At 49.3% G+C, this 53,807-nt stretch carries 68 protein-coding genes, 3 rRNA genes and 2 other annotated features; all 71 genes read right to left on the bottom strand.

Annotation, left to right across the window (positions count from 1 at the left end):
* A 16S ribosomal RNA gene (locus EVJ28_RS12280) occupies nt 1-64 on the bottom strand; the annotation flags it as partial.
* A gap of 369 nt (nt 65-433) precedes the next feature.
* Nucleotides 434-1,087, bottom strand: a complete 654-nt coding sequence (locus EVJ28_RS12275; RefSeq protein ID WP_131459125.1) for a KinB-signaling pathway activation protein — start codon at nt 1,085-1,087, stop codon at nt 434-436.
* Nucleotides 1,088-1,098: 11 nt separating this feature from the next.
* Nucleotides 1,099-2,130, bottom strand: coding sequence for an Mrp/NBP35 family ATP-binding protein (locus tag EVJ28_RS12270; RefSeq protein WP_131459124.1), 1,032 nt, complete (start codon nt 2,128-2,130; stop codon nt 1,099-1,101).
* Between the two features lie 142 nt (nt 2,131-2,272).
* Complete coding sequence (gene rpsI / locus EVJ28_RS12265) at nt 2,273-2,665, bottom strand: 30S ribosomal protein S9 (protein WP_070329232.1); 393 nt, start codon at nt 2,663-2,665, stop codon at nt 2,273-2,275.
* Nucleotides 2,666-2,690: 25 nt separating this feature from the next.
* On the bottom strand, nt 2,691-3,128 hold the full coding sequence (gene rplM / locus EVJ28_RS12260) for a 50S ribosomal protein L13 (RefSeq protein WP_016510784.1): 438 nt from the start codon (nt 3,126-3,128) through the stop codon (nt 2,691-2,693).
* A 154-nt stretch (nt 3,129-3,282) separates the two neighbouring features.
* Nucleotides 3,283-4,023 carry a tRNA pseudouridine(38-40) synthase TruA gene (gene truA / locus EVJ28_RS12255; protein ID WP_131458641.1) on the bottom strand — a complete coding sequence of 247 codons (741 nt, stop codon included), beginning with the start codon at nt 4,021-4,023 and terminating at the stop codon, nt 3,283-3,285.
* Nucleotides 4,020-4,811, bottom strand: a complete 792-nt coding sequence (locus EVJ28_RS12250; protein ID WP_070329234.1) for an energy-coupling factor transporter transmembrane component T family protein — start codon at nt 4,809-4,811, stop codon at nt 4,020-4,022. The genes truA and EVJ28_RS12250 overlap by 4 nt, the downstream gene beginning before the upstream one ends.
* A complete protein-coding gene (locus tag EVJ28_RS12245) occupies nt 4,808-5,686 on the bottom strand; it encodes an energy-coupling factor transporter ATPase (RefSeq protein WP_131489123.1) in 879 nt (292 codons plus the stop codon). Before EVJ28_RS12245 ends, EVJ28_RS12250 begins: the two co-directional genes overlap by 4 nt.
* Nucleotides 5,662-6,498, bottom strand: coding sequence for an energy-coupling factor transporter ATPase (locus EVJ28_RS12240; protein WP_070329236.1), 837 nt, complete (start codon nt 6,496-6,498; stop codon nt 5,662-5,664). Before EVJ28_RS12240 ends, EVJ28_RS12245 begins: the two co-directional genes overlap by 25 nt.
* Nucleotides 6,499-6,567: 69 nt before the next feature.
* The gene (rplQ, locus tag EVJ28_RS12235; protein WP_016510776.1) at nt 6,568-6,921 is read right to left on the bottom strand and encodes a 50S ribosomal protein L17; all 354 of its coding nucleotides are present in this window, start codon (nt 6,919-6,921) and stop codon (nt 6,568-6,570) included.
* Nucleotides 6,922-6,945: 24 nt separating this feature from the next.
* Nucleotides 6,946-7,890: a DNA-directed RNA polymerase subunit alpha gene (locus EVJ28_RS12230; RefSeq protein ID WP_070329237.1), complete on the bottom strand. Its 945-nt coding sequence runs from the start codon at nt 7,888-7,890 to the stop codon at nt 6,946-6,948.
* Nucleotides 7,891-7,982: 92 nt separating this feature from the next.
* Entirely contained in the window at nt 7,983-8,378 is a 396-nt protein-coding gene (gene rpsK, locus EVJ28_RS12225; RefSeq protein WP_070329238.1) for a 30S ribosomal protein S11, read from the bottom strand.
* Between the two features lie 16 nt (nt 8,379-8,394).
* Nucleotides 8,395-8,760, bottom strand: coding sequence for a 30S ribosomal protein S13 (gene rpsM, locus EVJ28_RS12220; protein WP_035386113.1), 366 nt, complete (start codon nt 8,758-8,760; stop codon nt 8,395-8,397).
* 19 nt (nt 8,761-8,779) lie between these two features.
* Nucleotides 8,780-8,893 (bottom strand): 50S ribosomal protein L36, encoded by a 114-nt coding sequence (rpmJ, locus tag EVJ28_RS12215; RefSeq protein WP_003156543.1) that lies wholly within the window; start codon nt 8,891-8,893, stop codon nt 8,780-8,782.
* Between the two features lie 30 nt (nt 8,894-8,923).
* Nucleotides 8,924-9,142: a translation initiation factor IF-1 gene (gene infA, locus EVJ28_RS12210; RefSeq protein WP_035386112.1), complete on the bottom strand. Its 219-nt coding sequence runs from the start codon at nt 9,140-9,142 to the stop codon at nt 8,924-8,926.
* 105 nt (nt 9,143-9,247) lie between these two features.
* Nucleotides 9,248-10,006: a type I methionyl aminopeptidase gene (map, locus tag EVJ28_RS12205; protein ID WP_131458640.1), complete on the bottom strand. Its 759-nt coding sequence runs from the start codon at nt 10,004-10,006 to the stop codon at nt 9,248-9,250.
* A complete protein-coding gene (locus EVJ28_RS12200; RefSeq protein WP_070329239.1) occupies nt 10,003-10,653 on the bottom strand; it encodes an adenylate kinase in 651 nt (216 codons plus the stop codon). The genes map and EVJ28_RS12200 overlap by 4 nt, the downstream gene beginning before the upstream one ends.
* A gap of 79 nt (nt 10,654-10,732) precedes the next feature.
* On the bottom strand, nt 10,733-12,022 hold the full coding sequence (gene secY / locus EVJ28_RS12195; RefSeq protein WP_070329240.1) for a preprotein translocase subunit SecY: 1,290 nt from the start codon (nt 12,020-12,022) through the stop codon (nt 10,733-10,735).
* A complete protein-coding gene (rplO, locus tag EVJ28_RS12190) occupies nt 12,022-12,462 on the bottom strand; it encodes a 50S ribosomal protein L15 (RefSeq protein WP_021066618.1) in 441 nt (146 codons plus the stop codon). The genes secY and rplO overlap by 1 nt, the downstream gene beginning before the upstream one ends.
* Nucleotides 12,463-12,492: 30 nt before the next feature.
* Nucleotides 12,493-12,678, bottom strand: a complete 186-nt coding sequence (gene rpmD / locus EVJ28_RS12185; RefSeq protein WP_016508937.1) for a 50S ribosomal protein L30 — start codon at nt 12,676-12,678, stop codon at nt 12,493-12,495.
* A 15-nt stretch (nt 12,679-12,693) separates the two neighbouring features.
* Complete coding sequence (gene rpsE, locus EVJ28_RS12180; protein WP_016508948.1) at nt 12,694-13,194, bottom strand: 30S ribosomal protein S5; 501 nt, start codon at nt 13,192-13,194, stop codon at nt 12,694-12,696.
* A 20-nt stretch (nt 13,195-13,214) separates the two neighbouring features.
* Nucleotides 13,215-13,577 (bottom strand): 50S ribosomal protein L18, encoded by a 363-nt coding sequence (gene rplR / locus EVJ28_RS12175; protein WP_070329241.1) that lies wholly within the window; start codon nt 13,575-13,577, stop codon nt 13,215-13,217.
* 34 nt (nt 13,578-13,611) lie between these two features.
* On the bottom strand, nt 13,612-14,151 hold the full coding sequence (gene rplF, locus EVJ28_RS12170) for a 50S ribosomal protein L6 (RefSeq protein WP_016508938.1): 540 nt from the start codon (nt 14,149-14,151) through the stop codon (nt 13,612-13,614).
* Between the two features lie 33 nt (nt 14,152-14,184).
* On the bottom strand, nt 14,185-14,583 hold the full coding sequence (gene rpsH / locus EVJ28_RS12165) for a 30S ribosomal protein S8 (RefSeq protein WP_021066614.1): 399 nt from the start codon (nt 14,581-14,583) through the stop codon (nt 14,185-14,187).
* Nucleotides 14,584-14,614: 31 nt separating this feature from the next.
* Nucleotides 14,615-14,884: a 30S ribosomal protein S14 gene (gene rpsN / locus EVJ28_RS12160; protein ID WP_035386110.1), complete on the bottom strand. Its 270-nt coding sequence runs from the start codon at nt 14,882-14,884 to the stop codon at nt 14,615-14,617.
* Between the two features lie 18 nt (nt 14,885-14,902).
* Complete coding sequence (rplE, locus tag EVJ28_RS12155) at nt 14,903-15,442, bottom strand: 50S ribosomal protein L5 (RefSeq protein WP_016508927.1); 540 nt, start codon at nt 15,440-15,442, stop codon at nt 14,903-14,905.
* Between the two features lie 32 nt (nt 15,443-15,474).
* Nucleotides 15,475-15,783, bottom strand: a complete 309-nt coding sequence (gene rplX, locus EVJ28_RS12150) for a 50S ribosomal protein L24 (RefSeq protein WP_070329242.1) — start codon at nt 15,781-15,783, stop codon at nt 15,475-15,477.
* A 37-nt stretch (nt 15,784-15,820) separates the two neighbouring features.
* Nucleotides 15,821-16,189, bottom strand: a complete 369-nt coding sequence (gene rplN, locus EVJ28_RS12145; RefSeq protein ID WP_012727667.1) for a 50S ribosomal protein L14 — start codon at nt 16,187-16,189, stop codon at nt 15,821-15,823.
* A gap of 43 nt (nt 16,190-16,232) precedes the next feature.
* On the bottom strand, nt 16,233-16,493 hold the full coding sequence (gene rpsQ, locus EVJ28_RS12140) for a 30S ribosomal protein S17 (RefSeq protein ID WP_016508930.1): 261 nt from the start codon (nt 16,491-16,493) through the stop codon (nt 16,233-16,235).
* 33 nt (nt 16,494-16,526) lie between these two features.
* The gene (rpmC, locus tag EVJ28_RS12135) at nt 16,527-16,730 is read right to left on the bottom strand and encodes a 50S ribosomal protein L29 (RefSeq protein ID WP_016508900.1); all 204 of its coding nucleotides are present in this window, start codon (nt 16,728-16,730) and stop codon (nt 16,527-16,529) included.
* Nucleotides 16,717-17,154, bottom strand: coding sequence for a 50S ribosomal protein L16 (gene rplP, locus EVJ28_RS12130; RefSeq protein ID WP_016508922.1), 438 nt, complete (start codon nt 17,152-17,154; stop codon nt 16,717-16,719). The genes rpmC and rplP overlap by 14 nt, the downstream gene beginning before the upstream one ends.
* A gap of 32 nt (nt 17,155-17,186) precedes the next feature.
* Nucleotides 17,187-17,831: a 30S ribosomal protein S3 gene (rpsC, locus tag EVJ28_RS12125; RefSeq protein WP_035386108.1), complete on the bottom strand. Its 645-nt coding sequence runs from the start codon at nt 17,829-17,831 to the stop codon at nt 17,187-17,189.
* A gap of 13 nt (nt 17,832-17,844) precedes the next feature.
* Complete coding sequence (gene rplV / locus EVJ28_RS12120) at nt 17,845-18,177, bottom strand: 50S ribosomal protein L22 (RefSeq protein WP_021066609.1); 333 nt, start codon at nt 18,175-18,177, stop codon at nt 17,845-17,847.
* Between the two features lie 20 nt (nt 18,178-18,197).
* The gene (gene rpsS / locus EVJ28_RS12115; RefSeq protein ID WP_012727673.1) at nt 18,198-18,473 is read right to left on the bottom strand and encodes a 30S ribosomal protein S19; all 276 of its coding nucleotides are present in this window, start codon (nt 18,471-18,473) and stop codon (nt 18,198-18,200) included.
* Nucleotides 18,474-18,539: 66 nt separating this feature from the next.
* A complete protein-coding gene (gene rplB / locus EVJ28_RS12110; protein ID WP_070329243.1) occupies nt 18,540-19,370 on the bottom strand; it encodes a 50S ribosomal protein L2 in 831 nt (276 codons plus the stop codon).
* 34 nt (nt 19,371-19,404) lie between these two features.
* Nucleotides 19,405-19,686: a 50S ribosomal protein L23 gene (gene rplW / locus EVJ28_RS12105; protein ID WP_071398658.1), complete on the bottom strand. Its 282-nt coding sequence runs from the start codon at nt 19,684-19,686 to the stop codon at nt 19,405-19,407.
* Nucleotides 19,686-20,309: a 50S ribosomal protein L4 gene (gene rplD / locus EVJ28_RS12100; RefSeq protein WP_016508943.1), complete on the bottom strand. Its 624-nt coding sequence runs from the start codon at nt 20,307-20,309 to the stop codon at nt 19,686-19,688. Before rplD ends, rplW begins: the two co-directional genes overlap by 1 nt.
* Nucleotides 20,310-20,337: 28 nt before the next feature.
* On the bottom strand, nt 20,338-20,964 hold the full coding sequence (rplC, locus tag EVJ28_RS12095) for a 50S ribosomal protein L3 (protein ID WP_016508913.1): 627 nt from the start codon (nt 20,962-20,964) through the stop codon (nt 20,338-20,340).
* 61 nt (nt 20,965-21,025) lie between these two features.
* Nucleotides 21,026-21,334 carry a 30S ribosomal protein S10 gene (gene rpsJ, locus EVJ28_RS12090; RefSeq protein ID WP_016508894.1) on the bottom strand — a complete coding sequence of 103 codons (309 nt, stop codon included), beginning with the start codon at nt 21,332-21,334 and terminating at the stop codon, nt 21,026-21,028.
* A gap of 380 nt (nt 21,335-21,714) precedes the next feature.
* A complete protein-coding gene (locus EVJ28_RS12085) occupies nt 21,715-22,224 on the bottom strand; it encodes a hypothetical protein (RefSeq protein ID WP_131458639.1) in 510 nt (169 codons plus the stop codon).
* Between the two features lie 97 nt (nt 22,225-22,321).
* A complete protein-coding gene (gene tuf / locus EVJ28_RS12080; protein WP_131458638.1) occupies nt 22,322-23,509 on the bottom strand; it encodes an elongation factor Tu in 1,188 nt (395 codons plus the stop codon).
* Between the two features lie 114 nt (nt 23,510-23,623).
* Complete coding sequence (gene fusA / locus EVJ28_RS12075) at nt 23,624-25,702, bottom strand: elongation factor G (protein ID WP_070329247.1); 2,079 nt, start codon at nt 25,700-25,702, stop codon at nt 23,624-23,626.
* 116 nt (nt 25,703-25,818) lie between these two features.
* Nucleotides 25,819-26,286, bottom strand: a complete 468-nt coding sequence (gene rpsG / locus EVJ28_RS12070) for a 30S ribosomal protein S7 (protein WP_016508928.1) — start codon at nt 26,284-26,286, stop codon at nt 25,819-25,821.
* Between the two features lie 45 nt (nt 26,287-26,331).
* Nucleotides 26,332-26,754, bottom strand: a complete 423-nt coding sequence (gene rpsL / locus EVJ28_RS12065; RefSeq protein WP_012727683.1) for a 30S ribosomal protein S12 — start codon at nt 26,752-26,754, stop codon at nt 26,332-26,334.
* 288 nt (nt 26,755-27,042) lie between these two features.
* Nucleotides 27,043-30,642, bottom strand: a complete 3,600-nt coding sequence (gene rpoC, locus EVJ28_RS12060) for a DNA-directed RNA polymerase subunit beta' (protein ID WP_070329248.1) — start codon at nt 30,640-30,642, stop codon at nt 27,043-27,045.
* Between the two features lie 22 nt (nt 30,643-30,664).
* Complete coding sequence (gene rpoB / locus EVJ28_RS12055; protein ID WP_070329266.1) at nt 30,665-34,213, bottom strand: DNA-directed RNA polymerase subunit beta; 3,549 nt, start codon at nt 34,211-34,213, stop codon at nt 30,665-30,667.
* Nucleotides 34,214-34,406: 193 nt separating this feature from the next.
* Nucleotides 34,407-35,003, bottom strand: a complete 597-nt coding sequence (locus EVJ28_RS12050) for a class I SAM-dependent methyltransferase (RefSeq protein ID WP_131441633.1) — start codon at nt 35,001-35,003, stop codon at nt 34,407-34,409.
* Nucleotides 35,004-35,088: 85 nt separating this feature from the next.
* Nucleotides 35,089-35,454 (bottom strand): 50S ribosomal protein L7/L12, encoded by a 366-nt coding sequence (gene rplL / locus EVJ28_RS12045; protein ID WP_070329250.1) that lies wholly within the window; start codon nt 35,452-35,454, stop codon nt 35,089-35,091.
* A 55-nt stretch (nt 35,455-35,509) separates the two neighbouring features.
* Nucleotides 35,510-36,016, bottom strand: coding sequence for a 50S ribosomal protein L10 (gene rplJ, locus EVJ28_RS12040; protein WP_070329251.1), 507 nt, complete (start codon nt 36,014-36,016; stop codon nt 35,510-35,512).
* Between the two features lie 45 nt (nt 36,017-36,061).
* Nucleotides 36,062-36,215, bottom strand: a sequence feature (ribosomal protein L10 leader region).
* A 59-nt stretch (nt 36,216-36,274) separates the two neighbouring features.
* Entirely contained in the window at nt 36,275-36,961 is a 687-nt protein-coding gene (gene rplA, locus EVJ28_RS12035) for a 50S ribosomal protein L1 (protein ID WP_083274148.1), read from the bottom strand.
* 98 nt (nt 36,962-37,059) lie between these two features.
* Entirely contained in the window at nt 37,060-37,485 is a 426-nt protein-coding gene (gene rplK / locus EVJ28_RS12030; protein WP_070329252.1) for a 50S ribosomal protein L11, read from the bottom strand.
* A 148-nt stretch (nt 37,486-37,633) separates the two neighbouring features.
* Nucleotides 37,634-38,185, bottom strand: a complete 552-nt coding sequence (nusG, locus tag EVJ28_RS12025; RefSeq protein ID WP_016508920.1) for a transcription termination/antitermination protein NusG — start codon at nt 38,183-38,185, stop codon at nt 37,634-37,636.
* 17 nt (nt 38,186-38,202) lie between these two features.
* Nucleotides 38,203-38,373, bottom strand: a complete 171-nt coding sequence (gene secE, locus EVJ28_RS12020) for a preprotein translocase subunit SecE (protein WP_012727692.1) — start codon at nt 38,371-38,373, stop codon at nt 38,203-38,205.
* A gap of 34 nt (nt 38,374-38,407) precedes the next feature.
* On the bottom strand, nt 38,408-38,554 hold the full coding sequence (rpmG, locus tag EVJ28_RS12015; protein WP_083274150.1) for a 50S ribosomal protein L33: 147 nt from the start codon (nt 38,552-38,554) through the stop codon (nt 38,408-38,410).
* 127 nt (nt 38,555-38,681) lie between these two features.
* The gene (gene sigH, locus EVJ28_RS12010) at nt 38,682-39,323 is read right to left on the bottom strand and encodes an RNA polymerase sporulation sigma factor SigH (protein ID WP_070329253.1); all 642 of its coding nucleotides are present in this window, start codon (nt 39,321-39,323) and stop codon (nt 38,682-38,684) included.
* A gap of 203 nt (nt 39,324-39,526) precedes the next feature.
* Nucleotides 39,527-40,075, bottom strand: coding sequence for a YacP-like NYN domain-containing protein (locus EVJ28_RS12005; protein WP_070329254.1), 549 nt, complete (start codon nt 40,073-40,075; stop codon nt 39,527-39,529).
* Nucleotides 40,072-40,809, bottom strand: a complete 738-nt coding sequence (gene rlmB, locus EVJ28_RS12000) for a 23S rRNA (guanosine(2251)-2'-O)-methyltransferase RlmB (RefSeq protein ID WP_035386115.1) — start codon at nt 40,807-40,809, stop codon at nt 40,072-40,074. The genes EVJ28_RS12005 and rlmB overlap by 4 nt, the downstream gene beginning before the upstream one ends.
* Nucleotides 40,810-40,930: 121 nt before the next feature.
* Nucleotides 40,931-41,335, bottom strand: a complete 405-nt coding sequence (locus EVJ28_RS11995; RefSeq protein ID WP_035386102.1) for a Mini-ribonuclease 3 — start codon at nt 41,333-41,335, stop codon at nt 40,931-40,933.
* A complete protein-coding gene (gene cysS / locus EVJ28_RS11990) occupies nt 41,332-42,729 on the bottom strand; it encodes a cysteine--tRNA ligase (RefSeq protein ID WP_131470625.1) in 1,398 nt (465 codons plus the stop codon). Before cysS ends, EVJ28_RS11995 begins: the two co-directional genes overlap by 4 nt.
* The gene (gene cysE / locus EVJ28_RS11985; protein WP_070329256.1) at nt 42,698-43,387 is read right to left on the bottom strand and encodes a serine O-acetyltransferase; all 690 of its coding nucleotides are present in this window, start codon (nt 43,385-43,387) and stop codon (nt 42,698-42,700) included. The genes cysS and cysE overlap by 32 nt, the downstream gene beginning before the upstream one ends.
* Before the next feature lie 49 nt (nt 43,388-43,436).
* Nucleotides 43,437-43,640: a binding site (T-box leader), on the bottom strand.
* Complete coding sequence (gltX, locus tag EVJ28_RS11980) at nt 43,637-45,094, bottom strand: glutamate--tRNA ligase (protein WP_201738375.1); 1,458 nt, start codon at nt 45,092-45,094, stop codon at nt 43,637-43,639. It overlaps the preceding feature by 4 nt.
* Before the next feature lie 45 nt (nt 45,095-45,139).
* Nucleotides 45,140-45,613: a 2-C-methyl-D-erythritol 2,4-cyclodiphosphate synthase gene (ispF, locus tag EVJ28_RS11975; RefSeq protein WP_070329258.1), complete on the bottom strand. Its 474-nt coding sequence runs from the start codon at nt 45,611-45,613 to the stop codon at nt 45,140-45,142.
* A complete protein-coding gene (gene ispD / locus EVJ28_RS11970; RefSeq protein WP_201738376.1) occupies nt 45,610-46,290 on the bottom strand; it encodes a 2-C-methyl-D-erythritol 4-phosphate cytidylyltransferase in 681 nt (226 codons plus the stop codon). Before ispD ends, ispF begins: the two co-directional genes overlap by 4 nt.
* A 56-nt stretch (nt 46,291-46,346) precedes the next feature.
* On the bottom strand, nt 46,347-47,411 hold the full coding sequence (locus EVJ28_RS11965) for a PIN/TRAM domain-containing protein (RefSeq protein ID WP_131458635.1): 1,065 nt from the start codon (nt 47,409-47,411) through the stop codon (nt 46,347-46,349).
* A 114-nt stretch (nt 47,412-47,525) separates the two neighbouring features.
* Nucleotides 47,526-48,902: a DNA repair protein RadA gene (radA, locus tag EVJ28_RS11960; RefSeq protein ID WP_070329261.1), complete on the bottom strand. Its 1,377-nt coding sequence runs from the start codon at nt 48,900-48,902 to the stop codon at nt 47,526-47,528.
* A 54-nt stretch (nt 48,903-48,956) separates the two neighbouring features.
* Nucleotides 48,957-51,392 carry an ATP-dependent protease ATP-binding subunit ClpC gene (gene clpC / locus EVJ28_RS11955; protein ID WP_070329262.1) on the bottom strand — a complete coding sequence of 812 codons (2,436 nt, stop codon included), beginning with the start codon at nt 51,390-51,392 and terminating at the stop codon, nt 48,957-48,959.
* Between the two features lie 24 nt (nt 51,393-51,416).
* Complete coding sequence (locus tag EVJ28_RS11950; protein WP_131489121.1) at nt 51,417-52,460, bottom strand: protein arginine kinase; 1,044 nt, start codon at nt 52,458-52,460, stop codon at nt 51,417-51,419.
* Entirely contained in the window at nt 52,460-52,894 is a 435-nt protein-coding gene (locus tag EVJ28_RS11945) for a UvrB/UvrC motif-containing protein (protein ID WP_131458633.1), read from the bottom strand. The genes EVJ28_RS11950 and EVJ28_RS11945 overlap by 1 nt, the downstream gene beginning before the upstream one ends.
* A 14-nt stretch (nt 52,895-52,908) precedes the next feature.
* Nucleotides 52,909-53,376, bottom strand: a complete 468-nt coding sequence (locus EVJ28_RS11940) for a CtsR family transcriptional regulator (protein ID WP_070329265.1) — start codon at nt 53,374-53,376, stop codon at nt 52,909-52,911.
* Nucleotides 53,377-53,518: 142 nt separating this feature from the next.
* Nucleotides 53,519-53,634, bottom strand: a 5S ribosomal RNA gene (gene rrf / locus EVJ28_RS11935).
* A gap of 50 nt (nt 53,635-53,684) precedes the next feature.
* Nucleotides 53,685-53,807: ribosomal RNA gene (locus EVJ28_RS11930) — 23S ribosomal RNA — on the bottom strand; the annotation flags it as partial.

The raw sequence follows: 53,807 nt of genomic DNA, 5'->3' as shown, positions 1-53,807 counted from the left end.
CGACTTGCATGTATTAGGCACGCCGCCAGCGTTCGTCCTGAGCCAGGATCAAACTCTCCAAAGAATTTGATATAGCTCTTGAAAATGACGAAGCTTGCGCTTCAATCAAAACTTGTAAAACTTTTTTTGCCTCATCGTTCAGTTTTCAAAGACCAAATGTTGTCGTGTTAGCGACTTTTTAATAATAGCGAGTTCACTTTTTAAAGTCAACCGTTTTTTATTATTTTTTTCACTTTTTTCTGTTGCTCAAATTTGAACAGCAGCGACGTTTATTAATATATCAGTGCCTATACTATTCGTCAACTGTTTTTCTAAAAAAACTTTGATTGCTTCAAAATTTATTTCGATACGCTTAAATTGACCGTGGACTCCCTTCTTAACCAATGGAAAAGCTCAGGCGAAATCACCTGAGCTCATCACTGGCAAGAGAACATTACGACGATTTAGACGAGACGCGTTTCTTCGCCTTTAATGACTCTTTAGGACCACTATTCGATTTTGATACTGCTTCACCGTGCGCTGGCGCTTGGAAGCGATGAAGCATCAACACTTGATAAGCGTTGGCGAACACGAGCGTCGCAAGTGCCGGCCATAGAAGAGCGATCTCATCTGTCGCTTGCAGTGCCGGAATCCACTCGATCAACGTAATGACGATCATCAAGAAGAGCGTCGGGATAAATGCACTCGCGTTCGTCTGTCTCGCCTTGCTCGTCGCTACAATCCACGACACGACGACTAGGACGAGCATCTCTCCGATATAACGCCACATGTGATCATTGCCAAATGCGAGCATGCGCAGATAGACCGCGTCAAATAACGCGAATATGATCAAGACCACTTGAACTCGATTCCACAGTTTCGCTCCGCGGAATAAATCCAAGCCGACACGGTGGACGATCAAGTAGGCAAAAAAACCCATCATACTGATTCCCGTCCACGTACTCGAGTAACTGAGTGCCGTCACAATCGCTTCCCACGACTGACTGACCAAATAACCCGGATTGGCGAGTAAATTCATCAGGAACCCAAATAGCGTCCCGAAAACGAGTGTCGTCCAAAACAAACGTAAAAAACCTTGTACTTTCATCTGCTAACCATTCACCCTTCTATTTGTTGAATGACCGATTGCGCCAATTCATCATATGTTTTCTCAAACGGATGCCCGTCCCGGTAGACCGAAGGCGCAAAGTCGTCTTCATTGTCATACGGCTGACCGAGCGGGATTTGCGCGAGCAGTTTACTCTTGAGCGCTTCTGATAATTTTTCGCCGCCGCCGTAACCGAAGACGTATTCTTTCTCGCCCGTTACCTTGCTCTCGAAGTACGCCATATTCTCAATGATTCCGAGTACTTTATGGTTCGTCTTGATTGCCATCGCACCCGCTCGAGCCGCGACGAACGCAGCGGTCGCGTGAGGTGTCGTTACAATCAACTCCTGGCATGACGGGAGCATCGAGTGGATATCAAGCGCGACGTCACCTGTCCCTGGCGGTAAATCGAGCAACAAGTAGTCGAGGTCGCCCCACTCCACATCATTGAAGAAGTTGTTGAGCATCTTCCCGAGCATCGGTCCGCGCCAGATGACCGGCGCATTGTCTTCGACGAAGAAGCCCATCGAGATGACTTTTACCCCGAACCGCTCGACCGGGATGATCTTTTCACCTCGGACGACGGGACGTTCTTCAATCCCGAGCATGTCCGGGACACTGAACCCGTAAATATCTGCATCGATCAAGCCGACCCTTTTACCGGCACGTGCTAACGCGACCGCCAAGTTGACCGACACCGTCGACTTCCCGACGCCGCCTTTTCCTGAAGCGATTGCTATGAACGTCGTTCCTGAGTTTTCACGAAGGATAGCCGGTTTTGTCGCTTCTTTTAAACTTTCGTCATTTAGCGCTTCGAAACGAAGGCCGACCGTCTTAAAGCCTTTTCCTTTCAACAATGTGACGATCTCTTGTTGCAGCTGAAGCTGTTCCCCGCTCCCGGTCTGACCGAGCGCCACTTTCACGCTGACATAGTCTTCTTTAATTCGGACGTCTTTCACGCCAGCTGTATCTCCAAGCGTACGGTTGATCGTCGGATCGACCAATACTGCTAATTCTTCACGAACTTGTTCTACTGTAAGCATGTCATTCCCCCTAATTTCTGTCTCGATAACAGTATATCAAAAAAAGCGTTTTCTTGAGGGAACGAAAACTAACTATTTCTCGAGCAACAAAAAAACTCTCCGCCCATAAAGGGCGAAGAGTTTAGACCAAACTTTTCGAAGATTAACGCTTCGAGAACTGTGGTGCGCGACGTGCTGCTTTAAGACCGTATTTTTTACGCTCTTTCATACGTGCGTCACGAGTCAAGAAGCCTTTTTCTTTGAGGCTTGGACGGAATTCTGGGTCCGCTTGAAGAAGCGCACGTGATACGCCGTGGCGAATCGCTCCAGCTTGTCCAGTGAATCCACCACCGTTAACGTTAACGATGATATCGTATTTACCTTCTGTTTCAGTCAATACGAGTGGTGATTTTGCCATCATGATCAAAGTCTCATGACCGAAGTATTCTGAAATATCACGGCCATTTACAACAACTTTGCCGTCACCTGCAACGAGGTGAACACGAGCCACCGAGTGCTTGCGGCGGCCAGTTCCGTAGTAACGTACATCTGCCATCGTTTAGTTCCTCCTTGTGTCCCGATTAACCGCGAAGTTCGTAAACTTCTGGTTTTTGTGCTTCGTGGTTGTGCTCAGCTCCAGCGTAAACGTGGAGTTTAGTGAATTGTTGACGACCGAGTGATCCTTTTGGAAGCATCCCTTTGATCGCGAGTTCAAGCATACGCTCTGGGCGTTTTGCAAGAAGCTCTTTTGCAGTTTGTGATTTCAAGCCGCCTGGATGACCTGAATGACGGTAGTACATCTTGTCGTTCAGTTTGTTACCAGTCAATTTGACTTTCTCAGCGTTGATGATGATGACGTGGTCTCCGCAATCAACGTGTGGTGTGAAAGTTGGCTTGTGCTTACCGCGAAGAAGTGATGCTACTTCACTAGTCATACGACCGAGTGTTTTGCCTTCTGCATCGATAAGGTGCCATTTGCGTTCTACTTCAGATGCTTTAGCCATGAATGTCGTGCGCATGTGGAATACCTCCTAAAATGTCTGTTCATTTGATTTTTTTAATGCTTGTTTGATGCTTTATCATAATCCTAGTTTACGGGGCTAAGATTGTGGTTCATCTCTCAATGTGAAAATGAAATGCCAATGAATATGATACGTTTTTACAAGGGGAATGTCAATCTACTTTTTTATAATTCACATTCCATAAATATAGACCGTGCGGTGGAGCCGTAATCCCAGCACTGCGGCGGTCTTTCGCCGCGAGCATTCGACTCACATCGGCCGGTTCATACTTCCCTCTGCCAACCTCCATTAACGTACCGACCATAATCCGGACTTGGTTATACAGAAAGCCGGATCCGACGAAGCGAAAGTACATTTCGTCTCCCGCCTCAACAAGTTCCGCTTCATAAATCGTGCGGACACGGTCCACCACTTCTGACTTCGTCACCGAAAACGAAGTGAAATCATGTGTTCCGACGAGTGACCGGAGCGCTTGACGCATCCGTTCCCGGTCAAGCGCATACGTCACCGTCACGACATGGTGGCGGCGGAACGGATCGACGTCAGTGCGAATGAAGTAACGATACTCTTTCCGTTTCGCACCATAGCGGGCATGGAAAGAAACATCTACTTCTTCGGCCGAACAAACAAGGATATCATCTGGCAACATCGCGTTCAACGCTTTGACGAAGCGATCTGCCGGCATTGATAAATGCGTATCGAAGTGGATGACCTGACCTTTAGCGTGAACACGGGCGTCTGTCCGCCCAGAAGCGACGACTTTCACCGCCTGACCATGCATCCTCGCAAGAACCGTCTCGACTTCGGCCTGAACCGTATTGCCGTTCGGCTGGACTTGATAGCCCGCATAATTCGTCCCATCATAAGCAATCGTCAATTTAACCCGTCTCATCCTATCCCTCGCAATCCAATCAATATGAGTGTCAAGCAGACGAAAACGATCAACAATCCTGTGTCGCGCCGTTCCCACGTCATCTCACGCCACCTCGTCCGCCCTTCACCCCCACGGTACCCGCGGGCTTCCATCGCCGTGGCAAGGTCCTCAGCCCGCTTAAACGCGGACACGAACAATGGGATCATGAGCGGGACGACCGCTTTTAGCCGATCTTTAATCGGACCACTCTTTAAATCGACGCCTCGCGCCTGTTGCGCCTTCATGATGCGATCCGTCTCGTCGGCTAGCGTCGGCAAGAAACGAAGCGAGATGGACAGCATCAGGGCGATCTCGTGTGCCGGCACTCGTATGCGTTCGAGTGGACGAAGACCGGCTTCAATCGAATCGGTCAGTTCCATCGGCGTCGTCGTCAAGGTGACGAGCGTCGTCAACATGACGAGATAGAAGAAACGGAGCGAGACGATCAAGCCCATCCTCACCCCTTCCGAGTAAATCGAGAACGGACCGAGTGAAACGAGCAACGTCCCTTCCCGATTGAAGAACAGTTGCAACAGGAGTGTGAACACGATCAAAAATAAAATCATTTTCAACCCGTTCCATAAATAGCGCCATGACAACTGAGACAATTTGACCGCGAATAACGTGAACGCGAGTAAAAACACGTTCGTCCACAAATTGTCGGCCAAGAAGACGACTGGAATAAACCCAAGGATGAACAACGTTTTGGCCCGAGCGTCAAGTGTGTGCAGCCATGAATGACCGGGAATGTATTGCCCGATGATCATATGGCTCCCCCCTTTCTCAACTCGGCCGCAATCCAGTCCGCTAGTTCGACTTCCGTCCGAAGGGATGGAGGCTCGACTCCGAACGTCGGTGCGAGTTCAAGCGCGAGCCGAAGCACGTTCGGGATGTCGAGTTGCAACGAGCGAACGAGTGACTCGTCCTTGAACAGTTCGAACGGGTCACCGTCGAAAGCGACTTGTCCTTGTTCCATGACGACGACACGTTCCGCATACGTCAACACGTCATCCATGTCATGCGAGACGAGGATGAGCGTCAAGTCGAGTTCTTCTTTTAAACGTTTAAACAGTGCCAGCATGTCTTGACGGCCGAGCGGGTCGAGTCCTGCCGTCGGTTCATCGACGACTAAGACGTCCGGACGGCTCGCGAGCACGCCCGCAATCGCGACGCGTCGCATCTGTCCGCCCGACAAATCGAACGGGGAACGGTCCCATAACGTTTCATCGAGACCGACAAGGCGCAGGGCCGCATGGGCCCGTTCTTTCGACTCGGCCTCCGTCGCACCGAAGTTGCGGGGACCAAACATCACGTCGCGTTCGACCGTCTCTTCAAACAGTTGATGCTCGGGATACTGAAAGACGAGCCCAACGCGGCGCCGAAGCGGAAGCAAACTTTGCTTTTTATCGCGACGCTTCGTAATCGCACGTACTGTAATGTCATCCACGACGACACGACCTTTTGTCGGTCGCAGTAAGCCGTTCATGTGCTGAACGAGTGTCGATTTCCCAGAGCCGGTATGGCCAAGAAACGCAACAAGCGCCCCCGACGGAATAAATACATTCACATCGCGCAGCGCGGTTCGTTCAAACGGAGTATTCAATTGATAAAGGTATGTCACTTCTTCAATGCTAATCGGCATAGATGGTTCACCAACTCCGAATGTTGTAGCATCAGACGATCGAGTGGTATGCCCCGTTCCTTCAGTTCGAGTTGCATCCGTACGATAAACGGCACATCCAATTGGATGGCACGTAACGCTTCCGGATTTCTAAACACGTCTTCTGGTGTACCGGTCATTGCAATTTTCCCTTTAGACAGGGCAATGATACGGTCGGCAAACAACACTTCGTCGAGCTCGTGTGTAATGGCGACAACGGTCATCCCTTCTGAGACGAGCTGTTGTACCGTTTGTAACACCTCTTTACGCCCAATCGGGTCGAGCATCGAGGTAGCTTCATCGAGCACGAGGACATGCGGGCGCATTGCGAGAGCCGAAGCAATCGCAACACGCTGCTTTTGTCCACCGGATAACTGATGCGGTTCACGGTCCGCTAGTTCCGATAATCCAACGCGCGCTAGACTGTCATCAATTCGACGAACCATTTCTTGACGTGGAAGTCCCATGTTTTCGAGAGAGAACGCCACATCATCGCGCACGGTCGCCCCGACAAACTGATTGTCGGGATTTTGGAAGACGACACCGATCCGTTTACGAACGTCCCACACGTCTGTGGCGTCCGTCGGATCGAGCGTCTCAACCCGGACCTCTCCTTCCTGAGGAAGCAAAAGCCCGTTCCACAACTTCGTCAAAGTCGACTTGCCGGAACCATTATGGCCAACGATGGCGAGCCATTCCCCTTTGTATACATCGAGTGACAACCCGTCTAAGGCTGGCTCGGTTTGTCCCGGGTAACGAAACACGACATCGCGTACCATAATTTGAGATTCCATCTGTCGACTCCTTTCCGATGTGGAAACAGGGCAATACGTGACCGCATGCCCTGTTGACTGCCTAATGAATTAGACGAGTTCGATGATTACGACTTCCGCACCGTCACCGCGGCGTGGGCCGACTTTCATGATGCGTGTGTATCCACCTTGACGTTCAGCGTAGCGTGGTGCCACGTCTTCGAACAATTTTTGGATTGCGTTTTTCTCTCCAGCGCTCTCTTTGCGAACGAATGAAGCTACTTGACGACGGGCATGAAGATCGCCACGTTTTCCAAGAGTGATTAATTTTTCAACGACTGGGCGAAGTTCTTTCGCTTTTTGTTCAGTTGTTTGAATGCGCTCGTTGATAATAAGGTCAGTTGCAAGATCACGCAAAAGAGCCTTGCGTTGCGAGCTTGTACGGCCAAGTTTCGAATAAGCCATTACATTTCCCTCCTTCGGTTGAACTTAGTCTTCTTTACGCAAGCCCAAACCGAGCTCGTCCAACTTGAGTTGAACTTCTTCGAGTGATTTACGTCCGAGGTTACGGACTTTCATCATCTCTTCCTCTGATTTGTTTGCGAGTTCTTGAACAGTGTTGATGCCGGCGCGCTTCAAGCAGTTGTACGAACGAACTGAGAGATCGAGTTCTTCGATCGTCATTTCAAGTACTTTTTCTTTTTGGTCTTCTTCTTTCTCGACCATAATTTCTGCGTTGAGAGCTTCGTCAGTCAAACCAACAAAGATATTCAAGTGTTCTGTCAAAATTTTCGCTCCAAGCGATACTGCTTCTTCCGGACGGATTGAACCATCTGTCCACACGTCTAATAGAAGCTTATCGAAGCTAGCATCTTGACCGACACGTGTTTTGTCTACTTCGTAGTTCACGCGTTGAATCGGTGTATAGATCGAATCGATTGGAATGACACCAATCGGCATATCATCACGTTTGTTATCTTCTGCCTGGACGTAACCACGACCACGGCGAGCAGTCAAACGCATGCGAAGCGTCGCATTGTCAGCGAGAGTCGCGATGTGGAGCTCAGGATTCAAGATTTCAACGTCGCTATCATGGGTAATGTCTGCCGCAGTGACAGCACCGGCACTTGAAACGTTAATCTCAAGCGTTTTCTCTTCTTCCGAGTACACTTTGAGCGCTAACTTCTTGAGGTTTAAAACAATTTGGGTGACGTCTTCGACGACTCCGTCAATCGTTGAGAACTCGTGAAGCACGCCATCGATTTGAACCGCCGTAATCGCTGCACCAGGAAGCGATGACAATAAAATTCGACGCAGTGAGTTGCCGAGAGTAGTGCCATATCCACGTTCAAGCGGTTCCACCACGAATTTACCAAACGTAGCATCCTCGCTGATTTCGACCGTTTCGATCTTTGGTTTTTCAATCTCGATCATCTGAACCCCTCCTTGAGTGTATCCTGCCACGCAGCTTGCGCTGCATTGTATATGTTGTTCGTGCTAGGTAAGCCCATCACACGCACAAACGATTATACGCGGCGACGTTTTGGAGGGCGGCAACCGTTGTGCGGAACAGGTGTTACGTCACGGATTGCAGTTACTTCAAGACCAGTAGCTTGGAGGGCACGGATTGCCGCTTCACGTCCAGCACCAGGACCTTTAACGTTAACTTCTACTGTACGCATACCGTTGTCCATTGCAACTTTCGCTGCAGTTTCAGCAGCCAATTGTGCTGCGAACGGTGTCGATTTACGTGATCCTCTAAATCCAAGGTTACCAGAAGTAGCCCATGAGATCGCGTTACCTTGCGTGTCAGTGATTGTGATGATTGTGTTGTTGAATGTAGAACGGATGTGTACCACACCGACTTCAATATGCTTTTTGACTTTACGTTTTGAACGTACATTTTGCTTACGTTTCGCCATTGTTCAATTCCCTCCTTTACTTCTTCTTGTTCGCTACTGTACGGCGTGGGCCTTTACGAGTACGCGAGTTGTTCTTCGTGTTTTGTCCGCGAACAGGGAGACTACGGCGATGACGGACACCGCGATAGGCGCCGATCTCGATCAAACGCTTAATGTTGAGTGAAACTTCACGACGAAGGTCACCTTCAACTTTAATTCCGTCAATTGCTTCACGGATGCGGTTGATTTCGTCTTCTGTAAGATCACGTGTGCGTGAATCTTCAGATACGTTTGCAGTCTTCAAGATTTCTTGTGCTTTTGTTTTACCAATACCAAAGATGTATGTGAGCGAAATAACGATACGTTTTTCGCGCGGAATATCTACACCAGCAATACGTGCCATGTGTGCACCTCCTCTTAGATTAACCTTGTTTTTGTTTGTGTTTCGGGTTTTCGCAAATTACCATTACTTTTCCTTTACGGCGAATAACTTTACATTTTTCGCAGATCGGTTTTACCGACGGTCTTACTTTCATGATTATACCCTCCTCCTGGAAAAATCGGAGTTACTTATAACGGTACGTGATTCGCCCGCGAGTCAAGTCGTACGGAGACAACTCGACAGTTACGCGGTCGCCTGGAAGGATTCGAATGTAGTGCATCCGAATTTTCCCTGAGACGTGCGCGAGCACCGTGTGGCCGTTTTCTAACTCCACTTTAAACATTGCGTTTGGAAGTGGTTCGATAACAGTGCCTTCCACTTCAATGACATCTTGTTTCGCCATCATTTATTCCCCTTTCTATATGAAGATATTTAGGAGCACAGACGATCTATTGTACAGTACTGTGAGAGAAGGATCCATAACGGATCAGCACGCAACAATAGAGCCTCATTCACCGGAATCGAGTTTCGTTAAAACCTCGTATCCATCGTCTGTGATGGCGATGGTGTGCTCAAAGTGGGCGCACATGCTACCGTCCACTGTCACAACTGTCCAGTTGTCAGCCAGCGTTCGAACATAGCGTTGACCAGCGTTGACCATTGGTTCAATGGCTAACGTCATCCCAGTCTTTAGGCGCGGCCCTTTCCCCGGTGGACCATAGTGCGGAATTTGCGGTTCTTCATGCAAATTTTGACCGACACCATGACCGACATATTCACGGACGACAGAAAACTCATGCGATTCAACATACGCTTGAATCGCATGCGAGATGTCTGTCAATCGCAGTCCAGCCTTGGCGTGCTCCAATCCTTTATACAGACTTTCTTCGGTTACGTCAAGCAACCGCTGTGTCTCTTCTGAGATTGTTCCCACTGGATAAGTCCAAGCGGAATCTCCATGGTATCCGTTATAGTGGGCACCGATGTCGATCGAGATGATATCTCCATCGTTCAACACCCGTTCTCCGGGAATTCCATGAACAAGTTCTTCGTTCACTGAAGCGCAAACACTACCGGTAAAACCGTTGTAGCCTTTGAACGACGGTGTCGCACCTTGGCTGCGAATGTAATCTTCCGCAATCCGGTCGAGCTCTAGCGTCGTAATACCTGGTTTGATGTGCTCTTTGAGCACCTGGTGCGTTCGAGCAACAATTTGCCCAGCCTCACGCATAATCGCAATTTCTCGAGGCGTCTTCGTGATGATCATTCAGTATCACCGAGTAACGCTTTAACATCGGCATAAACGACATCGATTGGACGATCTCCATCCAATGTACGAAGATACCCTTTTTCTGCATAAAAGTCAATAAGTGGTTTCGATTGCTCGATGTTGACGTCAAGGCGACGGCGAACCGTTTCCTCTTTATCGTCTTCACGTTGCATGAGTGCCGACCCATCCACATCACAGATGCCTTCCACTTTTGGTGGATTGAAGATCACATGATATGTCGCTCCACACGTCGGGCAGATCCAACGACCTGTCAAACGCGGAACGAGAATTTCCGCAGCCACATCAATGTTGACGACGTGGTCGATCTGTTTCCCCAAATCTTTAAGCAAACTTTCGAGTGCCTCTGCTTGAGCAACAGTACGCGGGAATCCATCGAGTAAAAAGCCATTTTTCGTATCATCTTGACTCAAGCGTTCACGTACGATTCCGATTGTTACCTCATCCGGTACGAGTTCACCTTTATCCATGAACGATTTAGCTTCTTTCCCAAGTGGCGTTCCGCCTTTGATTGCCGCACGAAACATGTCGCCTGTCGAAATGTGTGGGATTTGGTACTCTTCGACGATTTTAGCCGCTTGAGTCCCTTTCCCTGCACCCGGTAAGCCCATGAGTACTAGATTCATCTCAGTTAGCCTCCAGTTTTGATTTTCACGAACGGTTCGTAAACACGACAGGAAGGAAGGGAGAGCCCTTCCTTCCGCTTTAACGGATAAAGCCTTTGTAGTGTCGTTTTACGAGTTGACTTTCGATTTGTTTCATCGTTTCGAGGGCTACCCCGATTACGATCAACAAGCTCGTCCCTCCGATTTGCACCGAAGTTGGGAGACCGGCAAGCTTAATGAAGATTGTCGGCATGATCGCTACGAGCGATAGGAAAATCGCTCCGAAGAAAGTCAATCGATAGAGCAACTTCGTGATGTACTGTTCTGTTTGCGCCCCAGGACGAATCCCAGGAATATAGCCACCTTGCTTCTGCAGATTTTCTGCCATTTGCTCTGGGTTGACCTGAATAAATGTATAGAAGTAAGCGAACGCGATGATGAGCGCTACGTAGATTGACATTCCGATTGGAGATGTCGTATCGAAGTAAGTCTGCAACTTCTGCGTCGTTTCCGGAGAAGCAATGAAGCTTGCAACAGTTGGCGGTGTCACCATGAAGGAAATCGCGAAGATGACCGGGATGACACCAGCAGCGTTTAGCTTGATTGGCAAGTGCGTCGACTGACCGCCCACAGGGGTACGGTTCGCCGTGCGCTTCGCGTATTGAATCGGAATCTTACGTGCCGCTTGTTGAACATAAATGATTCCAACCGTCACAGCAAGAATAACGAGCAATAGCACAGCCAAGTAAACGATGTTAATGAATAACGCGTCTCCAGCATTTTGGAGCTTCGTCTCGTAAATCTGCGTGAAGATTCTTGGGAACCCAGCGATGATACCCGCGAAGATGATGACGGAAATACCATTCCCGACACCTTTCTCCGTTGTCATCTCACCGAGGAACATCAAGAACGCCGTACCTGCAGTAAGTACAATCGCGATCACGAAGTAGGTTGCCGTTCCCCACGTCTCATTGACGAGACCTGGGTAGAGGCGGTTAAATCCGAACGACAGTGATGTCGCTTGGACAAACCCTAACATGATCGTCCCATAGCGCGTGACCGTCGCTAGCTTCTTACGCCCGGACTCGCCTTGTTTTGCCCATTCGGCAAACTTCGGAACGACGTCCATTTGTAAAAGTTGTACAACGATCGATGCCGTGATGTACGGCATGATCCCCATAGCGAACAGGGAGAAGTTCTGTAAAGCATTTCCTCCAAACAAGTTCAAGAAGTCGAGTAGACCTCCTGAGTCAAAACGCAACACATCCGTATTCACCATCGGCACCGGGATATGGGCCCCGATGCGGAAAATGATGATGATTGCGAGTGTGAAGAGAATACGCTGTCGAATATCTTTCACGCGCCACATATTGGAGATCGTCTGAAACATCAGATCACCTCAACTGAACCGCCAGCTGCTTCGATCGCTTCTTTCGCTGCACCCGAGAATTTGTTGGCTTTAACAGTTAATTTTGTTTCAAGCTTGCCGTTAGCAAGTACTTTGATTCCGTCTTTAGCAGAGCTGACGACACCAGTCTCGATTAAGAGTTCTGGAGTGACTTCAGTACCTGCTTCGAAACGGTTAAGCGTGTCTAGGGAAACAACTGCATACTCTTTACGAGTAGGGTTGTTGAAACCGCGTTTTGGAAGACGACGGTAAAGTGGGTTTTGTCCACCTTCGAACCCTGGACGAACGCCACCGCCTGAACGAGCTTTTTGACCTTTATGTCCACGGCCAGAAGTTTTACCGTTACCAGTCGCCATACCGCGACCGACACGGTTGCGTTCGTGACGCGAACCTGGAGTTGGCTTCAATTCATGGAGTTTCATAGTGGCACCTCCTTATTATTAAAATCGATATTATTCGTTAATTTCTTCTACAGTCACAAGGTGCGACACTTTTTTGATCATACCACGCATCGCGACGTTGTCAGGGACAACGACGGTTTGATGCATTTTGCGAAGACCAAGTGTACGTACTGTTACACGCTGATCCTCGGGACGACCGATTGTGCTGCGTGTGAGGGTGATTGCGAGTTTCGCCATGTCTAGTTCCCTCCCTTATTTAAGAAGTTCTTCTACGCTTTTACCGCGTAGTTTAGCAACTTCCTCTGCTTTTTTAAGCTCTGTCAAGCCTTTGACCGTCGCACGGACGATGTTGATCGGTGTGTTTGATCCAAGCGATTTCGAAAGGATGTCACCTACACCTGCAAGTTCGAGCACTGCACGAACTGGACCACCGGCGATAACCCCAGTACCTTCAGAAGCAGGTTTCATGAATACACGACCTGCTCCGTATACTCCTGTGATTTCGTGTGGAATTGTTGTACCAACCATTGGTACTTGAACCATGTTTTTCTTAGCGGCTTCAATAGCCTTGCGGATCGCTTCTGGCACCTCTTGTGCCTTACCTGTACCGAAACCGACGTGACCATTTTTGTCACCTACGACTACGAGAGCGGCGAAACGGAAGCGACGGCCACCTTTCACAACTTTCGCGACGCGGTTTACGGTAACAACGCGTTCTTCAAGTTGTTCCATGTTAACGTCTAACTGGCGCATCGAGTGTCCCCTCCTTTTTGTTAGAATTTAAGACCCGCTTCACGAGCTGCTTCTGCAACAGCTTTGACGCGGCCATGATAGAGGTATCCACCACGGTCGAACACAACAGTGTCGATACCTTTCTCGAGTGCACGTTCAGCTGCAAGTTTACCAACAGCTTTCGCTGCTTCAACGTTGCCGCCGTTTGTAAGATCGAGTGCTTTATCTTTCGAAGATGCTGACACAAGCGTTGTTTGTGACGCGTCATCGATAAGTTGTACGTAGATGTTCTTGCTCGAACGGAATACGTTCAAACGTGGACGAGCTGCCGTCCCGGTGATCGTACGACGTACACGAGCATGACGTTTCTTACGAACTGCATTTTTATCTGCTTTTGTGATCATTTATGCCACTCCTTTCCGTTCATTTCGTGACGAATTACTTACCAGTCTTACCTTCTTTACGGCGAATACGTTCATCAGAGTAACGAACACCTTTACCTTTGTAAGGTTCTGGAGCACGGTACGAGCGGATTTGAGCTGCAACGTGACCGACGCGCTCTTTGCTAATCCCTTTTACGATGATTTGCGTGTTTGAAGGAACTTCGATCTCGATACCTTCTTCAGCAACGTACTCGATTGGATGCGAGTAACCGAGGCTGAGGACGAGTTTGTTACCTTGCTTAGCAGCACGGTAACCAACCCCTGAGATCTCAAGTGTTTTCTGGAACCCGTTAGACACACCTTCCACCATGTTGGCAATGAGGGCACGTGTCGTACCGTGGATCGTACGGTTCTCTTTCGAGTCATCCGGACGAACAACAGTTAGTTCGTTTTCTTCAATTTTGACTTCCAAGGCTGGGTTAGCTGAAAGCGAAAGTTCACCTTTAGCACCTTTTACTGTGACAATGTTGCCTTCTGCAACCGTTACAGTAACGCCAGCTGGAATCGTAACTGGTTTTTTACCAATACGTGACATTGATTACACCTCCGTTCTTGTTAGAAAAGTGACTTACCAGATGTAGGCGAGCACTTCGCCGCCGACTTGTTGTTGGCGAGCTTCTTTATCAGTCATAAGACCTTTTGATGTCGAAAGAACTGCGATACCGAGTCCTCCGAGTACTTTTGGTACTTCATCTGCTTTTGCATATACACGAAGACCTGGTTTCGAAATACGTTTGAGACCAGTGATAACACGTTCGTTGCTTGCTCCATATTTAAGGAAAAGACGAAGTGTACCTTGTTTAGCGTCCTCGATATATTCAACATCGCGAATGAAACCTTCACGCTTGAGGATCTCTGCAACCTCACGTTTGATATTAGAAGCTGGAAGCTCCAATTTTTCATGGCGAACCATGTTAGCGTTACGGATACGTGTAAGCATATCTGCAATAGGGTCTGTCATTACCATGCGATGTACCTCCTTTCACACTGTTAGTGGATTACCAACTTGCTTTTTTAACACCAGGGATTTGACCTTTGTATGCAAGATCACGGAACTTGATACGGCTGATCCCGAATTTACCCATGTAACCATGTGGACGACCTGTGATACGGCAACGGTTATGAAGACGTACAGGTGACGAGTTACGTGGCAATTTGCTGAGTCCGATGTAGTCGCCTTCAGCTTTTAATTGCGCGCGTCTCTCAGCGTACTGGGCAACGAGTTTCTCGCGTTTTTGCTCGCGATTCACCATTGACTTTTTAGCCATGTTGTCGACCTCCCTTTATTATTTTTGGAATGGCATTCCGAGAAGTGTGAGCAATTCACGTGCTTCTTCGTCTGTGTTCGCTGTTGTAACAACAACGATATCCATACCGCGTACTTTAGTTACTTTATCGTAATCGATTTCAGGGAAAATAAGTTGCTCTTTCACACCAAGCGTGTAGTTACCGCGTCCGTCGAATGCTTTCTTCGATACACCGCGGAAGTCACGTACACGTGGAAGTGAAACAGTTACTAATTTGTCGAGGAAATCGTACATGCGCTCGCCACGAAGTGTTACTTTCGCACCGATCGGCATGCCCTCACGAAGTTTGAAACCAGCGATTGATTTCTTAGCCTTCGTTACGAGTGGTTTTTGACCTGAAAGAATTGATAATTCTTCCACTGCCATGTCAAGAGCTTTCGAGTTCGAAACAGCGTCACCTACACCCATGTTGATGACGATCTTGTCGACTTGTGGCACTTGCATAACCGAGTCATAGTTGAATTTATCCATCATCGCTTTCACGATGTCGCTTTTATACTTCTCTTGCAAACGGTTCATAGTCGAATGGACCTCCTTTCGTCACGTTGTTCTTATTTATCGAGTACTTCGCCCGATTTCGCGACACGAACTTTTTTACCATCGACTACTTGGAAACCAACGCGAGTTGGTTTGCCCGTTTTAGGGTCGATTGGCATGACGTTCGAGACGTGAATTGGTGCTTCGATTTCAAGGATACCGCCTTGTGGATTCGCTTGTGATGGTTTAGCGTGTTTTTTCATCACGTTAACCCCTTCGACGACTACGCGGTTCTTGCTTGGCATAGCTTTGAGGATAACCCCTTGCTTGCCTTTATCTTTACCAGACATTACCTGGACTGTATCGCCTTTTTTAACATGCATCGTTTTGCGCACCTCCTTATAGGATTGAAATTGGAAATTAAAGTACTTCCGGTGCCAACGAAACGATCTTCATGAATTCTTTTTCACGAAGTTCACGTGCAACTGGCCCGAAGATCCGAGTGCCGCGTGGGCTCTTGTCATCTTTGATGATGACTGCTGCGTTCTCATCGAAACGGATGTACGAACCATCTTTACGACGAGCGCCGCGTTTTGTACGAACGACAACTGCTCTGACAACGTCACCTTTTTTAACAACGCCACCTGGTGTTGCTTGTTTTACCGTCGCGACGATGATGTCACCGATGTTTGCAGTCTTACGACCTGAACCACCGAGGACTTTAATTGTCAACAGTTCACGCGCGCCAGAGTTGTCTGCTACTTTCAAGCGAGATTCTTGTTGAATCATGCGAGTGTACCTCCCTCCGGATGTTTATAGATCCGAACTGTTATTAGATGATTACTGATTCTTCTACTACTGTTACGAGACGGAAACGTTTGTCTTTAGAAAGCGGACGTGTTTCCGCGATGCGGACTACATCGCCTACTTTAGCGACATTGTTCTCATCGTGCGCTTTAAATTTCTTCGTGTAGTTTACACGTTTTCCATAAAGCTTATGACGTACTTTTGTTTCAACTGCAACGACGATCGTTTTGTCCATTTTGTCAGACACGACGCGTCCAGTGAGTACTTTACGCTTATTGCGTTCCATGAGTGTTACCTCCTCTTCAATAATCCGATTAGATTAGCCGTTGTTGATGCCGAGTTCGCGTTCACGAAGAATCGTTTTAGCACGCGCAATCGACTTGCGTACTTCACGGATACGAGCAGGATTCTCAAGCTGACCTGTAGCTAATTGGAAACGAAGGTTAAAGAGTTCTTCTTTCCACTCGCCTACTTTACCGTTGAGCTCTTCATTTGTTGATTGACGGAGATCAGTTGCTTTCATTCGTATCACCACCATTTTCTTCACGTTTCACGAACTTACATTTTACTGGAAGTTTGTGCGCTGCAAGGCGAAGTGCCTCACGTGCGACTTCCTCAGATACACCCGCGATTTCGAACATTACTTTACCAGGCTTAACTACAGCTACCCAGCCTTCTGGAGCACCTTTACCCGAACCCATTCGAACTTCGAGAGGCTTTTTAGTGTACGGTTTGTGTGGGAAGATCTTGATCCACACTTTACCGCCACGTTTCATATAACGTGTCATTGCGATACGTGCTGATTCGATTTGACGGTTTGTGATCCAGCTCGCTTCGAGCGATTGGAGACCGAATTCACCGAAATGTACTGTTGTGCCGCGTTTTGCATTTCCGCGCATTTTACCACGGTGTACACGACGATATTTCACGCGTTTAGGTAACAACATAGTGTGTTGCCTCCTTCCTGAAAGAGTGTTTATTATTTAGTGTTTTTTGTTGGAAGAACTTCTCCGTGGTAAAGCCATACTTTAATTCCGATTTTACCATACGTTGTGTCAGCTTCAGCTGTTCCGTAGTCGATGTCGGCACGGATTGTATGAAGCGGAACTGATCCTTCTGAGTACTTCTCTGAACGAGCGATATCAGCGCCACCAAGACGACCAGAAACTTCTGTTTTGATCCCTTTGATGCCAGTGCGCATCGAACGTTGAATTGACTGTTTCATTGCACGACGGAATGACACACGGCCTTCCAATTGACGAGCGATGTTCTCAGCAACAAGCTTAGCGACTGCATCCGCGTTTTTCACTTCAACAACGTTGATGTGAACACGTTTGCCTTCAGCAAGCTTTGTGATATTTTTACGGAGTGACTCGATTTCCGAACCACCTTTACCGATGACCATACCTGGTTTCGCAGTGTGAAGCGAAATGTTTACGCGGTTTGCAGCGCGTTCGATTTCAACTTTAGCCACACTAGCATCCTTCATTTTGTTTTCGATGTATTCACGAATAACGTAGTCTTCATGAAGGAGATCTGCGTAGTCTTTCTCAGCGTACCAACGCGAATCCCAGTCTTTGATAACACCAACGCGAAAACCGTGCGGATTTACCTTTTGACCCACTACATATCCCTCCTTATTTCTCAGTTACCACGATGTGAATGTGGCTTGTGCGTTTGTTAATACGACTTGCGCGACCCATCGCACGTGGGCGGAAGCGTTTGAGTGTTGGACCTTCGTTGACGAAAATTTCAGATACAACAAGGTTCTCAATGTTCATATCGTAGTTGTGCTCTGCGTTAGCAATCGCTGACTTCAATACTTTTTCAACGATTGGCGACGCTGCCTTGTTCGTGTGAGCAAGGACAGAGAGCGCTTCGCCGACTTGTTTCCCGCGAATTAAGTCTACAACGAGACGTGCTTTGCGAGGAGCAAGACGGACCATATTAGCTGATGCTTTAGCTTGCATGGATTTGACCTCCCCTCAGATTACCGTTTCGTTTTCTTGTCTGATCCGTGACCTTTATACGTGCGTGTTGGAGCGAATTCACCAAGTTTGTGACCGACCATGTCTTCTGTCACGAATACTGGTACGTGTTTACGACCATCGTGTACACCGAACGTGTGACCCATGAATTCTGGGAAGATTGTCGAGCGACGTGACCAAGTTTTGATGACTTGCTTCTCACCAGATTCGTTAAGTTTGTCAACTTTAGCGAGCAAATGGTGATCTGCGAATGGACCTTTTTTCAAGCTGCGACCCATGATAGAACCTCCCTTTGGAATGATTCGGGAACGGCTCTTTCGAACCGCCCAAGAATCATGTAATAATTATTTCTTACGACGACGAAGGATGTACATGTCGCTCGATTTGTTTTTCTTACGAGTTTTGTAACCAAGAGCTGGTTTACCCCAAGGAGTAAGTGGGCCCGAACGACCGATTGGCGCACGACCTTCACCACCACCGTGTGGGTGATCAACTGGGTTCATTACAGAACCACGTACTGTTGGGCGTTTGCCTAACCAACGTGAACGTCCTGCTTTACCGATGTTTACAAGTTCGTGTTCTTCGTTACCAACTGAACCGATTGTCGCGCGGCAAGTGCCGAGGAACAAGCGTGATTCACCTGATTGAAGACGAACGATGACGTACTTGCCGTCACGTCCTTGGATTTGTGCCGATGCACCAGCCGCACGAACAAGCTGACCGCCTTTACCAGGCTTAAGCTCGATGTTGTGGATAGTAGTACCGACAGGGATGTTTACGAGTGGAAGAGCGTTCCCCACTTTGATATCCGCTTCAGGACCAGACATGATTTCCATGCCTACTTTGATGCCCTTAGGAGCGAGGATGTAACGTTTCTCACCATCTGCATAGTTGATGAGGGCGATGTTAGCTGAACGGTTTGGATCGTATTCGATCGTAGCAACGCGTCCGATGATAGCATCTTTGTTACGTTTGAAATCGATGATACGGTATTTACGTTTGTGCCCGCCACCTTGGTGACGTACAGTCAAACGACCTTGGTTGTTACGACCGCCTTTTTTCGAAAGCTTTTCAGTTAACGATTTCTCAGGACGGTTCGTTGTGATCTCTGCAAAGTCGAGAGATGTCATGTTACGGCGACCGTTAGTGGTCGGCTTAAACTTTTTAATTGCCATCGAGGATTCCCTCCTTTTCTTCTAAGGTAGTAAATTAACCGAGGAAGTCGATTGTGTTGCCTTCAGCAAGAGTTACGATCGCTTTTTTACGACGCGATGTGTAACCAGAGTGACGACCGACACGTTTCGCTTTCGGTTTAATGTTCATTGTGTTTACCGAAGCAACTTTCACGTTGAAGATTGTTTCGATAGCGTGCTTCACTTGTGATTTAGTCGCTTTAACGTCGATCTCGAAAACGTATTTGTTAGCTTCCATGAGGCTAACTGAACGCTCAGTGATGATAGGACGTTTGATGATATCGTATGCTTGAGCCATTATGCAAGCACCTCCTCTACCTTCGCAACCGCATCTTTAGTGAAGATGACTTTGTCGTTAGCAACGAGGTCAAGAACGTTAACGCCTGCTGCCTCGATTACAGTCACTCCTGGGATGTTACGAGCTGCGAGAGCGATAGTCTCATTGTAGTCCGCTGTGACTACAAGAGCCTTACGTTCTACTGATAGGCCAAGAAGTACTGCGACCATATCTTTTGTTTTTGGTGCATCGAAAGCAAGGCCTTCGAGGACGATCATTTCGTTGTTTTGTACTTTCGACGACAAAGCCGAGAGAAGTGCAAGACGACGAACTTTTTTAGGAAGCTTGTAAGAGTATGAACGTGGAGTTGGACCGAAGACTGTTCCACCACCAACCCATTGTGGTGAGCGGATCGAACCTTGGCGCGCACGACCAGTTCCCTTTTGTTTCCATGGTTTACGGCCGCCACCGCGTACTTCCGAGCGACCTTTCGTATCGTGAGTACCTTGACGGCGTGATGCTTGTTGCATGACGATCGCGTCATAAAGTACTGATTCGTTTGGTTCGATACCGAAAATGGCTTCAGCCAATTCGATTTCGCCAACTTGTGAACCTGTTTGGTTTAGCAAAGCTACTTTAGGCATTCGTAATTCCTCCTTTCCGTGCAGTTAATTAGTTACCTTTGACAGCTGTCTTGATGATGACGTTCGATTTACGAGCGCCTGGGATTGCGCCTTTAACGAGTACAAGGCCGCGTTCCACGTCAACTTTGACAATTTCAAGGTTTTGAATCGTTTTACGCTCGCCACCCATTTGACCAGGAAGAAGCTTCCCTTTAAATACGCGGTTAGGAGCTACAGGACCCATTGAACCAGGGCGACGGTGGTAACGCGAACCGTGGGACATTGGTCCACGTGATTGTCCGTGACGCTTAATCGCACCTTGGAATCCTTTACCTTTTGAAGTACCTGTTACGTCCACTAATTCACCTGCAGCGAAAATGTCCGCCTTGATCTCTTGACCGATTTCGTATCCTTCTACTGAAGTACGAATTTCTTTCATGAAGCGCTTAGGTGTCGCGCTTGCTTTCGCAGCGTGACCTTTTGCCGGTTTGTTTTGACGCGATTCTTTGATGTCTCCAAAACCGAGTTGAACTGCTTCGTAACCGTCTGTTTCAAGTGTTTTAACTTGAAGCACGACGTTTCCTTCGACAGCAACTACTGTTACCGGTACGACTTCGCCTGCTTCGTTGAAGATTTGAGTCATACCAAGTTTTGTTCCTAAGATTCCTTTAGCCATGAGATACACCTCCTGTTTAATAATTATTGTCTCTTCTGGCTAGTATCTACTATATGAAGAATTAAAGTTTGATTTCGATGTCAACACCTGATGGTAATTCGAGACGCATAAGCGCATCAACCGTTTTTGGTGTTGGGTTAACGATGTCGATCAAGCGTTTGTGTGTACGCATTTCGAACTGTTCACGAGCATCTTTATACTTGTGGACCGCACGAAGGATCGTGTAGATCGATTTGTCAGTTGGAAGCGGGATTGGGCCCGAGACCTTCGCACCTGAACGTTTCGCAGTTTCAACGATTTTCTCAGCTGATTGATCGAGAACGCGATGGTCGTATGCTTTTAAGCGAATACGGATTTTTTCATTTGCCATGTAAGTTTCCCTCCTTTGTCGCCTACTTTTAAAAATAGACAGTTCTCAGCGGAAATTTCCACACCGGCCATGGCAAAGCTGCCTGGCGTGTCATAACCTCCCGCTTCATCGCAGCGTGCTTGTGTCAGCAGAGGCATCCGATCATTGCAAATCAACGATAGGACCCATTTTCTGCTGTAAAGTCTCTCACCACTCGCACAAACACTTAATCATTATATCGAATCTGCAAAACAAATGCAAGATTTGATTTTTTTCGATCGTGCCGGATGTCTGATGAGTTGTTCAACGTTCACTAATGTAACAAGATTCGAACCCTTTTGCAAGTTCTTTTCCTTCTTTTGTTGAACTATTTTTCAAAAGAAGGCCCATGCCAACTCTTCCTAGCGTTTCATATACTCTTTAAACTGCTCAGTCACGGCTTCGATGACCGATGCCGGGGCTCGTTTCAGACACGATTGCACAATCGAGTTGTTGAACGGGTGCGTCATAAAGTATTCGTGCAGCTTGTCGACTTTCTCTCCCCGCCCCATCACTGAATAGAGGACGACCCACTCTTCAAGATGCATCCAACTCCCGTCCGGTTCAATGTAAGGATGCGTATAAATCCCGTCCGTACAACGCATCCGAAAACTAGCCATCACGTCGATGTCCTGGCCTTCAAACGTATATTCGCCAAAGTACGTCGTCATATACTCGTCATGCGGATCAGACTCTTCTTTTTTTCCGGCACGGCTGAGCACACGGTCAATCGTCTCGAACTGGTCAGGCTCAACGAACAGATCCAAGTCATGCGCCGTCTCGACGATCCCGTGATGCTTGAGTAAACTTGACCCACCAAAGCGGCAGGCAACGCCGTTCAACCGACAAAGCGTCTCCACTTGCTTTTCCATCGTCGATTCTCCTTCCTACAATCCTATCTCCTATCTTATCATTTCGTTTCAAAAAACAAAAAAGCAGCCCGCAAATGCGGACTGCTTAAGACATCGATTACTCGACGATTTCTGTTACCGAACCAGCACCTACAGTACGGCCACCCTCACGGATTGAGAAACGTGTTCCGTCTTCGATCGCGATTGTAGAAATCAATTCGATCGTCAACTCGATGTTGTCTCCTGGCATTACCATTTCAGTACCTTCTGGAAGGTGAACGATACCTGTTACGTCAGTTGTACGGAAGTAGAACTGCGGACGGTAGTTCGCGAAGAATGGCGTGTGACGGCCACCCTCTTCTTTAGAAAGAACGTAGATTGAAGCTTTGAATTTAGAGTGCGGAGTGATTGTACCTGGTTTAGCAAGTACTTGTCCACGCTCGATGTCTTCACGTGATACACCACGGAGAAGAGCACCGATGTTGTCGCCAGCTTCAGCATAGTCAAGAAGCTTACGGAACATCTCTACACCAGTACATACAGTTTTCTTAGTTTCTTCTGTAAGACCAACGATTTCAACTTCGTCGTTGACGCGGAGAACACCACGCTCAACACGACCAGTCGCTACAGTACCGCGACCAGTGATTGAGAATACGTCCTCAACTGGCATCATGAAGTCTTTGTCCGTGTCACGAACAGGCTCAGGGATGTACTCATCAACTGCGTTCATGAGTTCCATGATTTTTTCTTCCCACTGTGCTTCGCCGTTAAGCGCGCCAAGTGCTGAACCTTTGATTACAGGGAGGTCGTCGCCTGGGAAGTCATATTCAGAAAGAAGTTCACGGATTTCCATCTCAACGAGTTCGAGAAGCTCTTCGTCGTCAACCATGTCAACTTTGTTCATGAATACTACGATGAAAGGAACACCTACTTGACGTGAAAGAAGAATGTGCTCACGTGTTTGTGGCATTGGGCCATCTGTTGCCGAAACAACGAGGATCGCGCCGTCCATTTGTGCAGCACCAGTGATCATGTTTTTAACATAGTCAGCGTGACCTGGGCAGTCAACGTGTGCGTAGTGGCGTTTTTCAGTTTCGTACTCGATGTGAGCTGTTGCGATTGTGATACCGCGCTCACGCTCTTCTGGAGCACCATCGATTGCGTCAAACTTTGTAGCTGTTTTCCCTTGTGCTTTTGAAAGTACAGCTGAAATCGCTGCAGTCAAAGTTGTTTTACCGTGGTCGACGTGGCCAATTGTACCAACGTTAACGTGCGGTTTAGAACGGTCGAATTTTTCTTTACCCATTCTAGATTCCTCCTCTATAGACAATTAATTTTTTATTTAACTAGGAAGACGTAGGCTACTTTTAACATACGTCCTCCTTAGCTTACAACAATCATTTCAGCGTTACAACCGTTATTAGCCGTTCGCTTTTTTGATGATTTCTTCTGCAATTGACTTCGGTACTTCTTCGTAGTGGTCGAAGTGCATCGAGTACGTTCCACGTCCTTGCGTACGTGAACGGAGTGACGTTGCATATCCGAACATTTCCGAAAGTGGAATCATCGCTTTAACGACTTGTGCGTTACCGCGAGCTTCCATACCTTCTACGCGTCCACGGCGTGACGTGACGTCACCCATGATGTCTCCCAAGTATTCTTCTGGGATGACAACTTCAACACGCATCATTGGCTCAAGGATGACAGCTTTCGCTTGTTCCTTAAGTTGTTTGACCGCCATCGAAGCAGCAACTTTAAACGCCATCTCGTTCGAGTCGACATCGTGGTACGATCCGAAGACGAGGGCAGCTTTAACGTCAACTACTGGGTAACCAGCGAGGATACCGTTTTCGAGAGCTTCTTGAATACCGTTTTGAACAGCCGGTACGTATTCACGTGGAACAACACCACCGACGATCTTGTTCTCAAATTCGAATCCAGCACCTTCTACGTTCGGTTCGAATTCAACGACAACGTGACCGTACTGACCGCGTCCACCCGATTGACGTACGAATTTCGAATCGATCTTCGCAGCGCTACGGATTGTCTCACGGTAAGCAACTTGTGGTGCACCGACGTTTGCTTCGACTTTGAATTCGCGACGCATACGGTCAACGAGGATATCAAGGTGAAGCTCACCCATACCAGAGATGATCGTTTGACCAGTCTCTTGGTTTGTTTCAGTGCGGAAAGTTGGATCCTCTTCTGCGAGTTTCGCGAGGGCTTGACCCATCTTGTCTTGGTCTGCTTTCGATTTAGGCTCGATTGCGACCGAGATAACCGGTTCTGGGAATGTCATTGACTCGAGAACGACGTTGTCTTTCTCTGAGCAAAGTGTGTCACCAGTCGTTGTATCTTTAAGACCAACAGCAGCGGCGATGTCACCAGAAAATACCATTGGAATTTCTTCACGGCTGTTTGCATGCATTTGAAGGATACGACCGAGACGCTCGCGCTTCCCTTTAGTCGAGTTCTTCACATACGAACCAGCTTGTGCTGTACCAGAGTACACACGGAAGAATGTCAATTTACCGACGTAAGGGTCAGTCATGACTTTGAACGCAAGTGCCGAGAACGGCGCTTCGTCAGAAGGTTCACGCGTGATCTCTTCTTCTGTATCGAGGTTGATTCCTTTGATTGACTCGACATCAACTGGTGATGGGAGGTAATCAACAACAGCGTCCAACATCAATTGAACACCTTTGTTTTTAAAGGCCGAACCTACAAGTACAGGGTAGAATTCAACGCTAAGTGTTGCTTGACGAATACCAGCTTTGAGTTCTTCGATTGAGATCTCTTCGCCTTCGAGGTATTTCATCATCAAATCTTCGTTGTAATCCGCAACGCCTTCGATCAAGCGACCACGAAGTTCTTCAGCTTGGTCAGCCATATCAGCTGGGAAGCCTTCTGTTACTTCGATGTCAGTACCGAGGTCGTTCGAGTACATGTATGTCTTTCTTTCGACGAGGTCGATGATTCCTTTGAATTCATCTTCTGCGCCGATTGGAAGTTGGATTGGGTGTGCGTTAGCGTGTAAACGTTCGTGAAGTGTTTTCACCGAGTACATGAAGTCCGCACCAATCTTATCCATCTTGTTGACGAATACGACACGTGGAACACCGTATGTTGTCGCTTGACGCCATACAGTTTCTGTTTGTGGTTCAACACCTGACTGAGCGTCAAGTACAGCAACTGCGCCATCAAGTACACGGAGTGAACGTTCAACTTCAACTGTGAAGTCTACGTGTCCAGGTGTATCGATGATGTTTACACGGTGGCCATTCCACTGTGCAGTCGTCGCTGCAGAAGTGATCGTGATTCCACGCTCTTGCTCCTGCTCCATCCAGTCCATTTGTGAAGCTCCTTCATGAGTTTCACCAATCTTGTGGATACGACCTGTGTAATAAAGAATACGTTCAGTTGTAGTCGTTTTACCGGCATCGATGTGAGCCATGATCCCGATGTTACGAGTATTCTTTAGGGAGAATTCTCTTGCCATACTGGGTATTCTCCTTCCGCATGTGTTTTTCGTGTGCTGGCACACGATATGATTATACCCGAAAGCCACTCCATTAAGCCACCGCTTGGTGACGTGGAGTGGTCTTTACGTTTAACTTACCAACGATAGTGAGCAAACGCTTTGTTCGCTTCTGCCATCTTATGCATGTCTTCGCGTCTCTTAACAGAAGCACCAGTGTTATTGGCTGCATCCATGATTTCATTCGCGATACGTTGCTCCATCGTCTTCTCGTTGCGGAGACGAGCGTAGTTCACGAGGTAACGAAGACCAAGTGTCGTACGGCGTTCTGGACGAACTTCAACAGGAACTTGGTAGTTTGCTCCACCTACACGGCGAGCTTTAACTTCAAGTACAGGCATGATGTTTGTCATTGCTTCTTCGAACACTTCCATAGGCTCTTTGCCTGAGCGTTCAGCGATGAGACCAAATGCGTTGTAAATGATAGTTTGAGCTGTACCTTTTTTACCGTCTAACATGACACGGTTAATGAGGCGAGTTACCAATTTCGAGTTGTAGATCGGATCTGCGATAACGTCACGACGTTCTGCACGGTTTTTACGCATCCGAGTACCCTCCTTTCAAAATTTCAGTAGTTTAGTTTGCGAGAATTACTTCTTCGCAGCTTTCGGACGTTTCGTACCGTATTTAGAACGGCCTTGCATACGTCCGTCCACACCTGCAGTGTCAAGTGCACCACGAACGATGTGGTAACGTACTCCTGGTAAGTCTTTTACACGTCCTCCGCGGATAAGAACAACGCTGTGCTCTTGAAGGTTGTGGCCAATACCTGGAATGTACGCAGTCACTTCGATTTGGTTAGTCAAACGAACACGGGCATACTTACGTAACGCCGAGTTCGGTTTCTTCGGAGTCATTGTACCAACACGTGTACAAACACCACGTTTTTGTGGTGAGCTCACGTTTGTTTGTGACTTGATGAAACTGTTGTAACCTTTGTTAAGTGCTGGAGAGTCAGATTTAACGACTTTCGATTTGCGTCCTTTACGGACTAACTGGTTGATAGTAGGCATCTTTGAAGATCCTCCCTTCCTGAATTATGCTATTTTCTAGACCCACCGACCCGGGTGGTTCATTTAAGGTCATAACGAAACGCTTTTACGAGGCGTAGGCATTCCATGACCTCGCAAAAACGTGAGTTATACCTTGAAAGTGGCAATAATAGCAGCCAAACCTTTCCGTAGAAAGATCGGTTAACGTCCAAGTAGCTTGCCGACTGCTGGACACCATTGTCATCGACAACAACCGATTGGCGGCACTAAATCATAGTAGCACCGCCAAAGAGTGCTGTCAAGACGTTTTTACTCGACGTTCGCGTCTTCGAGGACGGCTTTCGACGCATCTTCTTTAAGTTTAACGTCACGGTATACCGGCATCCCTGTACCAGCTGGCACGAGTTTACCGATGATGACGTTCTCTTTGAGTCCGAGAAGATAGTCGCGTTTGCCTTTGATGGCAGCGTCTGTCAACACGCGAGTCGTTTCTTGGAACGAAGCGGCCGAGAGGAACGAATCTGTCTCAAGCGACGCTTTCGTGATTCCGAGAAGGACCGGTTTCGCCGTTGCTGGGCTCTTACCTACGCGAAGTACGTCTTTACACGCTTCTTTGAAGACGCCGATATCGACGAGTGAACCAGGGAGAAGTGGCGTGTCACCTGACTCGATGACTTTGACGCGACGAAGCATTTGGCGAACCATGACTTCGACGTGTTTGTCGCCGATTTCTACCCCTTGCATCCGGTATACTTTTTGAACTTCTTGAAGAAGATAGTTTTGGACACCAGACACACCACGGACGGTGAGCAATTCTTTCGGATCGATCGAACCTTCCGTGAAGACTTCCCCGGCATCTACCGTGTCGCCGATCTGAACGCGTAAACGCGCTCCGAACGGAATCGTGTACGTACGAGTCTCACTGAGTCCTTCGACCGTGAGTTCCCGCTTGTCACGCGACTCGGTAAAGTCGATGACCGTACCAGGAATTTCCGAGATGACCGCTTGCCCTTTCGGGTTACGAGCCTCGAATACCTCTTGGATACGTGGAAGACCTTGCGTGATATCATCTCCGGCTACCCCACCTGTGTGGAAGGTACGCATTGTAAGCTGCGTTCCTGGCTCACCGATTGATTGCGCGGCGATGATTCCGACTGCTTCGCCAACTTCAACGTTCGAGCCAGTCGCCAAGTTGCGGCCGTAGCACTTCTTACATACGCCGTGTGACGTGTTACATGTGAAGGCTGTACGGATTTCAACTCGTTCGATACCAGCGTCGACGATGTCGCGGGCGATATCTTCTGTGATCAATTGGTTCTTCTCAATCATGACTTCACCCGTTTCCGGATGTGCCACTGTCTCGAACGCTGTACGGCCGACGAGGCGGTCATACAAGTTTTCGATTTCTTCCGTGCCTTCGCGGAGAGCGGCAACGCGGATTCCGCGGTCCGTTCCACAATCTTCTTCACGGATGATGACATCTTGGGCAACGTCGACGAGACGACGCGTCAAGTAACCTGAGTCAGCCGTTTTAAGGGCTGTATCGGCAAGACCTTTACGCGCACCGTGCGTCGAGATGAAGTATTCTTGAACCGTCAGTCCCTCACGGAACGACGATTTGATTGGAAGTTCGATGATGCGGCCAGATGGAGCGGCCATCAAACCACGCATCCCTGCGAGCTGCGTGAAGTTGGACGCGTTACCACGGGCACCTGAGTCAGACATCATGAAGATCGGGTTCAAGCGGTTGAGGGATTTCATCAATCGCGATTGAATCTCGTCCTTCGCTTCGTTCCAAGAGCGTACAACGCGCTCGTAACGCTCATCTTCAGTGATGAGACCACGACGGAACGACTTCATGATTTGGTCGACTTGAGTTTGCGCTTCATCAAGGATTTCTTGTTTGTCCGGAAGAACGATGATATCGGCGATTCCGACCGTCACACCCGCTTTAGTCGAGTGTTTGAAGCCGAGATCTTTCATCCGGTCAAGCATGCGGCTCGTTTCAGTCGTTTCAAACTTCTGGAACACTTCCGCGATGACTTTACCAAGGAATCCTTTTTTGAACGGTTCGATGAGTGGACGTGCGGCAATTTCTTCCGCGACGTTGGCACCTTTTTCGATGAAGTACTTATCAGGCGTTGCTTCCTGCAAGTTTTCCATCGTCGGTTCGTTCAAGTATGGGAACGTGTTCGGCAAGATCTCGTTAAAGATCATCTTACCGACTGTCGTGATTAACATTTTCTCATTTTGCTCCGCTGTGAACGTCGGGTTGTTGAGCGTACGTGCTGGAAGGGCGACACGTGTATGCAAGTGGACGTATCCATTTTGATACGCGATGAGCGCTTCGTTGACGTTCGACAAAATTTTCCCTTGTCCGATGGCATCGTCGCGTTCAAGCGAGATGTAGTAGTTACCGAGGACCATATCCTGCGATGGTGTAACAACTGGTTTACCATCTTTCGGGTTCAAGATGTTCTGTGCAGCGAGCATGAGGAGACGAGCTTCTGCTTGCGCTTCGGCTGAAAGTGGTACGTGGACCGCCATTTGGTCACCATCAAAGTCGGCGTTGTAAGCCGTACATACGAGTGGGTGTAGACGAATCGCACGGCCCTCGACGAGAATCGGTTCGAAAGCTTGAATCCCTAGACGGTGAAGTGTAGGGGCACGGTTCAAGAGAACCGGATGCTCACGAATGACTTCTTCGAGGACGCCCCAGATTTCTGGTTGCATCTTCTCAATTTTGCGTTTGGCGTTCTTGATGTTCGACGCGATCCCGCGACCGACAAGTTCTTTCATCACGAACGGTTTGAAGAGTTCAAGGGCCATCTCTTTCGGGAGACCACATTGGAACATCTTCAAGTTCGGTCCAACGACGATAACCGAACGTCCTGAGTAGTCGACCCGTTTACCAAGAAGGTTTTGACGGAAACGACCTTGTTTCCCTTTCAACATATGTGAAAGCGACTTAAGTGGACGGTTACCTGGACCTGTTACCGGACGACCACGACGACCGTTGTCGATGAGGGCGTCAACCGCTTCTTGAAGCATACGCTTCTCGTTTTGCACGATGATGTTCGGCGCGCCGAGATCGAGCAAACGTTTGAGACGGTTGTTACGGTTGATGACTCGACGATATAAATCGTTCAAGTCAGAAGTCGCAAAGCGCCCACCGTCGAGCTGCACCATCGGGCGAAGCTCAGGTGGAATGACAGGAAGTACTTCGAGGATCATCCAATCTGGATCATTCCCCGACGTGAAGAACGCATCGAGCACTTCAAGACGTTTGATCGCACGTGTACGACGTTGGCCTTGAACTGTCTTCAATTCTTCGCGGAGTTCTCCGACTTCCTTCTCGAGTTGTACGTCTTGAAGGAGTGTCCGGATCGCTTCCGCACCCATGTCTGCTTTAAAGTCACTACCGTACTTCTCACGGTAGAGACGGAATTCTTTTTCCGAGAGAAGTTGTTTCTTCTCGAGCGGAGTGTCACCTGGTTCTGTCACGACGTACGACGCGAAGTAGATTACTTCTTCGAGCGCACGCGGTGACATATCGAGAACAAGCCCCATTCGACTTGGAATCCCTTTGAAGTACCAGATGTGCGAAACCGGAGCCGCGAGCTCGATGTGGCCCATACGTTCGCGACGCACTTTCGCTTTCGTCACTTCAACGCCACAGCGGTCACAAATGACTCCTTTATATCGGATTCGTTTGTATTTCCCGCAGTAACATTCCCAGTCTTTCGTAGGACCGAAGATTCGTTCACAGAACAGTCCGTCCTTCTCTGGTTTGAGTGTACGATAGTTGATTGTTTCCGGCTTTTTGACTTCCCCGTAAGACCACGAACGGATCTTTTCGGGTGAAGCCAAGCCGATTTTCATATATTCAAATCGATTAACATCTACCAAGGGGCCGACCTCCCTTTTCGCCTTATTCCTCTTCCGTAACAGTCGGTTGAACGACTTGTTCTAACGCCGATGTTGCGTTCGGGATGTTGTCGTCATCTTCATCTTTCATTTCAACTTCTTCGTCGTCCACAGACATCATCTTGACTTCCATACCGAGCGCTTGAAGCTCTTTGATCAAGACGCGGAACGATTCAGGAACGCCCGCTTTCGGAACGCTCTCGCCTTTCACGATTGCTTCGTATGCTTTCACACGACCAACCGTGTCATCCGACTTGATTGTAAGGATTTCTTGGAGCGTGTAGGCTGCGCCGTACGCTTCAAGTGCCCAAACTTCCATCTCACCGAAGCGCTGTCCACCGAACTGTGCTTTACCACCGAGCGGTTGTTGCGTAACGAGCGAGTATGGTCCTGTCGAACGAGCGTGAAGTTTATCATCAACCATGTGCGCAAGTTTGATCATATACATGACACCGACCGAGACGCGGTTATCGAACGGTTCACCAGTACGACCGTCATAGAGACGAGTCTTGGCATCTTTGTCCATTCCAGCTTCTTCAATCGTTGCCCATACGTCTTCTTCACGTGCGCCATCGAATACAGGTGTCGCCACTTTGATGCCGAGCTTTTTAGCCGCCATTCCAAGGTGGAGTTCAAGTACCTGACCGATGTTCATCCGCGATGGTACACCGAGTGGGTTAAGCATGATGTCAATCGGTGTGCCGTCTGGCATGTATGGCATGTCTTCTTCAGGGAGGATCCGCGAGATAACACCTTTGTTACCGTGACGTCCCGCCATCTTATCCCCTTCGTGAATCTTACGTTTTTGAACGATGTAGACACGAACCATTTGGTTCACACCTGGTGAAAGTTCGTCGCCGTTCTCACGGTCGAACACCTTGACGTCCAAGATGATGCCGTCGCCGCCGTTTGGTACACGGAGTGACGTATCACGGACTTCACGGGCTTTCTCACCGAAGATCGCATGCAAGAGACGCTCTTCCGCCGTCAGTTCAGTTACACCTTTAGGCGTGACTTTCCCGACGAGGATATCGCCATCTTTCACTTCCGCACCAATGCGGATGATCCCACGATCGTCCAAGTTGCGAAGCGCGTCATCACCGACGTTCGGAATATCACGTGTGATTTCCTCAGGTCCGAGTTTCGTGTCTCGTGACTCTGACTCATACTCCTCGATGTGAATCGAAGTGTAGACGTCATCTTTCACGAGGCGCTCACTCATGATGATCGCATCCTCATAGTTGTAACCGTCCCAAGTCATGAAGGCGACAACGACGTTACGGCCGAGCGCGAGCTCACCCATATCCATCGATGGACCGTCAGCAAGGATTTCTCCTTTTTCGACTTGGTCACCAGCAGCGATGATCGGCTTTTGGTTATAGCACGTTCCTTGGTTCGAACGAACGTACTTTTGAAGTTTGTAGCGGTCAAGGTCACCTGAAACCGTTGTTCCGTTCACGTCAGACGTGCGGCGGACCAAGATTTCACGCGCTGTGACACGCTCGACGACACCTGGGTATTTCGCGATAATCGCGGCCCCAGAGTCTTTCGCTGACACGTACTCCATACCAGTACCGATAATCGGCGAGTCAGGTTGAAGGAGTGGTACAGCTTGACGTTGCATGTTCGCTCCCATGAGGGCACGGTTCGAGTCATCGTTCTCAAGGAACGGGATACATGCTGTTGCCGCAGAAACAACCTGTTTCGGCGAAACGTCCATGTAGTCGACTCGACTTGGCTCAACTGACAAGTTTTGTCCGCGGAAGCGGCAAAGGACTTGCTCGTTTGCAAAGTAACTGTCTTCAGTGAGCGGCATGTTCGCCTGGGCGACGACGTAGAGATCTTCTTCATCCGCCGTCATATATTGAATCTCGCTCGTGACGAGACCTGTTTCTGGGTCGACTCGGCGGTACGGTGTCTCAATGAAACCGTACTCGTTTACTTTCGCAAAAGATGAAAGCGAGTTGATGAGACCGATGTTCGGTCCTTCAGGTGTTTCGATTGGACACATCCGACCGTAGTGCGAATAGTGAACGTCTCGAACTTCGAAGCCGGCACGCTCACGTGTCAAACCACCCGGTCCGAGTGCAGAGAGACGACGCTTGTGCGTGAGCTCTGCGAGCGGGTTTGTTTGGTCCATGAACTGTGACAACTGCGAGCTACCGAAGAACTCTTTCAGCGATGCGATTACCGGGCGGATGTTAATCAGCGCCTGTGGTGTGATCGCATTTTGATCTTGAATCGACATCCGTTCTTTTACGACACGTTCCATACGAGAAAGACCGATACGGAATTGGTTTTGGAGAAGTTCTCCGACTGAACGAAGACGACGGTTTCCTAAGTGGTCGATGTCATCTGTTGTTCCGACTTCGTGAAGTAAGTTGAAGAAGTAGTTGATCGATGCAATGATATCCGCTGGTGTGACGTGCTTGATGCTACGGTCGATGTTGCCATTACCGATAATGTTCAAGACACGCTCTCCATCCGGGTCATCTGGTGAGATGACTTTAATCGATTGGAGACCAAACGGCTCACCTTCAGCAACGCCGCCAGTTGGCTCAGCGTCCATGTAACCGAGACCGTTTTCCAAATGCGGAAGGACGCGGTCTAAGTTGCGACGGTCGAGGATTGTTCCAGCTTCGGCGATCACTTCGCCTGTCTCTGGGTCAACGAGCGTCTCGGCCAATTTCTGACCGAAGAGACGGTTTTTAAGATGAAGTTTTTTGTTCATCTTATAACGACCAACGTTTGCGAGGTCGTAGCGTTTCGGGTCGAAGAAACGTGAGACGAGAAGTGATTTTGCGTTTTCAACCGTTGGTGGTTCACCAGGGCGGAGACGCTCGTAAATCTCGATCAACGCTTTCTCTGTCGACTCGGTATTATCTTTTTCAAGGGTGTTCCGAAGATATTCATCATCCCCGAGAAGGTCGATAATTTCTTGGTCCGTACCAAATCCGAGAGCACGCAACAACACCGTTACCGGGATCTTACGGGTACGGTCGATACGAACATAAACGATATCCTTAGCATCTGTCTCAAGTTCGAGCCATGCTCCACGGTTCGGGATGACTGTCGCACCGAAACCACGTTTACCGTTTTTATCGAGTTTAGAATTGTAATAGACGCTCGGCGAACGAACAAGCTGGGAAACGATGACGCGTTCTGCGCCGTTAATAATAAACGTTCCCGACTCTGTCATAATCGGGAAATCACCCATGAATACTTCTTGTTCTTTAAGCTCACCTGTCTCTTTGTTTTGCAGACGTACTTTCACGCGCAATGGCGCAGAATAAGTGACGTCGCGCTCCTTCGAGTCATCAATCGAATATTTCGGCTCGCTAAGCGAGTAATCGATGAACTCAAGCACGAGGTTTCCAGTGAAGTCGGAGATTGGCGAAATGTCGGTAAACATCTCTTTCAATCCTTCACGTAAGAACCACTCATAAGAAGCAGTTTGAATTTCAATCAAATTCGGAAGCTCTAATACCTCACTGATACGGGCAAAGCTTCTTCTCTGACGGTGACGACCGTACTGAACAAGTTGACCAGTCAACTGATTCACCTCTCAGACCCCCAATTCTCTATCGAATTTTTCGGGCGTAATAATCGAACATTGTCATTGAATGTCGCCCTTTTTCCGCGTCTAAAAAGCGGCAAACGCGGCAATTCAAGGCGAATTCCATTCCAATGGCATTTTATAATGTTAGCATATACGTTATAGCGAGTCAACAAGACTCAACCGTTTGTCAAGAGCGAATTGCCCGGAAAATAAAATAGCCTTTGTCTTTGGCAACCGTCTCGACCTGACCGAACACATCTTCAAGCAACTTCTTAGCAGAAGGCGCTCCTTGTTTCTTTTGAATGACGACGTAGAGTGCCCCGCCCATGACGAGATGCGCGTACGCATCTCTTAAAATCGTGTGAACCACTTGCTTCCCGGCCCGAATCGGCGGATTGGTCACGATAGCGGCAAATTGCTCGCCTCCGACTCCATCATATGCGTGGCTAAGCCGTGTTTCGATCGTCACCCCGTTTTGGGCGGCGTTTTGCTCTGACAAGGCAAGCGCTCGTTCGTTCACGTCGACGAGAAGCGCTTCACGCCCAGAGGCGTCGGCAAGCGAGATCCCCATCGGACCGTAGCCGCAGCCTACATCTAAAATGCGACCTTCAACTTCCGGCACTTCAAATGACTCGATTAAGAGACGTGACCCAAAATCGACCGATCCTTTCGAGAACACGCCGCGGTCCGAGGTGAAGCGATACATCTTCCCTCGCAACTCATACGTCCACGTCTCAGGGGCACTTTTCGAACTCGGATCGTTCGTATAGTAATGATCTCCCATGCATTGAACCTCCTAACCCACTCTTCAAGGAAATAAAAGAAGCTCGCCATAGCGAGCTTCTATACGTTGTGAAGTAAAAGTTAGATTACTTAACTTCGACAGATGCGCCAGCTTCTTCAAGCTTAGCTTTAACTGCGTCTGCATCTTCTTTAGAAACGCCTTCTTTGACTGGAGCCGGAGTTCCGTCAACGAGTGCTTTTGCTTCTTTAAGACCGAGGCCAGTAAGTTCACGTACTGCTTTGATTACGTTGATCTTACCAGAACCTGCGCTTGTGAGGATTACGTCGAATTCAGTTTGCTCTTCAGCTACTGCTGCGCCTGCACCTGCTGCTGCTACTGGAGCTGCTGCTGATACGCCGAATTCTTCTTCGATTGTTTTTACGAGTTCGTTAAGTTCGAGAACCGTCATTGATTTGAGGTCTTCGATGAATTGCTCTTTGTTGAAAGCCATTATGGTTTTCCTCCTTTGATGTTGTAAAAAGTTTTTTTACGCTACGCGACAAAGATTAAGCAGACTGCTCTTCTTTTTGTTCTGCGATTGCGTTTGTTGCGATTGCGAGCCCGCGGATCGGAGCTTGAAGGACGCTGAGAAGCATCGAGAGAAGACCATCGCGTGATGGAAGTTCTGCAAGGGCTTTAACTTCTTCGAGTGAAGTTACTTTGCCTTCGATGATTCCGCCTTTAAGTTCGAGCGCTTTGTGCTCTTTTGAGAAGTCGTTCAAGATCTTCGCTGGAGCAATAACGTCTTCTTTCGAGAACGCGATTGCAGTAGGACCTGTGAAGACTTCATCGAGACCGTCATAACCAGACTGAGTCGCCGCGCGACGAAGGAGACCGTTTTTGTATACTTTGAACTCGATTCCAGCGTCACGAAGTGTTTTACGGAGTGTAGTCACTTCTTCAACTGTAAGTCCACGGTAGTCAACAACGATCGTTCCAACGCTTGCTTGCATTTTCTCAGCGATTTCATCAACGAGTACCGATTTCTGAGCTACGATTTTTTCGCTTGCCATGTTTGTGCACCTCCTAGTCAATTCTTATACCGGACGAGAGGCTGCTCTCCAAAAAGAAATCCCTCGTATGAAGACATACGAGGGCGTAATTGTTTGAAAGTAAACCTGTGACAACAGGCTCAAGTTCGAGCAAAGACACCTCGGAAGGGTTTACGGACCGATGTCCACCTTCTGTCTGCGGTAATCCAACATATTCGGTTGAACGTGTTTTACTTTAACAGCGGCATCACACGTTGTCAACAGTTTATTTCAAGTGAATTACTTGATGAAATCGGCAGTCGCGACACGGATACCAGGACCCATTGTCGAAGAAAGCGCGATGTTTTTGAGGTAAGTTCCTTTTGCAGTAGCAGGCTTAACTTTCATGAGTGTCTCGAGGATAGTCTCGATGTTCTCAGAGAGTTTTGTTGCTTCAAATGACTTCTTACCAACTGGTACGTGGATGTTACCGGCTTTATCAACACGGTACTCAACTTTACCAGCTTTGATGTCCGCGATTGCTTTCGCAACGTCGAACGTGACTGTGCCTGTTTTCGGGTTAGGCATGAGGCCTTTTGGTCCGAGAACGCGACCGAGTTTACCAACTTCACCCATCATGTCAGGTGTCGCAACGATAACATCGAAGTCGAACCATCCTTGTTGGATTTTAGTGATGTACTCAGCATCGCCGACGAAGTCAGCGCCAGCCGCTTCAGCTTCTTTAACTTTTTCGCCTTTTGCAAAGACGAGAACTTTTTGTGTTTTACCAGTACCGTGTGGAAGTACAACGGCACCGCGGATTTGTTGGTCCGCTTTCTTCGGATCTACGCCGAGACGGACAGCAATTTCGATTGTTTCATCGAACTTAGCTGTTGCAGTTTTTTGAACGAGTTCAACCGCTTCTGCGAGGTCGTAAGACTTCGTGCGATCAACAAGCTTAGCTGCTTCTTGGTGTTTTTTACCCATGATTCTTTTCCTCCTTGTGGTTAGCGGAATTTCCTCCCACATAATGAAGGGATTGAAGGTGAGCAAAATATGCACCGACAATCCCAGAGACTAATAAATTAGTCTTCGATTACAATACCCATACTGCGCGCAGTACCTTCAACCATAAGCATCGCTGTTTCTACAGACGCTGCGTTAAGGTCAGGCATTTTAAGTTCAGCGATTTCGCGAACTTTATCACGCTTAACCGTTGCTACTTTCTTACGGTTCGGTTCTCCTGAACCGCTCTCGATACCAGCAGCTTTTTTCAAAAGAACTGCAGCTGGTGGAGTTTTCGTAATGAATGTAAACGAACGATCTTCGTATACCGTAATGACTACAGGAATAATCAATCCGGCTTGGTCTTGTGTACGAGCGTTGAACTCTTTACAGAATCCCATGATGTTAACACCTGCTTGACCAAGTGCTGGACCAACTGGTGGTGCTGGGTTAGCTTTACCAGCAGGGATTTGAAGTTTAACGAGTTTAGTAACTTTTTTCGCCACGAGACACACCTCCTTAAGTCTAAAATGTGGTTTCTTGGACGTTGTGCGCCCTCCCACTCAATCTATTAGGTCGAGTTTGTACTGAAATATAGCACAACATCAAACATTTCCGATTGTACCATCCGTTTCCGAGAATGGCAAGTGGGTTTTAGTTAATTTTCTGAACTTGTTCGAAATCAAGCTCAATTTTTGTTTCGCGGCCGAACATGTCGACGACGACTTTGAGCTTCTCTTTGTCAGTTTCGATCTCATCAATCGTACCTTCAAAGTTCTCGAACGCGCCTTCTTTGACACGAACGAGATCGCCAAGCTCATAGTTATAACGGTCTTTCTTCTCAATCAGACCCATCTGCGAAAGGACGTTCGTCACTTCGTCAGGCTGGAGCGGGATCGGCTTGGCGCCGCCCCCGGTTGATCCGAGGAAGCCCGTTACGTTTGGCGTGTTACGAACAACATACCATGAATCGTCTGTCATAATCATCTCGACGAAGACGTATCCAGGGAAGTTTTTCACTTCACGCTCTTTAATTTTCTTTTCGCCACTCTTCAACGTGACTTCTTCTTGCGTTGTTTCGGTCGGAACGAGGACGCGGAAAATTTTATCTTCCATGTTCATCGAACCGATTCGACGTTCTAGGTTTTCTTTGACATTGTTCTCAAAGCCAGAGTACGTCTGGACAACAAACCATTGTTTCTCCACGGCTTTCACCTCTTTCCTTAGTTAATCAATAGGTTGACGAGATAACTGACACCAGTATCTACGCCGAACACGAACAGGCCGATCACGACGACCGTCGCGATGACTGTGATGGTATATTTTGTGAGCTCTTTACGAGTCGGCCAACTCGTCTTCTTTAACTCTTTCCATACATCGCGCAAAAAGTTCATGGTAGCTTCCTCCTACGTTGAATGCCAATCTACGTTACTTTGATTCTCGATGTGTTGTATGCGCATTGCAACGACGGCAGAACTTGTTCAGCTCGAGCCGCGTCTGCACATCATCTTTCTTGGTCGTCGAGTAAACTCTTGACCCGCAATCCGCGCACTCGAGACTTACTTTCTTTGCCATCCATAAGCGCCCCTTTCGACAGCTCCATATTAAAAAAGAGCGAAAAAAAAACGCCTCCTGTAACTGGCGTCTACGGACAAGGCGCTGCCTTAAAAGTATCACATAGGAGGCGTGCGGTCAATACGAGTTAACTCGTCAGCATTTTAACATCAACGTGCCGCTCGAATTTTTTCTTCACGCGCTGTAAGGCGTTATCGATCGACTTCACGTGACGGTCAAGGTCGTCAGAGATTTCTTGATACGAACGACCATCTAAATAAAGACGAAGCACTTTTCGTTCCAAGTCACTGAGGAGCTCATCCATCTTCTCTTCCATGAACAGTTGTTCTTCCCGCGTGACGAGCAAGTCTTGCGGGTCGTTCGGATGCGGGGGCAAGATCACGTCGAGCAACGTCCGGTCAGACTCATCGTCAAAGATCGGCTTGTCGAGCGAGACGTATGAGTTGAGCGGAATATGTTTCTGACGCGTCGCCGTCTTAATCGCCGTGATCATCTGACGGGTGATACACATCTCGGCAAAACTCTTAAACGAAGCGAGGCGTTCATCCCGATAGTCACGCACGCCTTTATACAGACCGATCATTCCCTCTTGGACGATATCCTCGTGGTCGGCGCCGATCAAAAAGTAAGACCGCGCCTTCGCCCGCACGAAGTAACGGTAACGTTCAATCAAAAACTCGAGCGCATCACTATCCCCTTCATTCCGCGCTAGAGAGACGAGCTCTTCGTCTGACATCGTTTCAAACTGCTCGTATGGCCATCCGTTCATGTTTCATACCCCCCGGCTATTGATAATGAACTATGTAAGTTAGTGCTCTTATTATAGGCGTCATACAAAACGACCGTCAAATAAATTTCAAAAAATTCCGTCAATTAGATATGGTGTAACTTATACAACTAATAGTATACAACATTTCTTTCCAAAAAAATGTCAAATTAAAAACAAAAAAACGAGTCCATTGTATGAACTCGTCAGTGAGAATCCTCACCGTTCGACTTACGGCGCCGCATTTCTTCAAAACGGGCCATGACGTCAGGCGGGATATCGATTGTTTTTCGATTGGACCGGTCGCTCGCGAGCGTCTGACGCTCTTGCTCAATCGCCACTTTCGCTTGCTTCCAATCCTTTAATAGTTCGGTCGCCGGGACACGGAGGGCACCTTGACCGAAGATGACCCATTGCTCGGTAAAGTCGTTTGTGGCGACGAATAACGTCACTAAACGATCGTCCACGAGTTCATGGGCTCGCCGTTCGATCCACTCATCCGCCGTTTCGTTCTCCTTCGTATAGACGACCTCGACCCGGCTCCGCTTCTGGATCGATTCGCGCCCATAGCGCATGTGGGCATCAAAGACGACCGTCACCATGCGGCCTGTGGCGGCCTGATACTCGGCCATCGCTTCAATCAAGTCATTTCGAGCTTGATCGAAGTCGATGTCCCGCAGTTTTCGAAGATGCGGCCACGCCCCAATGATGTTATAGCCATCGACGAGGAGTAATTCTCGCTTTTTCAGGCTCATGATAACGGATTACGAGAGCGATGCACCTCATACAGAAGAAGTGCGGCTGCGACCGAAGCGTTGAGCGACGTGACATGACCGACCATCGGCATATGGACGAGGAAGTCACACGCCTCGCGCACGAGACGGCCCATCCCTTTCCCTTCGCTGCCGATGACGACGACGAGTGGCATGTTCCCATCGAGCCGACGATAGTCTTGACTCTCACTCGCGTCAGTTCCGACGATCCACATCCCTTTTTCTTTCAATTCTTCGAGCGTCCGCGTCAAGTTCGTGACACGCGCGACCGGGATATATTCAATTGCTCCCGTCGAGGCTTTCGCGACGGTTTGCGTCAAGCCGACCGAGCGCCGTTTCGGAATGATGACTCCATGGGCGCCGACCGCGTCAGCTGTCCGTAAAATCGATCCCAAGTTGTGCGGGTCCTCTAGCTCATCGAGCAAAATAAAGAGCGGTGTCTCCCCTTTAGACTCGGCCAGCGCGAACATATCGTCAAGCGTCTTATACTCGTAAGCCGCAACGGCCGCGACGACGCCTTGATGGTGTTCACTGCCAGCCATTTTTTCAAGCTTCGTCTTCGGGACGAACGAGATCTGTACCGAGGCCTCATTGGCCATGCCGATAATTTGGGCGAGCGGCCCTTTGTGCTGCCCTTCCATGATAAAGACTTTGTTCATATCCCGTCCGCTCCGAAGCGCCTCGATTACTGGATTACGTCCATATAAGAAATCGATGCCTTCTTCAAGGACGTCAACTTCTTGATAGTCCGGGCGTTCCGGCTTTTGACGGTGCGGACGGTCGCCCCGTTCGCCTCTCGGACGGTCGAACGAACGCTTATCGTTCGCTCGTCCTCCTTCATGTCGTTTCGGGTTGCTCGGTTTCGAGCCATGTGAGTGCCTGTTCGATGAGTTCTTCAAGACGATCCCTTCTTTCTATTAGATATGTGTAGCCGATCAATGCCTCAAAAGCTGTCGAGTAGCGGTACGTGTGGACGTCAGTGCGTTTCGGGATCGACCCTGATTTCGCGTTTTTACCGCGCCGGACGATCGCTGTCTCGTCCTCGCTCAAGATACCCGTCTCTAACCAGTGGGTGACGACACTCGCTTGCGCGGTTGCATTCACGTAACGGACGGCCCCGCGATGGAGGTCGTTCGGTCGCGTCAACCCTTTGCCGAGCAGTCGTTTTCGTACCGCCATCTCATACACTGCGTCGCCCATATAAGCGAGGGCGAGCGCGTTTAGTTGATTCGCATTCGTCATGATCGTTTCCACCGTACGCCTTGCGCCGTATCTTCGAGCTGGATATTTTGTTGTTTCAACAAGTCACGGATCTCGTCGGCACGGGCAAAGTTACGATCTGCTCGAGCCGTATTCCGCTCGAGAATCAACTGATCGACCTCGGCGTCGAGTAGTTCTGTTTCCACTTCAATCGTCAACCCGAGTACGCCCGTCAATTCCTTGAACAAGTCGAGCACTTGCTCGAGCGTATCTTTCGAGACATGGTCTGCTTTGGCGTAGATGTTTGCCTCTTTTGCTAAATCAAACAATACTGTCACGGCATTCGCCGTGTTGATATCATCATCCATCGCTTCGATAAATGCTGCTTTCACCGTCGCAAGTTTTCGCTCCATCGCCTCGCTCGGTTCAACGAGGCCGGCCGTGACCGACAGACGGTATTCGACGTTATGGTACGCTTCCTTGATCCGGTCCCATCCGTTAGCGGCCTGATTGATCAGCTCGCGGCTATAGTTGATCGGATGACGGTAGTGGACCGATAACATGAAGAAACGGAGCACCATCGCGTCGACTTCTTTTAACGCCTCGTGGACGAGCAGGAAATTTCCGAGTGATTTCGACATCTTCTCGTTCTCGATGTTGATGAAGCCGTTGTGGAGCCAGTAGTTCGCAAACTTCGTATGGTTGCACGCCTCAGACTGTGCAATCTCATTCTCGTGGTGCGGGAATTTGAGGTCATGCCCGCCTGCGTGAATGTCGATCGTTTTGCCGAGGTGCTTCTTCGCCATGGCCGAGCATTCGATATGCCAGCCGGGGCGTCCTTGTCCCCACGGGCTGTCCCAAGCCGGCTCATCTGGTTTGGCCGCTTTCCAGAGCACGAAGTCGAGCGGGTCTTCCTTCTTCTCCCCGACATCGACACGTGACCCGGCCCGAAGGTCTTCAATCGACTGTTGGCTGAGCTTGCCATACTCTTCAAACTTACGCGTCCGGAAATAGACATCGCCTTCTGATGCGTAGGCGTAGCCTTCATCCTCTAAGTTACGGATAAAGTCGATGATTTCCTCCATCGTGTCGGTGACACGTGGATACACGTCCGCTGGCAAGACGTTCAACGCACCCGTATCCGCCAAATAAGCGTCGATATAGCGGTTCGTCAGCGTTCCGACATCTTCACCGAGCTCATTCGCCGTACGGATGATCTTATCATCCACATCGGTAAAGTTGAGGACGTACTTCACGTCGTAGCCTCGGTATGTCAAATAGCGCCGTACCGTGTCGAATGCGATGGCCGGACGGGCGTTTCCGACGTGAATATAATTATAGACGGTCGGTCCGCATACGTACATGGACACTTTCCCAGGAACGATCGGGTTGAACGGTTCTTTCTTATTCGTGAGGCTGTTGTAAAACTGAATCATGTGACTTCTCCTCCATCTGTTTCTCGAGTAATGCTAACTTGCGTTCCAAATCAGCCACGGCGTTCTCTAACCGCTCTTGGCATTCACGATCCGGGTCCGGTAAGCGATGGTCGAGGTCGTGCTGTTTGACCCGCTCCCCGTTGCGGATGACGACACGTCCCGGGATCCCGACGACGGTCGAGTCTGACGGGACATCTTTTAAGACGACCGAACTGGCCCCAATTTTGACGCAATCGCCTATCGTGATATTACCGAGCACTTTCGCGCCGGCCGAGATGAGCACATCGTTCCCGATGGTCGGATGCCGCTTCCCTTTTTCTTTGCCGGTTCCGCCGAGCGTCACGCCTTGATAGATGGTGACGTTGTTGCCGATGATGGCCGTCTCCCCGATGACGATCCCGAATCCGTGGTCGATAAAGACACCTTCGCCGATGATGGCACCCGGATGAATCTCAATCCCGGTCACCCAGCGACTCGTCTGGGCAATCATTTTAGCCAATAGTTTAATATTGCGAGTCCACAACCCATGCGCGATCCGATGCGACCATAAGGCATGGAGGCCTGGATACGTCAATACGACTTCTGCTTTTGAGCGGGCAGCCGGATCGAGTTCGAGCACGTTCCGGATGTCGGCGCTCACACTTTTCCAAAATCCCATAATTGTTCTCCTTTTCCATATCAAAAACAAAGACGCCCCTGTGCCAAGGCACAGAGACGCCGTAAGCGCGGTTCCACTCTGTTTGGGAAAGTTCCCCTCTCAAGTCTCGTTAACGCCGAGTCGCGGTCCCGACTACATATCGCCGGAACGGCTCCGAGGTGCACTTCGACGGGGGACGCTTCTAGAACTTCCAGCCTAGGTTCTAGTCTCTGACAAGTGTCAACCCGCTTACTTTCCTCATCGTTGCCTTTAAGCTAATAATGTTGTGAGACGTGCCAACACACGCTCTTTGCCAATCAGCGCAATCGCGTTTGGAAGTTCTGGTCCATGTGTTTGTCCGGTCGTGGCGACACGGATTGGCATGAACAAGTTCTTTCCTTTTTGCCCAGTCGCTTTTTGAGTGGCCTTCGTAGCCGCCTTGATAGCTTCCGGTGTGAAGTCCTCGATCGCCTCGAGTTGCGTTTTAAACTCGGCGAGTACAGCCGGCACCGCTTCACCGGCAAGCACCGCGTTCGCCGCCTCGTCATACTCGACCTCGTCTTTAAAGAACAAGTCTGTCAACGGTACAATTTCGGCACCGTGTGTCATTTGTTCTTTATAAAGAGCGATGAGCGCTGTGGCCCAGTCCGCCTCTTCCATTGACAAGGCTTCAGGCAATCGTCCTGCTTCTTGTAAGAATGGTAAACTGAGTGCCACCACTTCGTCAAGCGAAGCCTGCTTCATGTAGACACTGTTGATCCAAGCGAGCTTATGCTGGTCGAATACGGCCGGACTCTTCGATAGACGGCCCGCGTCGAACATGTCGATAAACGCTTCTTTCGTGAAGATTTCCTCTTCACCGACTGGAGACCAACCGAGAAGCGAGATGAAGTTGAAGAGCGCACCAGGGAGATATCCGAGGTCTGCATATTGTTCGATGAACTGGATGATCGACTCATCACGTTTCGAGAGCTTCTTATGGTTCTCGTTATAGATCAATGTCATGTGACCGAACGTCGGATACTCCCATCCGAGTGCATCGTATACCATCATCTGTTTCGGTGTGTTCGCGATATGGTCATCCCCGCGCAACACGTGGCTGATTTTCATCAAGTAGTCATCGACGACGACGGCAAAGTTGTACGTCGGGATCCCGTCTTGCTTGACGATGACCCAGTCTCCGAAGTCTTTCGACTCGAACGAAACGTCGCCTTTGACAACGTCTGTCCATTTGTACGTAACCTGTTCTGGCACTCGAATCCGAATCGACGGCTTCCGTCCTTCGGCTTCAAACGCCGAGCGCTCAGCGTCGCTCAAGTCGCGATGTGCTCCCGAGTAGCGTGGTGCTTCACCGCGTGCGATCTGTGCCTCGCGCTCCGCTTCGAGTTCTTCTGACGTCATGTAGCATTTATAAGCGAGCCCTTTGTCCATCAACTCGTTCACGTGTTTATTGTAGAGATCGAGTCGTTCCATTTGGAAATATGGACCGTAATCGCCATCGCGACCTGGACCTTCATCCCACTCGATACCGAGCCATTCCAAGTACTTCATCTGACTTTCGACACCGTTCTCGACGTTTCGTTTTTGATCCGTGTCCTCGATCCGAAGAATCATTTTCCCGCCTGCGTGGCGAGCATATAAATAGTTAAATAGCGCGGTCCGGGCGTTCCCGATATGAAGGTGACCCGTCGGACTTGGCGCATAGCGTACACGCACTTCACTCATAATATTTCCACCTTTCTTCTCTTCTGCCCAAATAGTATACCACTTTTTTCAAGCACGGTTGAGCAAGATGACCGCCTGGGCGGCGATTCCTTCTTCACGTCCCGTGAAACCTAACCGTTCCGTCGTCGTCGCTTTCACGTTCACTTGGCTAATATCAGCTTCAAGCAGTTCGGCGATGACCGCGCGCATGTCATCGATATACGTCCGGAGCTTCGGCCGTTCCGCCATAACGGTCGCGTCTACGTTGCCGAGCACATACCCTTCTGCCTTGACGAGTTGCCATACGTGTTGGAGCAACACTTTCGAGTCTGCATCTTTAAAATCGGGATCCGTATCCGGGAAGTGTTTGCCGATATCCCCTGCCGCGATGGCACCGAGCGCCGCATCTGCGATGGTGTGAAGTAACACGTCGGCATCCGAGTGTCCAAGCAAACCGCGGTCGTGGGGAATCTCGATCCCTCCTAATATAAGCGGGCGCCCTTCTGCGAACGCATGTACATCAAAACCTTGTCCGATTCTCATCGATAGTCCTCCTTCGTCAAGATCGCTTCCCCGAACAACAAATCCTCAGGGGTCGTCATTTTTATGTTGTGATAGTCACCTGGAATGACGGTGACTTCTTTCCCTGACCACTCGAACAAGCTCGCATCATCAGTCCCGATGAATCGGGATGATTCTGCCTGGTCATGAATCGCCCGGATGTCAGCCACAGGAAACGCTTGCGGTGTCTGAGCGAGCCAAAGTGTCTCACGGGGAACAGTTTGCGTAATCGTCCCCGCGGTCACTTGTTTCACCGTATCTTTCACAGGAACGGCTAAAATGGCCCCTTTCGTCTGAGCCGCTTCCGCTACTTGATGCAACTGACTGATTCGAACGAACGGCCGGGCCCCGTCATGGATCAACACAACTCCGTCCGTGTCGATTGTCTGTAAACCGGCTCGAACGCTCTGTTGCCGTTCTTCCCCGCCTGCCACGTACGTAATCGGCGTCGGGACGTGACGTAACTCATGCGCGAACCAGGCTTCTTCTTCCGGACGAATCGCCAGAACAATCTGTTCACACCATGTGTCTTTCGCAAACGCCTCGACGGTCCAGACGATGATCGGTTTTCCTTGGAGCGACAACATCAACTTGTTCTCATCGGCTCCCATGCGCTTGCCTTTCCCGGCAGCCGGGATGACGACCGTGTAACGTACCATCACGTTCACCTCTCTTCGTGAAAAAAGAGAGCGCTGATGCGTCTCTTTTTTCATACTTATTCAGGGCGAGCAAAAATCATTCGGCCCGCGGATGTTTGGAGTACGCTCGTCACGACGACAGGAAGTGTCTTCGAGATGAGCTTGCGTCCGCCTTCGACAACGACCATCGTCCCGTCTTCGAGGTAAGCGACCCCTTGGTTTTGTTCTTTCCCTTCTTTGATGACCGTCACGACCATCTCTTCTCCGGGAATGACGATCTGTTTGACCGAGTTGGCCAAATCATTAATGTTGAGCACCGGTACGTTTCGGACTTCACACACTTTATTCAAGTTGTAATCGTTCGTCACGACAATGCCTTTCTTTAACTCGGCGAGCTTGATCAATTTAATATCGACTTCGGCTACGTCTTCAAAGTCACCATCGTAAATCTCGACCTCGATTCGATCGTTGTTTTGGAGCTCTTTTAAAATATCCAGACCGCGTCGGCCTCGATTCCGTTTAAGCGTATCCGACGAGTCGGCGATGTACTGCAACTCTCCGATGACGAACTGAGGAACGATGAGCGTCCCTTCGATGAATCCGGTCTTCGAAATATCGGCGATCCGACCATCGATGATCACACTCGTATCTAATATCTTGTCGTTCGAGCGGCGTAACGGTTCCGCTTCCGGCTTGTCCCGTTCACTTTTCACGAACAACTTGATCCATTCGTTCCGCTTCCGGTAACCAACGGCAAATCCAAAGTAACCGAACAGGGCAGTCACAAAAATCGGAACAATCTTACTGAGTAAGAAGATGTCCGTGACCTCAAGCGATACACTGATCAAAAAGGCAATCAATAAACCGATGATCAATCCGATTGAGCCGAATAAAATATCGCCGACCGGTAAATGGACGAGCCGTTCTTCGACAAAACGGATAAATTTGACGATTGCATCAGTCAAAAATAAACTGAGAATGAAGAAGATAAGTCCACCAATCAAACTAGCAACGTAAGGAATCGTCAACCATGCCGGCACGCTGACCCCGAGGTCATCAAGAAGCACCATCGCTTCGATCATGCCAAACCACCCGACGACGAGTCCAATCAAAATAAATCCGAGTCGCACTGAAATCTTCACTCATTCCACCTCCTTCTATTGAATTAAAATTTCAAAAAAATAACACTTATATTGTAACACGGTTCTTTTAAACGCGTTCGTTACAAAGCGTTAAAAACTGCCAGAAGCGCCCCGTCAAAACGGGATGGCGAGTTGGAGCGCTTCATCGACAGTACTGACACCGACCACATCGATACCAGGTGGGGCGGTCCAGCCCCCTAGGTTATTCTTCGGAATGATCGCACGTGTGAAACCGAGCTTGGCCGCTTCCGCGACACGTTGCTCAATCCGTGACACACGGCGCACTTCCCCGGTCAACCCGACCTCGCCGATGCAGACATCAGTCGGACGAGTCGGGCGGTCCCGGAAACTCGAGGCGATGGAAATACAAATCGCCAAGTCGATCGCCGGTTCATCGAGCTTGACCCCGCCCGCCGCCTTCAAATAAGCGTCTTGCGTTTGCAGCAAGAGACCCGAACGTTTCTCCAGCACGGCCATGAGAAGGGCGACCCGGTTTTGGTCGATTCCCGTTGCCATCCGGCGCGGGTTCCCGAACGACGTCGGGGAAATGAGTGCCTGCAGCTCGACGAGTACCGTCCGTGTCCCTTCCATCGACGCGACGACCGTCGAGCCTGAGACGCCTGCCGTCCGTTCTTCGAGGAAAATCTCTGACGGGTTGAGCACTTCCTCAAGGCCGCCTTCTTTCATCTCGAATATTCCAATCTCGTTCGTTGAACCGAACCGGTTTTTGACGGCCCGTAAAATCCGGAACGTGTGGTGACGTTCTCCTTCAAAATACAGAACAGCATCCACCATATGCTCGAGCAGACGCGGTCCGGCAATCGATCCTTGCTTCGTCACGTGGCCGACGATAAAGACGGCGACCCCTCGTGTCTTGGCAATTTTCATCAGCGCAGCCGTACATTCCCGCACTTGGGCGACGCTGCCTGGCGCCGATTGGATTTCATCCATATATACCGTCTGAATCGAGTCAATAATGACGAACCCAGGTTCCTCTTCATCGATGACCCGTTCGATCATGAGCATGTCCGTCTCGGCGAGAACGTATAAATCCTGTGTCGGTAACCCGAGTCGTTCCGCGCGCAGCTTTGTCTGCTTCAACGATTCTTCCCCGGAAATATATAGCACTTTCCGACCGCTATGGGCGAGATGTGCACTCACTTGCAGGAGAATTGTCGACTTCCCGATCCCCGGGTCCCCACCGACGAGGACGAGCGAGCCCGGGACAATTCCACCCCCGAGCACCCGGTCGAACTCTTGACTGTTCGTATGCACACGTGTTTCTTCTTGGGAAACGACGTCTGAGAGACGCTCTGGCTTCAGTTGTCGCGACGAACTATGGACAAACGCAGCTCCCCGTTTCGCTTTCTTTTCTTCAACAAATTCTTCGACGAGCGTGTTCCACTCGTTACATCCCGGACAACGGCCCATCCATTTTGCGGATTCATAGCCACAAGACTGACATACGTACTTCGTTTTAATTTTTGCCATGTTATTCCCTTCTGTCTAAAAAAGCCCCCTCAAAAGAGAGAGGGAGCTCCGTATTTACTGGACGACACCTTCGTTGCGGACGATGAATTCACCATCTTGAACATCGAGAGCCACTTTACTGCCTTTCGTGATTTCCCCGCTGAGCATCGATTCTGAGAGTCGGTCTTCCACCTCGCGCTGGAGCGCACGGCGGAGCGGACGAGCCCCGTACTCAGGGTCATAGCCGACGACGGCAATCTTCTCAAGCGCCGATTCCGTCAAGGTGAAATCGATGCCTTGCTCGCCAAGTCGGTCTGTGAGCGTCTTCGCCATAAGTTTGACGATTTCTTGGATATGCTCTTTTTGAAGCGAATGGAAGACGGTGATCTCGTCGATCCGGTTCAAGAACTCAGGCCGGAACGCTTTTTTCAATTCTTCCATGACTTTATCTTTCATTTCCGTATATTCACGTTTCACGTCATCTTCGACGGTGAAACCGACATATTTGTTCCGTTTAAGTGCGGCCGCACCGACGTTTGACGTCATGATGATGACCGTGTTACGGAAGTCGACCGTACGACCTTTCGAGTCGGTCAGACGCCCGTCATCGAGCACTTGGAGCAAGATGTTGAACACTTCAGGGTGAGCTTTCTCAATCTCATCAAGCAAGATGACCGAGTATGGCTTACGACGAACTTTCTCTGTCAACTGACCGCCTTCTTCGTATCCGACATACCCTGGAGGCGACCCGACGAGACGGCTCGTCGCATGTTTTTCCATATACTCCGACATGTCGATTCGGATGATCGCATCCTCGTCACCGAAGAGCGCCTCAGCGACAGCACGCGCTAGTTCCGTCTTCCCGACACCGGTCGGTCCGAGGAAAACGAATGACCCGATCGGACGTTTCGGATCTTTCAGTCCGGCCCGGGCCCGGCGAATCGCACGCGAGATTGATTTGACGGCTTCATCTTGACCGATGACCCGACCGTGTAAGATCGACTCGAGCTTGAGGAGACGGTCTGTCTCCTCTTCGGCAATTTTTGTCACCGGCACACCCGTCCAGCTTGCGACGACTTGAGCGATGTCTTCTTTCGTCACTTCAAGCTTTTCATTGCCTTGCTTGTTCTGCCATTCTGATTTGAGATGCTCGAGTTCATCGCGAAGCTTCTGTTCTGTATCACGAAGCGAAGCCGCTTTTTCAAACTCTTGGCTCTGGACGGCCGCATCTTTTTCTTTACGGATCGATTCGAGACGTGCTTCAAGCTCTTTTAAGTTCGGCGGCGCCGTGAATGAACGGAGGCGAACTTTCGAAGCCGCTTCGTCGACGAGGTCGATCGCTTTATCTGGAAGGAACCGGTCCGAAATATAGCGGTCAGATAAGACAACCGCTTCATGAATCGCCTCATCCGTAATTGTGACACGGTGGTGAGCCTCATAGCGGTCACGCAAACCGAACAAGATCTGTTCAGCCTGGTCCGTCGTCGGCTCATTCACTTGAATCGGTTGGAAGCGGCGTTCGAGTGCGGCATCCTTCTCAATGTATTTCCGGTACTCGTCAAGCGTTGTTGCACCGATACATTGGAGCTCCCCTCGCGCGAGCGACGGTTTCAAGATGTTCGAGGCATCGATCGCCCCTTCGGCTCCACCCGCCCCAATCAACGTGTGTAACTCGTCGATGAAGAGAATGACGTTGCCGGCCTGGCGAATCTCGTCCATGACTTTTTTCAATCGGTCTTCAAACTCACCGCGGTATTTCGTTCCCGCGACGAGCGTACCCATGTCGAGCACCATGACGCGTTTGTTGCGAAGCGTCTCCGGCACTTCATTATTGATGATCTGTTGCGCGAGTCCTTCGACAACTGCCGTCTTACCGACGCCTGGCTCTCCAATCAAGACCGGGTTGTTCTTCGTCCGGCGAGACAACACTTCGATGACCCGTTGGATTTCACCGGCACGGCCGATAACAGGGTCGAGACGTGACTCACGGGCTTGTTGCGTCAAGTCGCGGGCCAAGCCATCAAGTGTCGGTGTCGCAGCGCTCGTGCCTGGTTGTGATGCGTTTGACGACGATTCCGTGTTCCCGAGAAGTTGAAGCACTTGTTGCCGTGCTTTCGTCAAGCTGATACCAAGGTTGTTCAAGACGCGGGCAGCGACGCCTTCGCCTTCACGAATCAATCCGAGTAAAATATGCTCTGTCCCGACGTAAGAATGACCGAGTTTACGGGCTTCATCCATCGAGAGCTCGATTACTTTTTTCGCACGCGGCGTGTAGTGGATTGTCGACCCGTTCTCAGAACCACGGCCAATCAACGCCTCGACTTCTTGTTGAATCTTCTCAGAAGTTAGACCGAGAGCGAACAACGCTTTGGCAGCAATCCCTTCACCTTCACGGACAAGTCCGAGCAAGATATGTTCCGTACCAATATTATGATGGCCAAGTCGTACCGCTTCCTCTTGTGCTAAAGCTAATACGCGCTGAGCTCGTTCTGTAAATCGACCAAACATCATTGACAAAACCTCCTTAAAGTTGGATCAAACTAAACCATGATCTAACGTTCGACGTACGAGAGTCGCTCGTTCGCGATCTCGTTCTTTCGTAGATAATGTTTTCCCGAAATGTTTTTGTAGGAAACCTGATTGTAGGCGGACGATCAAATCATGAAACTGCGGTGGACTCCAGTCGGACAAAATACCGAGGTCACTCGCTAAATGTAAATCGGATAACCGTTCAATCGCCTCTGTCGACGACAATAATTTGGAATACCGTAAAATCCCGTAAGAACGATAAAACTGATCTTCCAATTCATCTTGGTTACTGGCTAGGAGCTGTTCTCGGGCTTGACGTTCCGCGTGGACGACTTGTTCTGTGATTTCCATAAAATCAGATAACAGCTGCGATTCATCGCTGCCAAGCGTCCGTTGATTCGATAACTGGAACAAACGCCCGGCTGCGTCACTGCCTTCTCCGTAACGTCCTCGAATCGTGTATCCGAGTTTGCGAAGTTCTACTAATATAGGAGTTATTCGTCCCGTTAACGTCAGACCCGGCAGGTGCAGCATGACCGATGCGCGAAGTCCGGTACCGATGTTGCTCGGACACGTCGTCAAATAGCCAAGCTCTTCATCGAAAGCGTATGGGAGCGACTCGCCACAGAGCGCGTCGACTCGTTTCGCAAGTTCGAACGCTTCTTGGACTTGATAGCCGGGAAGCAACGTTTGGATGCGCAAATGATCTTCTTCGTTAATCAACACGCTGATCGTCTCGTCTTCACTCAGGAAAACAGCACTCTCATCTTTTTCCGCAATCGTCGGGCTGATCAAATGCTTTTCGACGAGAGCTTGCCGCGTCACTTGATCATAGGCGCGCATATGCAAATATTCAAAGCCTTGTACGCCGCCCAAGGCCGTCTCGATGCGTTCGCATAGCTGACGCTGTCCTTCTTGAGACAATGTCGGAGAAAAGACGATGTCTTTTAAATTGCGTGCCAAACGAATTCGTGTCGAGATGACAAGATCATCAAGCTTGGCCCGTTCTTTCATTTTTGGACCGAGTGGATGTTTGAGGAATGTCTCCATCACGCCTCACCTTGCCCTTTCAGTTGCGTCATTTCTTTTTTGATGCGTGCCGCTCGTTCATAATCTTCTTGTTCGACGGCCCATTCTAACTCCCCTGCTAACTTTACAAGACGTTCGCCGATTCGCTCATCCGGTGTGCGTAACGCGTCAGGTACCGACCCGACATGATGGTCATGCCCTTGCTGGTACTGACGTGTCATTTTAATCAACTCTTCACGGAAGACCGTGTAGCATGAGGCGCAGCCCGCTTTTCTTAGATGCGTCATCTCGCTCTGTGTCATCTGGCAAGTTGGACACCGCTTCACGACAGGAACGTAATCGGCCATCACTTCGACTGTACAGTTCCGACATAGTTTTCGTTCGACTGGGACCCCGTTTTCCAACATAACGACTTCATTGACGGCAGGACGCCGTTTACACCGTTCGCATAACATGTCTTAAGCCTCCGTCAGTGATAACTAAGTAACTTCATCAGGGCGAGTAGCTGCTGTCTTCGAATCAGATAGCGGTCGTCGGCGTTCAAGCCGAGCGTTTCGTCGGACAACAAGTGGTACAGTAAACGGACATCCCGCTCGCTCAACATACCTTCTTCAAATAAACGGATCAAAATGTTTTCAACAAGTTGTTCCGTCAGACGAGGATGGTCTTGTAAAATGTCCATTAAACTCGTCAGCAAGTCTTGTTTCTCGTGAAGAATGACACGACGAATTCGAATATAACCGCCCCCACCTCGCTTACTTTCTACAAGGTAGCCTTTTTCGACCGTAAAACGTGTATTGATGACATAGTTGATTTGAGACGGAACACATTCAAAACGTTTCGCGATATCTTGTCGTTTGATTTCAATCGCTTCTGCCTGACTTTCCTTCAGCACTTGCTTCAAATACTGTTCGATTACATCAGATATGTTTCTCATCTCCACCACCCTCTGACCATCTTTGACTTTTGATTTTATTCTATCACTGATTTAAAAAAAGGCAAACGAAAAGCGACGACGCAAATGCGTAGTCGCTCAAAAGAAAAGACGACCAAGCATGTGCTTGGTCGTCTTTCATATGGCCTGGCAACGTCCTATCCTCACAGGGGGAGACCCCCAACTACTTTCGGCGCTGAAGCGCTTAACTTCCGTGTTCGGCATGGGAACGGGTGTGGCCGCTTCGCTATCGCCACCAGACAAGGGATTGTTCCCTGAAAACTGAAGACTCATCAAGTTCAAACCGTTTCTAGATCAAAGCCTCGACCGATTAGTATCATTCAGCTCCACACGTCGCCGTGCTTCCACCCATGACCTATCTACCTCATCGTCTCTGAGGGGTCTTTCTTGATTGCTCAAAGGGAAATCTCATC

The sequence above is a fragment of the Exiguobacterium sp. SH3S3 genome, from assembly GCF_004337115.1.
GTDB classification, from domain to species: domain Bacteria; phylum Bacillota; class Bacilli; order Exiguobacteriales; family Exiguobacteriaceae; genus Exiguobacterium; species Exiguobacterium aurantiacum_A.
This window is presented reverse-complemented; position numbering and strand designations above follow the sequence as displayed.

Excerpts from the sequence above, each read along its gene's own strand:
- rplX (WP_070329242.1), bottom strand. The coding sequence starts at position 15,783 with ATGCATGTTAAAAAAGGCGATACAGTCCAGGTAATGTCTGGTAAAGAT.
- rpsQ (WP_016508930.1), bottom strand. The coding sequence starts at position 16,493 with ATGGAACGCAATAAGCGTAAAGTACTCACTGGACGCGTCGTGTCTGAC.
- EVJ28_RS12200 (WP_070329239.1), bottom strand. The coding sequence starts at position 10,653 with ATGAATCTAGTACTCATGGGCTTACCGGGTGCAGGGAAAGGGACTCAA.
- EVJ28_RS12250 (WP_070329234.1), bottom strand. The coding sequence starts at position 4,811 with ATGATCATCGGGCAATACATTCCCGGTCATTCATGGCTGCACACACTT.
- fusA (WP_070329247.1), bottom strand. The coding sequence starts at position 25,702 with ATGGCAAGAGAATTCTCCCTAAAGAATACTCGTAACATCGGGATCATG.
- rplP (WP_016508922.1), bottom strand. The coding sequence starts at position 17,154 with ATGTTGTTACCTAAACGCGTGAAATATCGTCGTGTACACCGTGGTAAA.
- rplL (WP_070329250.1), bottom strand. The coding sequence starts at position 35,454 with ATGGCTTTCAACAAAGAGCAATTCATCGAAGACCTCAAATCAATGACG.
- rplR (WP_070329241.1), bottom strand. The coding sequence starts at position 13,577 with ATGATCACAAAAGCAGATAAAAATGCAGTTCGTAAGAAACGTCATGCT.
- rpsK (WP_070329238.1), bottom strand. The coding sequence starts at position 8,378 with ATGGCGAAACGTAAGCAAAATGTACGTTCAAAACGTAAAGTCAAAAAG.
- EVJ28_RS12005 (WP_070329254.1), bottom strand. The coding sequence starts at position 40,075 with ATGAGCCTGAAAAAGCGAGAATTACTCCTCGTCGATGGCTATAACATC.
- ispF (WP_070329258.1), bottom strand. The coding sequence starts at position 45,613 with ATGAGAATCGGACAAGGTTTTGATGTACATGCGTTCGCAGAAGGGCGC.
- rpsH (WP_021066614.1), bottom strand. The coding sequence starts at position 14,583 with ATGGTAATGACAGACCCTATTGCAGATATGCTTACACGTATCCGTAAC.
- secY (WP_070329240.1), bottom strand. The coding sequence starts at position 12,022 with ATGTTTCAGACGATCTCCAATATGTGGCGCGTGAAAGATATTCGACAG.
- tuf (WP_131458638.1), bottom strand. The coding sequence starts at position 23,509 with ATGGGTAAAGAAAAATTCGACCGTTCTAAACCGCACGTTAACGTTGGT.
- infA (WP_035386112.1), bottom strand. The coding sequence starts at position 9,142 with ATGGCGAAACAAGATGTCATTGAAGTGGAAGGCACTGTTATCGAACCA.
- EVJ28_RS12275 (WP_131459125.1), bottom strand. The coding sequence starts at position 1,087 with ATGAAAGTACAAGGTTTTTTACGTTTGTTTTGGACGACACTCGTTTTC.
- rpsS (WP_012727673.1), bottom strand. The coding sequence starts at position 18,473 with ATGGGTCGCAGCTTGAAAAAAGGTCCATTCGCAGATCACCATTTGCTC.
- rpmJ (WP_003156543.1), bottom strand. The coding sequence starts at position 8,893 with ATGAAAGTAAGACCGTCGGTAAAACCGATCTGCGAAAAATGTAAAGTT.
- rplF (WP_016508938.1), bottom strand. The coding sequence starts at position 14,151 with ATGTCACGTATTGGTAAAAAACCAGTTACGATTCCAGCTGGCGTTACT.
- rplE (WP_016508927.1), bottom strand. The coding sequence starts at position 15,442 with ATGAACCGTTTGCAAGAGAAGTATAAAAGCGACATCGTGAAAGCGATG.
- EVJ28_RS12240 (WP_070329236.1), bottom strand. The coding sequence starts at position 6,498 with ATGGAATCTCAAATTATGGTACGCGATGTCGTGTTTCGTTACCCGGGA.
- rpmD (WP_016508937.1), bottom strand. The coding sequence starts at position 12,678 with ATGGCGAAACTCGCAATCACCCTCACACGCAGCACAATCGGTCGTCCC.
- clpC (WP_070329262.1), bottom strand. The coding sequence starts at position 51,392 with ATGATGTTTGGTCGATTTACAGAACGAGCTCAGCGCGTATTAGCTTTA.
- secE (WP_012727692.1), bottom strand. The coding sequence starts at position 38,373 with ATGAACTTTTTGCGCGATGTATGGAAAGAGTTAAAGAAGACGAGTTGG.
- rplD (WP_016508943.1), bottom strand. The coding sequence starts at position 20,309 with ATGCCTAAAGTAGCTTTGCTAAACCAAACAGGTTCACAAGTTGGCGAA.
- rplV (WP_021066609.1), bottom strand. The coding sequence starts at position 18,177 with ATGCAAGCTAAAGCATCAGCTAATATGGTCCGTCTTGCTCCTCGCAAA.
- EVJ28_RS11995 (WP_035386102.1), bottom strand. The coding sequence starts at position 41,335 with ATGACGAATGCGAATCAACTAAACGCGCTCGCCCTCGCTTATATGGGC.
- rplM (WP_016510784.1), bottom strand. The coding sequence starts at position 3,128 with ATGCGCACGACATTCATGGCTAAAGCATCTGAAGTAGAACGCAAATGG.
- EVJ28_RS12245 (WP_131489123.1), bottom strand. The coding sequence starts at position 5,686 with ATGCCGATTAGCATTGAAGAAGTGACATACCTTTATCAATTGAATACT.
- rplO (WP_021066618.1), bottom strand. The coding sequence starts at position 12,462 with ATGAAACTCCATGAATTGAAGCCAACTCCAGGTTCGCGTCACGAACGC.
- rplC (WP_016508913.1), bottom strand. The coding sequence starts at position 20,964 with ATGGCTAAAGGAATCTTAGGAACAAAACTTGGTATGACTCAAATCTTC.
- EVJ28_RS12230 (WP_070329237.1), bottom strand. The coding sequence starts at position 7,890 with ATGATCGAGATTGAAAAACCAAAGATCGAAACGGTCGAAATCAGCGAG.
- rpsI (WP_070329232.1), bottom strand. The coding sequence starts at position 2,665 with ATGGCAGATGTACGTTACTACGGAACTGGCCGCCGCAAGCACTCGGTG.
- EVJ28_RS11940 (WP_070329265.1), bottom strand. The coding sequence starts at position 53,376 with ATGAGAAACATATCTGATGTAATCGAACAGTATTTGAAGCAAGTGCTG.
- cysS (WP_131470625.1), bottom strand. The coding sequence starts at position 42,729 with ATGATTCAGTTTTACAACAGCCTCACGAATAAGAAAGAACCGTTCAAC.
- EVJ28_RS12085 (WP_131458639.1), bottom strand. The coding sequence starts at position 22,224 with ATGGAAAAGCAAGTGGAGACGCTTTGTCGGTTGAACGGCGTTGCCTGC.
- ispD (WP_201738376.1), bottom strand. The coding sequence starts at position 46,290 with ATGGTACGTTACACGGTCGTCATCCCGGCTGCCGGGAAAGGCAAGCGC.
- EVJ28_RS11945 (WP_131458633.1), bottom strand. The coding sequence starts at position 52,894 with ATGTTATGCGAACGGTGTAAACGGCGTCCTGCCGTCAATGAAGTCGTT.
- rplA (WP_083274148.1), bottom strand. The coding sequence starts at position 36,961 with ATGGGTAAAAAACACCAAGAAGCAGCTAAGCTTGTTGATCGCACGAAG.
- rpsN (WP_035386110.1), bottom strand. The coding sequence starts at position 14,884 with ATGGCTAAAAAGTCAATGGTGAATCGCGAGCAAAAACGCGAGAAACTC.
- rpsE (WP_016508948.1), bottom strand. The coding sequence starts at position 13,194 with ATGCGCCAGTTAGACGTTAACATGGAACAACTTGAAGAACGCGTTGTT.
- rplJ (WP_070329251.1), bottom strand. The coding sequence starts at position 36,016 with ATGGCAAGCGAAAAAATCGTAGCTCAGAAATCGGTACTCGTTGATGAA.
- rplW (WP_071398658.1), bottom strand. The coding sequence starts at position 19,686 with ATGGCTCAAGCATACGATATCATCAAACGTCCTATCATCACTGAGCGT.
- sigH (WP_070329253.1), bottom strand. The coding sequence starts at position 39,323 with ATGAACGGATGGCCATACGAGCAGTTTGAAACGATGTCAGACGAAGAG.
- rpsJ (WP_016508894.1), bottom strand. The coding sequence starts at position 21,334 with ATGGCAAATGAAAAAATCCGTATTCGCTTAAAAGCATACGACCATCGC.
- rpmG (WP_083274150.1), bottom strand. The coding sequence starts at position 38,554 with ATGGCAAAGAAAGTAAGTCTCGAGTGCGCGGATTGCGGGTCAAGAGTT.
- rplQ (WP_016510776.1), bottom strand. The coding sequence starts at position 6,921 with ATGGCTTATTCGAAACTTGGCCGTACAAGCTCGCAACGCAAGGCTCTT.
- truA (WP_131458641.1), bottom strand. The coding sequence starts at position 4,023 with ATGAGACGGGTTAAATTGACGATTGCTTATGATGGGACGAATTATGCG.
- EVJ28_RS11950 (WP_131489121.1), bottom strand. The coding sequence starts at position 52,460 with ATGGAGACATTCCTCAAACATCCACTCGGTCCAAAAATGAAAGAACGG.
- rplN (WP_012727667.1), bottom strand. The coding sequence starts at position 16,189 with ATGATTCAACAAGAATCTCGCTTGAAAGTAGCAGACAACTCTGGCGCG.
- map (WP_131458640.1), bottom strand. The coding sequence starts at position 10,006 with ATGATCATCACGAAGACGCCTCGAGAAATTGCGATTATGCGTGAGGCT.
- cysE (WP_070329256.1), bottom strand. The coding sequence starts at position 43,387 with ATGGGATTTTGGAAAAGTGTGAGCGCCGACATCCGGAACGTGCTCGAA.
- EVJ28_RS12050 (WP_131441633.1), bottom strand. The coding sequence starts at position 35,003 with ATGGGAGATCATTACTATACGAACGATCCGAGTTCGAAAAGTGCCCCT.
- rpsL (WP_012727683.1), bottom strand. The coding sequence starts at position 26,754 with ATGCCTACTATCAACCAGTTAGTCCGTAAAGGACGCAAATCGAAAGTC.
- rpmC (WP_016508900.1), bottom strand. The coding sequence starts at position 16,730 with ATGAAAGCAACTGATCTCCGTCAATCAACAAATGAAGAGCTCAACGGT.
- rpsM (WP_035386113.1), bottom strand. The coding sequence starts at position 8,760 with ATGGCACGTATTGCTGGTGTAGATATTCCGCGCGAAAAACGTATCGTT.
- rplB (WP_070329243.1), bottom strand. The coding sequence starts at position 19,370 with ATGGCAATTAAAAAGTTTAAGCCGACCACTAACGGTCGCCGTAACATG.
- EVJ28_RS12270 (WP_131459124.1), bottom strand. The coding sequence starts at position 2,130 with ATGCTTACAGTAGAACAAGTTCGTGAAGAATTAGCAGTATTGGTCGAT.
- radA (WP_070329261.1), bottom strand. The coding sequence starts at position 48,902 with ATGGCAAAAATTAAAACGAAGTACGTATGTCAGTCTTGTGGCTATGAA.
- rpsG (WP_016508928.1), bottom strand. The coding sequence starts at position 26,286 with ATGCGTAAAAACCGTGCAGAACGTCGTGACGTTATCGCAGATCCGATC.